This window comes from Streptomyces sp. NBC_00690 (assembly GCF_036226685.1).
Taxonomy (GTDB): domain Bacteria; phylum Actinomycetota; class Actinomycetes; order Streptomycetales; family Streptomycetaceae; genus Streptomyces.
Genome location: NZ_CP109009.1, coordinates 3,107,749 through 3,165,419, shown reverse-complemented (window position 1 = coordinate 3,165,419; position 57,671 = coordinate 3,107,749). Strand labels below are relative to the sequence as shown.

At 69.5% G+C, this 57,671-nt stretch carries 44 protein-coding genes (1 of these 44 running past the window's edge); 13 read left to right on the top strand and 31 right to left on the bottom strand.

The genetic code is table 11. The annotated features are described in order from the left end of the window. Positions 1–6, top strand: the 3' portion of a protein-coding gene (locus OID54_RS13920; protein WP_329019041.1) for an acyl-CoA thioesterase. Its footprint begins 501 nt before the window's first position; the window shows 6 of its 507 coding nt (coding positions 502–507); its start codon lies beyond the left edge, outside the window; the stop codon is at positions 4–6. Continuing rightward, positions 3–680 (top strand): hypothetical protein, encoded by a 678-nt coding sequence (locus tag OID54_RS13915; RefSeq protein WP_329019038.1) that lies wholly within the window; start codon positions 3–5, stop codon positions 678–680. Before OID54_RS13920 ends, OID54_RS13915 begins: the two co-directional genes overlap by 4 nt. A gap of 82 nt (positions 681–762) precedes the next feature. On the opposite strand, the gene OID54_RS13910 is transcribed toward OID54_RS13915, so the two are convergent. Continuing rightward, positions 763–1,167 (bottom strand): globin, encoded by a 405-nt coding sequence (locus tag OID54_RS13910; RefSeq protein ID WP_329019036.1) that lies wholly within the window; start codon positions 1,165–1,167, stop codon positions 763–765. 228 nt (positions 1,168–1,395) lie between these two features. On the opposite strand from OID54_RS13910, the gene OID54_RS13905 reads away from it, so the two are divergent. After that, the gene (locus OID54_RS13905) at positions 1,396–2,385 is read left to right on the top strand and encodes a methyltransferase domain-containing protein (protein ID WP_329019031.1); all 990 of its coding nucleotides are present in this window, start codon (positions 1,396–1,398) and stop codon (positions 2,383–2,385) included. Positions 2,386–2,551: 166 nt separating this feature from the next. On the opposite strand, the gene OID54_RS13900 is transcribed toward OID54_RS13905, so the two are convergent. The 4 genes from OID54_RS13900 to OID54_RS13885 all read right to left on the bottom strand — a co-directional run bounded on the left by OID54_RS13900 (position 2,552) and on the right by OID54_RS13885 (position 9,387). Beyond that, positions 2,552–3,730 (bottom strand): FHA domain-containing protein, encoded by a 1,179-nt coding sequence (locus OID54_RS13900; RefSeq protein WP_329019028.1) that lies wholly within the window; start codon positions 3,728–3,730, stop codon positions 2,552–2,554. Positions 3,731–3,818: 88 nt separating this feature from the next. After that, entirely contained in the window at positions 3,819–5,177 is a 1,359-nt protein-coding gene (locus tag OID54_RS13895; RefSeq protein ID WP_329019025.1) for a vWA domain-containing protein, read from the bottom strand. A 223-nt stretch (positions 5,178–5,400) separates the two neighbouring features. Beyond that, positions 5,401–6,978, bottom strand: coding sequence for a PP2C family protein-serine/threonine phosphatase (locus tag OID54_RS13890; RefSeq protein ID WP_329019022.1), 1,578 nt, complete (start codon positions 6,976–6,978; stop codon positions 5,401–5,403). A 3-nt stretch (positions 6,979–6,981) separates the two neighbouring features. Beyond that, positions 6,982–9,387, bottom strand: coding sequence for a tetratricopeptide repeat protein (locus tag OID54_RS13885; RefSeq protein ID WP_443055579.1), 2,406 nt, complete (start codon positions 9,385–9,387; stop codon positions 6,982–6,984). Between OID54_RS13885 and OID54_RS39190 the strand changes: the two genes are divergently transcribed. Beyond that, positions 9,371–9,640, top strand: coding sequence for a hypothetical protein (locus OID54_RS39190; protein ID WP_443055578.1), 270 nt, complete (start codon positions 9,371–9,373; stop codon positions 9,638–9,640). The genes OID54_RS13885 and OID54_RS39190 overlap by 17 nt on opposite strands. Positions 9,641–9,703: 63 nt before the next feature. Here OID54_RS39190 and OID54_RS13880 read toward each other — a convergent pair whose 3' ends face one another. From OID54_RS13880 to OID54_RS13835, 10 genes are all read right to left on the bottom strand, one after another. Next, on the bottom strand, positions 9,704–11,041 hold the full coding sequence (locus tag OID54_RS13880) for a hypothetical protein (RefSeq protein WP_443055577.1): 1,338 nt from the start codon (positions 11,039–11,041) through the stop codon (positions 9,704–9,706). Positions 11,042–11,271: 230 nt separating this feature from the next. Further along, positions 11,272–12,228 carry a glutamate ABC transporter substrate-binding protein gene (locus tag OID54_RS13875; RefSeq protein WP_329027489.1) on the bottom strand — a complete coding sequence of 319 codons (957 nt, stop codon included), beginning with the start codon at positions 12,226–12,228 and terminating at the stop codon, positions 11,272–11,274. A gap of 194 nt (positions 12,229–12,422) precedes the next feature. Next, a complete protein-coding gene (locus tag OID54_RS13870; protein ID WP_329027487.1) occupies positions 12,423–13,820 on the bottom strand; it encodes a hypothetical protein in 1,398 nt (465 codons plus the stop codon). A 558-nt stretch (positions 13,821–14,378) separates the two neighbouring features. Continuing rightward, positions 14,379–15,386 carry an N-acetylglucosamine kinase gene (locus OID54_RS13865; protein WP_329019016.1) on the bottom strand — a complete coding sequence of 336 codons (1,008 nt, stop codon included), beginning with the start codon at positions 15,384–15,386 and terminating at the stop codon, positions 14,379–14,381. Next, positions 15,377–16,642 (bottom strand): 6-phospho-beta-glucosidase, encoded by a 1,266-nt coding sequence (locus OID54_RS13860; protein ID WP_329019013.1) that lies wholly within the window; start codon positions 16,640–16,642, stop codon positions 15,377–15,379. The genes OID54_RS13865 and OID54_RS13860 overlap by 10 nt, the downstream gene beginning before the upstream one ends. A 7-nt stretch (positions 16,643–16,649) precedes the next feature. Continuing rightward, entirely contained in the window at positions 16,650–17,549 is a 900-nt protein-coding gene (locus OID54_RS13855; protein ID WP_329019012.1) for a carbohydrate ABC transporter permease, read from the bottom strand. Between the two features lie 2 nt (positions 17,550–17,551). Beyond that, positions 17,552–18,493 carry a carbohydrate ABC transporter permease gene (locus OID54_RS13850; protein ID WP_329019009.1) on the bottom strand — a complete coding sequence of 314 codons (942 nt, stop codon included), beginning with the start codon at positions 18,491–18,493 and terminating at the stop codon, positions 17,552–17,554. A gap of 16 nt (positions 18,494–18,509) precedes the next feature. Then, positions 18,510–19,847: an ABC transporter substrate-binding protein gene (locus OID54_RS13845; protein ID WP_329019007.1), complete on the bottom strand. Its 1,338-nt coding sequence runs from the start codon at positions 19,845–19,847 to the stop codon at positions 18,510–18,512. A 178-nt stretch (positions 19,848–20,025) separates the two neighbouring features. After that, positions 20,026–21,186, bottom strand: a complete 1,161-nt coding sequence (locus OID54_RS13840; protein WP_329019004.1) for an ROK family transcriptional regulator — start codon at positions 21,184–21,186, stop codon at positions 20,026–20,028. Between the two features lie 581 nt (positions 21,187–21,767). Next, a complete protein-coding gene (locus OID54_RS13835; protein WP_329019003.1) occupies positions 21,768–22,850 on the bottom strand; it encodes a mechanosensitive ion channel family protein in 1,083 nt (360 codons plus the stop codon). Between the two features lie 273 nt (positions 22,851–23,123). On the opposite strand from OID54_RS13835, the gene OID54_RS13830 reads away from it, so the two are divergent. Beyond that, positions 23,124–23,660, top strand: coding sequence for an HNH endonuclease (locus tag OID54_RS13830; protein ID WP_329019001.1), 537 nt, complete (start codon positions 23,124–23,126; stop codon positions 23,658–23,660). Positions 23,661–23,972: 312 nt separating this feature from the next. On the opposite strand, the gene OID54_RS13825 is transcribed toward OID54_RS13830, so the two are convergent. Further along, positions 23,973–26,906, bottom strand: coding sequence for a beta-N-acetylglucosaminidase domain-containing protein (locus tag OID54_RS13825; RefSeq protein ID WP_329018998.1), 2,934 nt, complete (start codon positions 26,904–26,906; stop codon positions 23,973–23,975). 545 nt (positions 26,907–27,451) lie between these two features. On the opposite strand from OID54_RS13825, the gene OID54_RS13820 reads away from it, so the two are divergent. The 3 genes from OID54_RS13820 (at position 27,452) to OID54_RS13810 (ending at position 30,260) form a co-directional block, all read left to right on the top strand. Then, a complete protein-coding gene (locus OID54_RS13820; RefSeq protein WP_329018993.1) occupies positions 27,452–27,835 on the top strand; it encodes a hypothetical protein in 384 nt (127 codons plus the stop codon). A 10-nt stretch (positions 27,836–27,845) separates the two neighbouring features. Continuing rightward, the gene (gene malQ, locus OID54_RS13815; protein ID WP_329018990.1) at positions 27,846–29,954 is read left to right on the top strand and encodes a 4-alpha-glucanotransferase; all 2,109 of its coding nucleotides are present in this window, start codon (positions 27,846–27,848) and stop codon (positions 29,952–29,954) included. 72 nt (positions 29,955–30,026) lie between these two features. Then, positions 30,027–30,260 (top strand): hypothetical protein, encoded by a 234-nt coding sequence (locus OID54_RS13810; protein ID WP_329018987.1) that lies wholly within the window; start codon positions 30,027–30,029, stop codon positions 30,258–30,260. 83 nt (positions 30,261–30,343) lie between these two features. Here the strand turns inward: OID54_RS13810 and OID54_RS13805 are convergent, their stop codons facing one another. Continuing rightward, on the bottom strand, positions 30,344–30,820 hold the full coding sequence (locus OID54_RS13805; protein ID WP_329027485.1) for a MarR family winged helix-turn-helix transcriptional regulator: 477 nt from the start codon (positions 30,818–30,820) through the stop codon (positions 30,344–30,346). A 326-nt stretch (positions 30,821–31,146) separates the two neighbouring features. Between OID54_RS13805 and OID54_RS13800 the strand changes: the two genes are divergently transcribed. After that, the gene (locus OID54_RS13800; protein ID WP_329018984.1) at positions 31,147–32,277 is read left to right on the top strand and encodes an EamA family transporter; all 1,131 of its coding nucleotides are present in this window, start codon (positions 31,147–31,149) and stop codon (positions 32,275–32,277) included. 236 nt (positions 32,278–32,513) lie between these two features. Here OID54_RS13800 and OID54_RS13795 read toward each other — a convergent pair whose 3' ends face one another. From OID54_RS13795 to OID54_RS13765, 7 genes are all read right to left on the bottom strand, one after another. Continuing rightward, entirely contained in the window at positions 32,514–33,143 is a 630-nt protein-coding gene (locus OID54_RS13795) for a GTP-binding protein (RefSeq protein WP_329018982.1), read from the bottom strand. Then, a complete protein-coding gene (locus tag OID54_RS13790; RefSeq protein ID WP_329018980.1) occupies positions 33,124–33,480 on the bottom strand; it encodes a DUF742 domain-containing protein in 357 nt (118 codons plus the stop codon). Before OID54_RS13790 ends, OID54_RS13795 begins: the two co-directional genes overlap by 20 nt. After that, positions 33,477–33,893, bottom strand: a complete 417-nt coding sequence (locus tag OID54_RS13785) for a roadblock/LC7 domain-containing protein (protein WP_329018977.1) — start codon at positions 33,891–33,893, stop codon at positions 33,477–33,479. Before OID54_RS13785 ends, OID54_RS13790 begins: the two co-directional genes overlap by 4 nt. Further along, positions 33,890–35,338, bottom strand: a complete 1,449-nt coding sequence (locus OID54_RS13780; protein ID WP_329018974.1) for a sensor histidine kinase — start codon at positions 35,336–35,338, stop codon at positions 33,890–33,892. Before OID54_RS13780 ends, OID54_RS13785 begins: the two co-directional genes overlap by 4 nt. 399 nt (positions 35,339–35,737) lie before the next feature. Beyond that, positions 35,738–38,320, bottom strand: coding sequence for an aminopeptidase N (gene pepN / locus OID54_RS13775; RefSeq protein WP_329018970.1), 2,583 nt, complete (start codon positions 38,318–38,320; stop codon positions 35,738–35,740). Between the two features lie 294 nt (positions 38,321–38,614). Continuing rightward, positions 38,615–39,643, bottom strand: a complete 1,029-nt coding sequence (locus OID54_RS13770) for an aspartate-semialdehyde dehydrogenase (RefSeq protein WP_329018967.1) — start codon at positions 39,641–39,643, stop codon at positions 38,615–38,617. A gap of 262 nt (positions 39,644–39,905) precedes the next feature. Next, positions 39,906–43,238, bottom strand: a complete 3,333-nt coding sequence (locus tag OID54_RS13765) for a S8 family serine peptidase (protein WP_329018964.1) — start codon at positions 43,236–43,238, stop codon at positions 39,906–39,908. A 317-nt stretch (positions 43,239–43,555) separates the two neighbouring features. Here OID54_RS13765 and OID54_RS13760 point away from each other — a divergent pair, with 317 nt between their 5' ends. Beyond that, on the top strand, positions 43,556–44,752 hold the full coding sequence (locus tag OID54_RS13760; RefSeq protein WP_329018962.1) for a serine hydrolase domain-containing protein: 1,197 nt from the start codon (positions 43,556–43,558) through the stop codon (positions 44,750–44,752). Positions 44,753–44,763: 11 nt separating this feature from the next. Here OID54_RS13760 and OID54_RS13755 read toward each other — a convergent pair whose 3' ends face one another. Beyond that, positions 44,764–45,768, bottom strand: a complete 1,005-nt coding sequence (locus OID54_RS13755; protein ID WP_329018960.1) for a hypothetical protein — start codon at positions 45,766–45,768, stop codon at positions 44,764–44,766. A gap of 352 nt (positions 45,769–46,120) precedes the next feature. Further along, positions 46,121–48,706 carry an aminopeptidase N gene (gene pepN / locus OID54_RS13750; protein ID WP_329018957.1) on the bottom strand — a complete coding sequence of 862 codons (2,586 nt, stop codon included), beginning with the start codon at positions 48,704–48,706 and terminating at the stop codon, positions 46,121–46,123. 179 nt (positions 48,707–48,885) lie between these two features. Here pepN (OID54_RS13750) and OID54_RS13745 point away from each other — a divergent pair, with 179 nt between their 5' ends. Next, positions 48,886–49,521, top strand: coding sequence for a mycothiol-dependent nitroreductase Rv2466c family protein (locus tag OID54_RS13745; RefSeq protein ID WP_329018954.1), 636 nt, complete (start codon positions 48,886–48,888; stop codon positions 49,519–49,521). A 275-nt stretch (positions 49,522–49,796) separates the two neighbouring features. On the opposite strand, the gene OID54_RS13740 is transcribed toward OID54_RS13745, so the two are convergent. From OID54_RS13740 to OID54_RS13720, 5 genes are all read right to left on the bottom strand, one after another. After that, on the bottom strand, positions 49,797–50,432 hold the full coding sequence (locus OID54_RS13740) for a superoxide dismutase (protein WP_329018951.1): 636 nt from the start codon (positions 50,430–50,432) through the stop codon (positions 49,797–49,799). An 88-nt stretch (positions 50,433–50,520) separates the two neighbouring features. Next, positions 50,521–51,576: a glycerophosphodiester phosphodiesterase family protein gene (locus OID54_RS13735; protein WP_329018948.1), complete on the bottom strand. Its 1,056-nt coding sequence runs from the start codon at positions 51,574–51,576 to the stop codon at positions 50,521–50,523. Between the two features lie 8 nt (positions 51,577–51,584). Then, positions 51,585–52,997, bottom strand: coding sequence for an FGGY-family carbohydrate kinase (locus OID54_RS13730; RefSeq protein ID WP_329018945.1), 1,413 nt, complete (start codon positions 52,995–52,997; stop codon positions 51,585–51,587). A 352-nt stretch (positions 52,998–53,349) separates the two neighbouring features. After that, on the bottom strand, positions 53,350–54,363 hold the full coding sequence (locus tag OID54_RS13725; RefSeq protein ID WP_329018942.1) for a 2-hydroxyacid dehydrogenase: 1,014 nt from the start codon (positions 54,361–54,363) through the stop codon (positions 53,350–53,352). 56 nt (positions 54,364–54,419) lie between these two features. After that, complete coding sequence (locus OID54_RS13720) at positions 54,420–55,202, bottom strand: DeoR/GlpR family DNA-binding transcription regulator (protein WP_329018940.1); 783 nt, start codon at positions 55,200–55,202, stop codon at positions 54,420–54,422. Positions 55,203–55,351: 149 nt separating this feature from the next. Here OID54_RS13720 and OID54_RS13715 point away from each other — a divergent pair, with 149 nt between their 5' ends. Then, positions 55,352–56,719, top strand: a complete 1,368-nt coding sequence (locus OID54_RS13715; RefSeq protein WP_329018937.1) for an FGGY-family carbohydrate kinase — start codon at positions 55,352–55,354, stop codon at positions 56,717–56,719. Positions 56,720–56,850: 131 nt separating this feature from the next. Further along, positions 56,851–57,471 (top strand): histidine phosphatase family protein, encoded by a 621-nt coding sequence (locus OID54_RS13710; protein ID WP_329018934.1) that lies wholly within the window; start codon positions 56,851–56,853, stop codon positions 57,469–57,471. Positions 57,472–57,671: the final 200 nt, after the last annotated feature.

Here is a 57,671-nt window from a genome sequence, read left to right as displayed (position 1 = left end):
GGATGAGTGTCCCCGCGCGTGGTCTGTACTTCGTCGACGCGAGGGAGGCGGAGGACCTCACCGCCTTCCTCGCCCGCCTGATCCACTACGACCGGGCTGCGGCCGTTCGGCTCCAAGCCGGTGGTTCCGACGGTCCCCAACCTCATCTCGCGGTGTTCGGCCGCCCGCCCTCCTTCGAGGTGCTGGCGATACGCACCTCGCGGCTCAGCGCTCCCGCCCAGTTGGACGTCACCGTCTCCGCGGGTGAACTGCTGGAAGGCATCTCGAACGCCGGTTTCATCGTGCCCGAAGCGGTCACCGGCCCGCCGTGGGCGGGAGTGCTGCCGCCGCGCGGGGGCTGGCGCAGGCTCGCGGGTCTTCCTCCGGTGGAGGCGATGAGGGAGGCGGTGGCTGCCGCCGTCGCCGAGTTCCGCCGCCGCGACGAGGAGTTGCCCGCCGAGCGCCGCAGCCGGTTGGAGCGTGATCAGATCGGCCGTGAGATCTGGTCCCGTACGGTCGGTGCCACCCCGCTCCCGCTGCGGGCCGTCCATGCCGCCCAGTCCTTGGGCTTCCTACGGCCGGGAGTTGCGGTGGCACTTCTGTCGGCGGGGTCCTGGCTCAGACTGGGTACGCCCTTCGGTACCGTCGCCGTTCGGACGGCCGGCCTGGGAGGGCTGAACGTCACCCCCACCAGAGGGTGACGTTCGAGAGGACACCGGGACATGCGTCTTACGGAGGCAGGGTCCCTCCCGGTCCAGTGCCCCACCCCGCTGTGGACAGCCCTTAGCCGGGGGTGTTCAGCATGGAAGCCGCCGCGTAGGTCAAGTAGCTCCACAGCGTTTCTTCGTGCTCGGGCGCAAGGTCCAATTCGTCGACGGCGTCCCGCATATGCCTGAGCCAGGCGTCGTGTGCTGCCTGGTCCACCTTGAATGGCGCGTGCCGCATCCGCAGTCGGGGATGACCGCGGTTCTCGCTGTAGGTGCGCGGGCCGCCCCAGTACTGGATCAGGAAGAGCCTGAAGCGCTCCTCCGCGGGGCCGAGGTCCTCCTCCGGGTACATCGCCCGCAACTCGGGGTCCCCGGCGACGCCCTGGTAGAAGCGGTGCACCAGACGACGGAACGTCTCTTCGCCGCCGACCTGCTCATAGAAGGTCTGCTCCTGAAGCGTGCCGCGCGGGATGTCGTTCACGTGGATGAGCCTCGCAATGTGTATCTGACCGGCCCCGGGGGGTAACTGTCCGGGGGCCCGGGGCGGGTTCCCCGGACAAAGCCGCACACGTCCATCGTCTCAGACGGACCGGCCGAGGACCCGGGCCCTAGGACCTTCTCCCCTTGCTCCGGAAGGCCCCCGACGCTACTGGTGGGTACGCGGGCGCGGGTGCTCGCACAGTCGCCCTCCGCGGTGGACAGTGGAGGCATGGGGATGGGACTGGAACCGTATGGCGAGCCCGCCGACGAGGCGCGGGCGGCTCTCGTGCGGCTGATCACGGACGGGGGCGGACTGACCGACCCCGCTTGGCGTCTCGCCTTTGAAGAGGTGCCTCGGCACCTCTTCGTGCCCTACTACTTCGTGAACCGCACGGGCAGATACGAGCGGCTCTGGGGCGAAGATCCCGACCCGGTGCGAAGGGAGCGCTGGTTGCGCGGGGCGTACTACGACGGTCCGCTGGCCACCCGGGTGCGGGACGGCGAACTGATCTCGTCCAGCAGTCAGCCGTCGCTCATGGCCGGGATGCTCGAAGCCCTTCAGGTGCGGCCCGGCCACTCGGTGCTGGAGATCGGGGCGGGCACCGGCTACAACGCCGCCCTGCTCTGCCATCGGCTCGGGGATTCCAAGGTCACCAGCATCGACATGGACGCGGAGATCACCGAGTCCGCCCGGGTGCATCTCGCAGCGGCGGGCTACCGTCCAGCCGTGGTCACCGGTGACGGAGCGCGGGGCTGCCCCGACCGGGCCCCCTTCGACCGGATCATCGCGACCTGCACCTTGCCGTCCGTTCCCCCCGGCTGGTTGGCCCAGTGCAACCCGGACGCCCTCATCCTTGCGCCACTGTCCACCGGGCTGATCTCCCTCAGGGTGCGCGACGACGTCGACGGGCGCAGCGCGGAGGGGCACTTCCTGCGGACGTCCGCGTACTTCGTCGCACTGCGCGGATCAGACGCGGTGCCGGAGCGACGCATCGGCGGACTTCCCCGTCGGCTGCTGGAGAATGATCTCTTCCGCTTCTTGCTGACCCTGACCGCCGGCAGCCTCGATCCACGGGAGGCGCTCTCACTGTGGGAGCGCGAGGGGCATCCGCTGCGCGATCGGTTCGGAGTGACGGTCACGGCCGATCACCAGTGGGCCTGGCTCGACGACCCGGACGGTCCCTACGCCTGGCCGCTCGGGCGTACGGCCACGGAGTAGCGCCAGCTCGCCCGATGCCATGGGGCGGGGGCTTTCCGGCGCTCAGCCGTGAACCGGTCCGCCGAGGAACGAACAGAATCGGCGGCACCCCCATACCGACGACCGAGGGGCCATGGGTACGGGGGTGACGCCGATCGGCGCGGCCGTAGCAGCCGCGCCTGTGGATCTAGCCCCGGCGAACGGTGATCGTCGTCCAGGCGCCGACGTGCACGCGGTCGCCGTCGTTCAAAGGCACCGGCACGTACGGCTGGATCGGCTCTTCACCGCCGTTGATCGTGGTGCCGTTGGTGGAGTTCTGGTCGACCACGGCCCACGAGCCGTCCTGCTGCTGCACCAGTACCGCGTGCTTGTGCGAGACGCCCGGGTCCTCCGGCGGCACCGACAGGTCGATGTCCGGGGCTTCCCCGGTCGACTGGCGGCGCCGGCCGATGGTGATCTGGCTGCCCGAGAGCGGTAGGTGCTGCTCCGGCGAGTACGCGGGGACGGTGAGCCCCGTCGCGTCCGGCCCGCTGCGCTGCATCATCGCCAGGAAGTATTCGCGGTCCGGCGCTATGACGGCGCTCCACGCTCCCTGAGACTGGTAGGACGGAGCGGACTGGTGCCGACCGGGGTCGCCCTGCTCATGGCCACCGGACTGCATCTGCCGACCCTGCTCGCCGTACTGCGACGGGGCGCTGCCGTGGCTGGATGGGCCGGACTGCTGCTGGAAGAGCGACATCCCCGCCTGCATGCCCTGGCTCTGCGGCCCGGGGGAACCCTGGCCCTGGGAGGGCGGAGGGATCATCCAGTCGTCGCTGCCGGTCTGGTGCGGCTGCTGGGGTATCGGGGGAGCGGACTGCTGCTGGTACGAGGGCGGCGCCTGGTGCCCGGGTCCCTGCGGGAAACCGGGGGGCTGCGCATAGCCGGAGTGCTGCCGGCCGGACGGGTCGTTCAGCGGCTCGGCCGGCCGGTTGAGCTGTGACGGTCGCGAACCCTGGTAGTCGAAGGCGTCGTGCTGCTGACCGTGGCCCTGCTGGGGCGGGGGCGGCTGGCTGGTGAACCCCGAGGGCAGATTCAACCCCGACTGCTGCTGCTGTGGCGGCGGCGCGAGGGGGGTGTAGGAGGTCGCCGTGTGCGTCAGGAAGTTGTACCGGCACTCCTCGCAGTACGGGGCCATCGCCTCGCGCGGGGTGCGGCACTGCGGACACAACTCGGCCACGGCGGTGGCGTTCGGGTCGCCCTGACCGGGGTAGCCGTACGACGGCGGTGGTGCGGCTCCTGGAGGAGCGCCGGGGGCCATGCGGTGGCCGCAGACCTCGCACCAGTCATCGGAACCCGACTGGTGTCCGTTCGGGCAGGTCGGCATGTCGGCGCTTCCCCCTCTCCTTGTCCGGCCCGAGGGCCGTCCCACTTCATGAGCTGATCGTGTGTGCCGTGGACGCGGAGCGCGCCGATCACTTCTTCACGCGCACCGTCTTTGTGGAGCGTGTTTCGAGAGTCATCTCGTCGGCGTCCGCGACCTTGGCCTTCAGTCGCACAGTACCTGTCGCGACGTCGACCACGTCCACCACCTTCGAAAGGAGTTTCGCAGTGTCTTCGTTCCCCGAGGCGGCGGCGAGCTGCACCGCGCGTCCCAGCTTGGCCGTCGCATCATCGATATGACCGGACTTGCGAGCATCGAGCCCTTGTTGGATGACTTGTGCTAGTTCAGCCTGGCCTGTGTAGTGCGCCACCTGCGGGTTGATGGACGTCGATGCCGCCATGTCATCCGTCCAGACCGCTCGTATCAGCCCCTGGGAGAGCACCTGGGGCGCGCTCCCGTCCACGGACGGGATGATCAAGGAAGCGCGGGCCGCCAGCATTTCCTGTCCGATGCTGGCCTGGGGCACTTCCACGCACACGTGATAATCGCGGGACTCGTCGCCCCACGAGCCGGTCGGGTAGTCGCCGGCGCGCGGGCCGGCCTGGGTGCGCCGCGGGGTCAGGTCCTCGACCGAGGGAGCGACCTGCTTGACGTACTTGATCTCCACCCCGACGGGTGTCCACAGGCGCAGGGCAACATCGGCGATCCCCTTGCCCATCGCCTTCTCCATCATCCCGGTGAAGTCTTCGGCGAGATGGGTCGGGTCGGCGACGATGTCAGCCGTGCCCAGCAGCGCGGACGCGATTCCGGTGACCTCCTTGACCTCCCAGTCGGTCCCCACGCCCCGCGCGTCACAGGTGAAGTGTCCGGTGGCGGCCCGCAGTGCCTTCTGCAACTCCTCCGGAGTCTCGTGCTCGTTGCGTCCGTCGGTCAGCAGGATTCCGTGCCGGATGGCGCTGTTGGCCGTGGCGAGCAGAGCGGCCGTCAGTCGCAGCCAGGTGCCGATGGCCGTACCCCCGCTCGCCGAGAGCCTGCGGAGCGAGTCCTTGGCCGCCGCCCGGCTGCCGGCGTCGGCGACCGCCAGTCGTCCATCGCCCGGATAGACCTCCGTGGCCCGGTGCGTACCCGCGACCACGGCGAACTCCACACCGTCGCGCAGGGTGTCGATCGCGGCGGCGGTGGCATCGCGAGCATTGCGCATCTTGGTCGGCGGATAGTCCATCGAACCCGAGCAGTCGACCATGATGACGACGGCCGCGCCCGAAGGTGGCACCGGTATCGCATCGGGCGTCGTCGAAGCGCCCGTGAACTGTACTCCCCGGGTGGTGCCCCCACCGGTCGAGGTGACCGTCACGATCGCGTTCACCTCCTGTCCGCCTTCGGGCAGGAACTCGTTCTGATACACGTCGACGGAGAACTGCGGCACCTGGGACTTGGAGAAAACGGCCATCTGATGGGCTCCTTGAACACTCCACTCGGGAGGATCGGTCAGCGGGAGGGCCCCGTGGGCTGCGGGGACCGAAGACGGGCTCGGTGGTGCGGGTCGGCCGGCTCGGATCGGTCCGGGCGGCGCTTACCAACGGCTCCTCGGGGTGCGCTGCCGCTCGCCCGGACGGACGGGCGGGAGCGCCGGACGTCGCAGAGCGCCGTCACCGGATGGACTCGGGCCCCGCTCATGCCGGTCCGGACGGGGGCCAGACGGATTCGGAGCCGTGCGGTTCGACCGTGAACGGCACCACCGCCACGGTCACGTTGTCATGACCCCCGCCGTCCAGGGCGTGGCCCACGAGCACTTGGGCGCTGTGAAGAGGACGGGCGGAGGCATCGGGCGGAATGACCCTGGCCATGTCCTCGGCGGCCTCCGCGTAGTTCCACAGACCGTCGGTGCACACCACCACCACCCCCGGGCGGTCCGGCTTGAAGGCCGCCGTGTGCGGGTCCAGTTCATAGGCGTCGGCACCCAACCACCCGGTGATGGCGTGGGCACGCCGGTCTGCGTACGCCTCTTCCTCGCTCATCAATCCGGCGGCGACCATCTGGGCCGCCCAGGAGTCGTCCTCCGTCAGCCGGGCGGCGGGAGTGCTGCGGTCGTCGGGCACCCAGTACACCCGGCTGTCACCGACCCAGCCGACGACCAGGAGGCCCGCCGCACAGATCGCCCCGACGATCGTGCACGCGGGTGCGTTCAACTGGTTCGCGGGCGGCGGCTCCAGAGGGTCGATCGGTGGGTTCCCATCGGCCAGGGCGTTGACCGCGTCGGCGGCGGCGACGATGGCGTCCCGCATGGCCTGCTGGGGATGCGTCCCGCGGGGCAAGCAGCCCGCCAGGAACGCATTGGCCGCCGAGGCCGCCGCCAGCGACGCCTCGTCCGGACGGACCGCGGACGAGACACCGTCGCAGACGATCGCCGTGATGGCGGGGGAGCCGTCGGGGAGCGCGGTCGTGGCGATGGCGAACGCGTCCTCGTTGCGGTGGTGGCGCAGCCCGCGGTCGCTGACCGCGGCGATTCCGACCAGTTCGAGCTCCATGTGGTCGCGTTCTCGGGGCTGCGCATGACCGCAGTTCTCGCAGTACCCGTCGGTGTCCACCCGGCCCGCCCGACAGGCCACGCACACCTTGGCGATGTGCGGTGTCGCCATCGGGTCGCCGGCGCCCTCCACGGGTGCGGGAAGGGTGAAGTCCCCGTCAGTGTCTGGGACCGCGCCGGACGACGACCGGGGGTCGTCGTTGCGCACGGGATGGGGAGAGAGCCCACTCCCGGTGGCGCGGGGCTCCCCGGTGGACCCGTCGGCCGCGTAGCCGAATGGCGCGGCACCACCTGCGGGGAAGGACCCGGCCGGCGAGCCGTACGCGGGTGTGCCGGCGGCGGTGTGCGGGGCACCCCCGGTGCCGTACTCGCTGGCCGCGCTGCCGTACGACGGCCCGACGCCGGCACCGCCGTGGCCGTCCGCACCAGCGTGCCCCGGGGCGAAGGTGGGCAGTTGCACCCCGCGGGAGTCCAGGCCGGGCAGCTCTCCGGGATGCTGCACCCGGGCGGGAGTCCCCGCGCTGTCGACGCCGGTGGCACGCGGCCAGGCGGCTCGGCCGTCCGGCACGCCCAGGACGAGCGTCGGACGATCCCGTCCCACCTGTGCCGGGAAGGCGGAGAGGTCGAAGCCACACGCCCCGCAGTAGCGGTCACCCTCCTCCAGCGGTTCGGAGCAGCCGGGGCACGACGGCCCCGCGGCCGACTGATGCATCTGAGACGACATCGATCACACCCACGTCCGGGGGCGGAAGCGGTTGGCACGCTCCACCAGGTCCATCCGCTCCTCACCCCGCTGGGCGAGCCGGGCGAGCACCCGGAACGAGCGTTCCAGCCCGAAGCGCAGTCCGCGTTCGTCCAGTTCACTGCCGAGCAGTTGGGTCGGTGCCTGCCGCGCGGCGGTCGCGCTGCCGGGCTGTGACGTGCTCGACGGGTCCGGTACGGGCTGCGATGCTCCGGGACTACCGGAGAGTACCCAGTCCAGCGCCGTGCCGAGTACCTCTGTGGACAACTGTTCACGGCGAACGGCGTCGAGACCGAATGTTTTCAAGGCTTCCACCTGCGCCGCCGCCGCGGCCAGATCATCCATCAGGGGGTCGTGCGCGCCCCGCCGCCGCAACCGAGCCCTGACCGCCGCGACCCTGGCCGCCGTGTAGTGGATGGACGCTTCCGGCACCGATTCCAGCGTACGGACCGCCCCGGCCCGGTCGCCGGAGGCGAGTTGTACGCGTGCCAGACCGAAGGCGGCGCTCACATAGCTGGGGTCGGTCGTCCACACCAGACGGTAGTACTCCGCGGCGTTGTCCAACTGGCCGAGCACCTCGGCGCAGACGCCCAGAGCGAGCTTGGGCGCCGGTTCACCCGGGAACGCGTCGTACACGGCGTCGAAGGAGAGCGCAGCCGCTGCGTGGTCCCCGGTCACCAAGGAGGTCAGACCGCGGTACCAGACCACCCTCCAGTCGTCGGTGTGCTCGGTCTCCAGGGTGCGCAGGGCGGTCACGGCAGAGTCGACGTCGCCCGTCTCCAACTGGGCGCGCAGCTCGCGCAGACGGGTTTCCGGGGAGGCGGTCGGGGTGCTGCGCAGGGCTGCGATCAACTCGGCGGGTGCCGAGGTCATCAGTCCGGCCAGGAAGCCCGCGTGGGGGTCGCTCGGGTCCACCCGGGGGACGGGGAGGGCGAGCGAGAAGGCCCGGGTGTCCAGGGAGATGAGATGCGGTGTCAGCCGGGCCCCTGCCGCTCCCGTGGCGACGGCGAGGGCGGTGCCTACACCGGCGAGGGTCAGGGCGCCGTTCGATGCACCAGGGGCTGACTGCGGGGGCCCGACGGCCGCGGTACCGACGGCGCTCTTCCCGAGGGAAGTCGAAGCCGTCGTTCCACCGGTCCCGGGACCCGGCTGGCGCGGGATCGATGCCGGTGCGGCGGGCTTTCCTCCTCGGCGCGCGTTGCGGGCGCCGAGCTGTGACACGTCCTCGGTCAGCTCCGCGAACAGCTCCGAGTCCGTGACCCGCAGTTCCGGACCGAAGAGGGTGGACATCGAGGGGCGGGCGCGGCCCGTCTGGATCGAGACGACCTCGCGCAGCACCCCCGTCAGCTGTTCGGCCATCTCCTGTGCGGAGGAGAACCGTCGGGCCGGGTCGGGATCGGTCGCCCGCACGAGGAGCCGGTAGAACGACTCGTAGGTACGGAAGACCTGGATGTGCTCCGGGTCGGGCAGGGAGTCAACGAAGACATTCGTGTAGCCCTGGAAGTCGAAGGTCAACACGGCCAGCGTCCGGGCGACGGTGTAGAGGTCGGAGGCCACGGAAGGCCCGACGTCGGCGACCTCGGGGGCCTGGTAGCCGACGGTGCCGTAGATCGCCGATTCCTCGTCGTCCATCCGTCGGACCGCACCCATGTCGATCAGTTTGAGCTGGTCCTGCTGCTGGATCGCATTGTCGACCTTGAAGTCGCAGTACAGCAGGTTCCTGCTGTGCAGATGGCCGAGCGCCTCCAGCGCCTCGATCCCATAGGCGCACGCCTGCTCCACGGGCAGCGGGTCCCGCTTGCCTTCGGCGTCCCGACGGTCGTTCGCCAACTCCTTGAGCGACTTCCCGCCCACGTACTCCATGACGATGTAGCCGTCGAGCGAGCCGTTGCGCTGGTCCAGGTGCTCGACGAAGTTGTAGATACGGACGATGTTGGAGTGCTCGATCTCGGCGAGGAACCGCCGTTCTGAGATCGCCGCCGCCATCGCGTCCTGGTCACCGGTGTCGAGAAGGCCCTTCAGAACCACCCAGCGGTCGGAGACGGCGCGGTCCACCGCCAGATAGACCCAGCCCAGACCCCCGTGGGCCAGACAACCGACCACCTCGTACTGCCCGCGCACGATGTCACCGGGCGCCAGTTTGGGTACGAAGGAGTACAGATGCCCACAGGCGGTGCAGAAGCCTTCCGTACGCCCCGGCCGGTCGCCGCGCGAACGCCCCACGGGAGCACCGCACTCGGAGCGCGAGCAGAACCGCTTGCGTTCGGGCACCTCGGGATCGCTCATCACGGCCGCACGGGGATCCGGTCGCGGCACTTCCGGTACGACCACCAGGCCGGCGCCCAGTCGATTGCGGGCAGAGGAGCCGCTTGAGGTGCCCGAACTGCGCACCGAGACCGACCCTGAGGATGCATTGGCCCCGGTCAACGACCGAGACAGCCGTCCCGAGACCGAGCGGCGCGAGGTCGACGAACGGGAAGAGGCCCGGGACGAGCGGGAACTGCTTCGGACGGACGCACTGTCGCGCCCGCCGCCCTCCGTACCGCTGCCGGCTCGGCGCCTGGTGGCGGAGCCGGTCGATGCGGCCACCGGCGCGAGGCCGCAGGTGTCGCAGTACAGCTCGCCGCCGCCCATGTCCTCGTAGTTGCCCTCGCAGTCGGTCCGCTGGCAACTCGTCGCCTCGTTCATGACTCCCCCCTGCGCACGCTCATCTCATGCCTCCGCGGTCAGCGGGGCCCGCTGGATCGGACTCCCGGTGGGTGAGTGCCTCCGCCGCGGCCTGCTGGTAGCGCAGGACCGCGTGCTCGGCCACCCGAAGATCGCACGGCGCGCTCCAGAGCATCCTGCGCGCCGCGTCGTACCGCTCGATGAGCAGCGGGTCCTCGGCGAAGCCGGTGCGGGCGACCTTCGCCTTGTAGGCGTCCAGCCGGCCGCGCAGTTCCGCGCGGACGGCGAGCGGTGCGGTCACGGCGGTCAATGACTCTCGTGCCCGCAGCAATTCGTCCTCCGCCTCCCGCTCCAGGGACTCCAACAGAGGGGAGAGCCGATGCCACTGCGAGTGCCGTCGGTACTCGGCGGCCGTGGCGAGCCGCTCCTGAAGGGTGAAGGGCGGTCCGCTCACCGCGGGCACCTCGGACGCGGCTATCTTCGCGAGCACCTCACCGCGCGCCGAACGGGCCTCGGTCAGGGTGCGGTCGGCCCGGGAGAGCAGGTCCCGCAGTCGGATCAGCCGCTCCTCGGAGTCCTGGCGGACCCGCAGCACCGCTTCGATCTCCCGCCGGATGTCCTCCAACGCCCGCGCCGCACGGTCGTAGCGCTGGGTGTCGGGTCGTCCGCCGCCCGGCGCCGACGATCCGGGGGCGGACCGCCAGAACGCCAGCGGGTCGGAGATGACCTGGGCGCGCAGTGCGGTCAGCTCATGGGTGATGGACTCCAGTTCATCCCCCGACGGGTGCTCACCCGGTCGTACGCCGACGGAATGGGCGAGCGAACGGGTGCGCTGGAGCTCCGCCGAGAGCAGGTCGATCCGGGCGGGGAGCGCCGACCAGACCGCGTCCGCAGTGACCACCATGTCCAGGGAGCGGGCGTAGAGGTCGTTCATCCGGGCCACGAGTTCTTCGAGGCTGAAGCGCTCCGAGAGCTTGGCGGGGCCGGTGATCGACGAGGAGAGCTGCGGGGTCGCATTCGCGACGGTGACACTGGCGCCCCGCAACCGGTCGGTGAGCTCGACCAGGTCCTCACGGCTCGACCAGCGACGCCGGGCCCGTAGCTCCCGGGCTTCGGTCAGGGCGGAGCTGTACGCGTCGAAGTAGTTCCACAGCAGGGCGATGGACTGCTCGGTGCCAGCCCAACGGTCCTTGGTGACCCCGGTCAGCTCGGCGCCTTCGAGGAGTCGGCGCCCCGCGTGGTCCTGGAGGGCGAGCAGCGAGGTCTCGATGGCCTCGTGCTCGGATCCGAGGCGTGCCAGTGCACGGTCCACCTCGTCCCGGTCCATCGGCGGCCCGGAAGCATTCCCGGAGCCGGCGAACGGTCCCGCGGCGCCCATCGATCACCTCTCTCGTCGGTCGTCCGTGCGTGTGCGCACGGTTCCAGCCCTGCCGCCCCGCCCTCGCGTCCCCCAGGGGGCGTGCGGCTGCGGGCGGGCCCTTCGTCCTTCTGTGCTCCACCGCCGTCGATTCCGTGGCGTGGTCGCGCGTTGCTCGGCGTCCGCATCGGATGCCGAGCAACGCGGATCGTGCCGCGCGGGCACCCCGGAACCCGGGGCCCTGCGCCGCGTCAGCCGCCCCGGTACTTGGGCGCGGGCGGCCCGGATATTCCGGGCAGGTCATCCGCCAGCCACTCCTGGTACGAGCTCATCCAGGCGCTCTGCCGGTAGTTCTCCAGGACCTGGTTCACCCGGCGGACCACGTCGTCCTTGCCGAGCTTCGTCGCCACTCCGTAGAACTCGGTGGTGAAGGGCTTCTTCCCCTTCAGCTCCACCGTGGGGTCCTGCGCGGCCTGGCCGGCGGCGAGTGCGTTGTCCGTGACGATCGCGTCGACCAGCCCCTCTTGCAGGCGCACCAGACAGTCCAACTGGTTGGAGACCGTCAGGAAGTCCTCGTCGGTGGGCTTGCCCTCGTTCTTGTCCTTGTAGACCGCTCCGAAGGAGTTCTTCTCCAGTGCTTCGAAGGCGGTCGAGCCCTCGGCGGAGCAGACCTTCTTGCCCTTCAACGATTCGTCGTACCCGGTGATGGGCGAGGACTTGGGCGCCAGGACCTGCTGGCCCGCCTGGAAGTAGGCGGTGGAGAAGGCAACCTGCTTGATCCGGGAACAGTTGATCGTCATCGTTCGCACGACGATGTCCACCGTCCCGTTGTTCAGGGCGGGGATGCGCTGGTTGGTCGGTATGGCACGGAAGATGACGGCATCCGGCTTGCCGAGGATGTCCACGGCGATGGCCCGTGCCAGATCGATGTCGAAGCCTTTCAGCCCGCCCGTCGCCGGGTCGCGGTAGCCCCAGCGGTAGCTGTTCTGGTCGACGCCGACGATCAACTTGCCGCGCTTCTTGATCGCGAGAATGTTCGGCCCGTCCGCGGCCGACGGGGTCAGCGATGCCTCCGGATCGGTGCAGGTGTCTGCCTTGGCGCGCTCCGCCATGGAGATGTTGTGCCCCACGACCGGAAGGGCGGAGCCGGCGCCCTGGGAGAGCGGCAGCAGTGTCCCGACGGCCGTCAGTACACAGGCGGTGGCCATGGCCGCGACACCGCCCCACCCGCGCAGGCTGAACTTGCCCCGCGCGCCCGCCCCGTTGCCTGGCCTGGCGACGCCTGCCCCCGGGTCCGGGAGGTGCATTGCCGAGCCGCTGCCTTGCTCCTGCGCGCTGGCTTCCGCCGCGGCTCGGGATCTGCTCTTGGACGCGGTCTCGTCGTCCGGCATCCCGCCCCCTCTCACCGGTACTCCGAAAGCCTGCGGTTGATGCCGATGACGGCGCCGGCAGCGCCCAGTGCTCCGAGTGCGGCGGCGCCGAGGGGCAGCCCGCTCAGGGCGTCCCGCCCATTGCGTGCGGCGCTGGTGAACTCGTCCTGCTCGTGCGCCAGCGCCTTCGCGAGGGCCGCGTCCACCCGGTCGAACGACTCCCCGGTGGAGTCCTTCGCGCCGATGACCTTGGCCAGTGCGCCGTCGTAGTCCCCCGACTTGTCGGTGGTGCTCGCCGCCCGGTGCCGGTCCTGCCATTGGGCGACGCTCGTCGTCGCGGCCTCGACCGGATCGCGCCCCTCACTGTCATCGGCGAGGGACTTCGCCCGGCTCAGGCCGTCGTTGAGTTTGACCATTCCCGCGCCGTACTCGGACTCGTACTTGTCGCGCTTGCCGTCGTCGGTGAGGACCGCACCCCGGGCGACCAAGGTGAGGTTCTCGTTCGCCCGGGCTTTCAGCGAGCTGATCCGTGCGTCGTTGAGGACCTTCAGGGAGCGCTGGCCGTGCTCGCGCGCCTCGGTCAACTGGGCGCGGGCCACCGAGTGCCCCACCGCGAGCCACAGCAGGACCACGGTGGCGGCGGCGGTCGCCGCCAACAGTCCCTGGTTGAAGACGCGATTGGTCCGGCGGTAGAGACGGTGTTGGGTCCAGGCGAGTGCACCGAGGGCCAACAGCCCTAGGGAGACGGACAGCACCGGCCAGAACCGGGCGTCCTCGTCGTCCCTGTCGAGGCGGGCGCTCTCGGCGTCGTACAACTTCTGCGCGGCGGGCAGCAGGACCTTGCTCATCTGCTCGTTCGCGAAGCGCAGATACGCACCGCCGAGGGGCAGCCCCTGCCGGTTGTAGGCGCGTGCCGTCTCCACCCGGCCGGTGTAGAGCGGAAGCTGTTCGTTGAGCGTGGCTATCTGTCGGCCAGACTCACTGGTGCCGTCCGTGTGGGTGGCGGCCTTGATGAGGAGTCGGGAGGCGACCGCGATGTCCTTCTCGTACCGCTCGCGGACTCCGGCCGGCTCGGCGCCCGAGCCGGCGAGGAAGCCGCTCGACGCGGCCGTGTCCGCATCGGCCAGGGAGCGGTAGACGGATGCGGCGTCCGCGCTCAACGGTTGGCTACGGCTGACGACATCATCAGCAGCCTCGGCGCGGTCCGTGATCTCGAAGGCCGTGACGGTGCCGAAGACGACCACCAGCGCCGCCAGGACGGCACCCATGATCCTCAGTCGTCCCGGTTCGGTGGTCGCCGCCGAACGCAGCCGATCCGCCGCGATGGCCACGGAGCCACGGGACGCCGGTGCACCACCGGTCGGAACCTGCCCCGCGGTGCTTCCGGGCGGCTGCGCGGGCGTCGACGCCGGAGCCGGCTGGACGGGCATGCGCTGCCCGGTCTTCGGCTGTGTCACCTGACCTCCCCCTCGGTCGCTGACATCGGCCCGCTCCCCAGCGGGTCGGAGAGTGCCCCCGGCCAGCAGTATGGCCGCGATGACGGACAATCACAGCTAGATTGACTGGATCTTGTGTATGTGGCAATGGATCGTGCCGTACCGGCTGGGGGCCTCACCCTGAATACGCTCCTGGGCAGTGATCGGTTCCCTGTCCGCCGCCTGCATCGGGGACACATGCCGCTCGGTCACCCCACTGAGCGACGGCCCGCACGTCGTCGCCCGTTCCCACTCCCGTGCGAGCTTCGCCCCGACTGCCTCAACAACCCCAGCGGTTAGGGAGTCGCTGGCGGTACACCTGGCTCACTGGCCTACCGCGATACGGACTACCGCCGCCGTCGGATCGGCTCCCAGCCGCGAAAGGGAAGCCCTGCCGACTCGTTGCCCTGCATGCCTGTGGGCGTCGACATGAAGTCGGTCGGGTTCCCCGTCCACCATCGGACCGGGAACCCGACCTGACTCGACGCCAACGCCAAGTGGATGGCTGTGTACCTACACGTAGTAGGCACGCAGTTTCGTCCGTGCAGCCGCTGGTGCGCCCAGCCGGTCCAGACCGAAGAGAGCCGCTCCCAGTACCGGGGGTGCGGTCACCACGCGGATCACTGCCTTCGGCGCCTTCTCCGCCATCAGAGCGGCGATCTGACCGTCCAACTCCGGATGGCGGGCCGCGACCACGGATCCACCCAGCAGCACCGGCACCTCCTCCTCCAACAGCCCCAACTTGGCCAGGGCCACTGTCGACATGACGACGATCTCCTCCGCCTGTCTGCGCACCAGCGAGCGCGCCACGGGATCGCCGTCAGCGCTGGTCGCGAAGAGCACGGGTACGACCTCGTGCCGGCGTGCCTTGGGGATGTTCTTCCGGTGCAGCGCCTCGATCAGTGCGTACATGGAGTCCAGCCCGAAGTGCGCCGGAAGGGTCCGGGCCAGGGCGGTCGGCTCACCGCGTCCGTCCTCGGCCCGGGCCGCGTGCCACATCGCCTCGTCCGACAGTCCCCCACCGCCGCCCCAGTCACCGGAGATCTTCCCGATCGCGGGGAAGCGGACGGTCCGGCCGTCGGGCAACATGCCAGCGCAGTTGATGCCCGCGCCGCACACGACGGCCACACCGCGCGGCTCGTCCACCCCCGCCCGCAGTACCGCGAAGGTGTCGTTGCGCACCTCGGCAGTGGGGGCCCAGCCGCGCAGGAGGATCGCCGCGGCCAACTCCTCCTCCTCCACCGGCAGATCGGCGTTGGCCAGACACGCGGAGACGTGCTCGATGGGGCCGAGGCCCGCCCCCTGTGCGCGGGCGGTGGCCAAGGCTTCGTCGACCGCGGAGCCCAGCACGTCGAGCGCCGCTTCGACACCCACCACGGGCGGCTGGAACCCGCCCCCCCGCGCGGTCGCGAGGACGGAACCGTCCGCCGCGACCAGGGCGACGTCCGTCTTGCTGTTGCCCGCGTCGATCGCGAGGACCGGCCCGGCCGCGCTCGTCGACTGCGCAGTGATCACGCCCACGTCAGGTGCTCACGGTTGTGCGCGATGAGCTTGTCGGTGAGTGCTTCGGCGTACTCGTACTGCCCGATCAGGGGGTGCGACAACAGAGTCCGGAACACGCGGTCGCGCCCGCCGTGCAGCGCGGCGTCCAGAGCCAGTTGTTCATAGGCCGTGACCTGCGCGATCAGTCCCGAGTACAGGGGGTCGAGCGGTGGTACGGGCAGCGGGGTGGCGCCCTGGGAGTCGACGGCAGCCTGTACCTCGATCACCGCGTCGTCGGGCAGGAAGGGCAGGGTGCCGTTGTTGAGGGTGTTCACCACCTGGTGCGGGCTGCCCCCGCCGCCGAGGAGGGCCGCGGCGAGATCGACGGCGGCCTCCGAGTAGAAGGCCCCGCCGCGCTTGGCGAGCAGTTCCGGCTTGGTGTCCAGTGCCGGGTCCGCGTACATCCGGAGGAGCTCGCTCTCCATGGCGGCGACTTCCGCGGCCCTGGAGGGCTTGGTCGCGAGTTCCCTGACGACCTCGTCATGGGCGTAGAAGTAGCGCAGGTAGTACGACGGCACGACACCGAGGCGGTCGAGCAGGGGCCGCGGCAACTGGATGTTCCCCGCGATGGCCTCGCCGTGCTCGGCCAGCAGTTTGGGCAGGACGTCCTCGCCCCCGGGGCCGCCGATGCGCACCCCGGTCTCCCAGGTCAGATGGTTGAGGCCGACGTGGTCCAGATGGACGTTGGACGGGGTGGTGTCCAACATCGCCGCGAACTTGCGCTGGAAGCCGATCGCGACGTTGCACAGCCCCACCGCCTTGTGACCGGCTTGGAGGAGCGCGCGGGTGACGATGCCGACCGGATTGGTGAAGTCGATGATCCATGCGTTGGGGTTGGTGCGCCGCACGCGCTCGGCGATGTCCAGGACCACGGGAACGGTTCGCAGGGCCTTGGCCAGACCGCCGGCCCCGGTGGTCTCCTGGCCGATGCACCCGCATTCCAGCGGCCAGGTCTCGTCCTGTTGGCGGGCGGCCTGTCCGCCGACCCGGAGCTGGAGCAGCACCGCATCGGCGTCGGCGACGCCCGCGTCCGTGTCGGTGGTCGTGACGATCCTGCCGTCATGGCCCTGACGCGCGAAGATGCGCCGGGCGAGACCGCCGACGAGTTCGAGCCGCTCGGCATCGGGGTCGATCAGTACGAGCTCGCTGACGGGCAGGGTGTCCCTCAGCCTGGCGAAGCCGTCAATCAACTCGGGGGTATAGGTGGACCCGCCACCAACGACTGCGAGCTTCATCAAATTCCTAGCCTTTCACTCCGGTCAATGTGACACCCTCGACGAACGCTTTCTGGGCGAAGAAGAACACGAGGATCACGGGGGCCATGACCAAGACGGTCGCGGCCATCGTGAGATTCCAGTCGGTGTGGTGCGCTCCCTTGAACGATTCCAGACCGTAACTGAGAGTCCAGGCGGCCGGGTTCTCGGACGCGTAGATCTGGGGGCCGAAGTAGTCGTTCCAGGCGAAGAAGAACTGGAACAGGGCCACTGCGGCGATTCCGGGTTTGGCCATCGGCAGGATCACCTTGAGCAGGATGCGCAGTTCACCGCAGCCGTCCACGCGCGCCGCATCCAGATACTCGTTGGGAATGGTCAGCAGGAACTGGCGTAGCAGGAAGATGGCGAACGCATCCCCGAAGGCCATGGGGATGATCAGTGGCCACAGACTTCCCGCCAGGTCCAATTCCTTCGCCCAGAACAGGTACATCGGGACGATGATCACCTGGGGCGGCAGCATCATCATCGAGATGACGAGCATCATGGCGAGCCGCTGTCCACGGAATCGGAACTTGGCGAGTGCATACGCCACCGGGAGGGACGAGACGACCGTCAAGACGGTGCCCAGCCCCGCGTAGACCAGGGTGTTCCGCCACCAGGTCAAGAAGCCCGGTGTATCCAGCACCTTGGTGTAGTTCCCCCATTCCCAGGTCGTAGGGATGAGATCGCGGGTCAGCGTCTGTTGACTGCCCATCAGCGAGGTGAGGACGACGAAGACGAAGGGGAGTACGAAGAACAGGGCGGCGGCCACCCCCAGCGAATGCACCGCGATCCAGTGCAGGAGCGCTTTGCGGCGGGCCGTGCGGTGCGCTGGTGTCGGCGGTGCCTTCGGAGGTGCGGGGGAGCGTTCCTTGAGCGGGACGGCCATGGTCAGTCACCCACCCGAATCAGTCCGCCTCGACTGCGCATCAAGAACGCGGTGAAGAGCATCGACAGTCCAAACAGTACGAGTGCGATCACGGCAGCCGCTCCGTAGTCGAAGCGCTGGAATCCGGCGTTGTAGATGATCTGCGGCAGGGTCAGCGTGGACTTGTCCGGATAGCCGGGTTCGAATTGCTGTCCACTGCCCCCGATCACGCCGGAAGCCACCTTTCCGGCCACGAGCGGTTGGGTGTAGTACTGCATTGCCTGGATCACACCGGTGACGACTGCGAACAGAATGATGGGGGAGATGTTCGGCAGGGTGATGAACCGGAACTGCTGCCAGGGCGAGGCTCCGTCCAATTTCGACGCTTCGTACTGCTCCTTGGGCACGTCGAGCAGCGATGCCATGAAGATCACCATGAGATCGCCGATTCCCCAGACGGCGAGGATGGTGAGGGCGGGCTTCGACCAGGTGGGGTCGGTGAACCAGCCTGGGGCCGAAATCCCGAAGGACTCCAGGATGGAGTTCACCGGTCCGGTACCGGGGTTGAGCAGGAACACGAACGCCAGTGTGGCCGCGACAGGCGGAGCGAGATAGGGCAGGTAGAAGAGGGTGCGGAAGACTCCGGCGCCCGTCTTTATCTTGGTGATCAGCAGTCCGATGCCGAGCCCGAAGGCGACGCGACAGGTGACTGCCACCAGGACGAGCCAGAGCGTGTTCTGTACGGCCGGCCAGAACAACGGATAGTCGTTGAAGACATAGGTCCAGTTGTCCAGGCCGTCAAAGACGGGTGGACGGATGCCGTCGTACCTCATGAACGAGAAGTACACGGTCGAGATCAGCGGATAGGCGAAGAAGACGCTGAAGCCGATCAACCAGGGCGAGAGGAAGGCCGCGGTCCGAAGCGCCGCTCTGCGGCGCTTCGAACGCAGGGTGTACGTGGTCATCGCGGTGTCGTCCCGCTCACTTCAGCTTCGCGATGTCGGTGTCGATCTGCCGGGCCGCCTTTTCCAGACCGGCCTGGAGGTCCTTCACCTTGCCCGCCTCGTACTGGTAGGCCAGGTCCTGGAGCGTCGTGTGGTAGGCGCCGCCGTCAATGTTGGCCGGACTCGTGTTGGACTTGGGGTGCTGGGCGATGTCGATGAACGTCTTGAACGCGGGGTCGAACTTCAGATCGGGGGACTTCAGCGCATCGATGGTCGACGGCACATTGCGGATTCCGTTGGAGAAGGCCACCACGGCGGCGGTGTCCGTGGTCATGTACTTCACCAGTTCCCACGCGGCGTTCTTCTTCTTGCTCGTGGACGCGATGCCGATGATCGTGCCTGCCAGATAGCCCTTGCCGTAGTCGGCCACCTGGTCATCGGCCACGGGGAGCGGGGCGGTGCCGATGTCGAACTTCACCCCGGCGTCCTTGGCCATGCCCAAACGCCATTCGCCGTCGAGTTGCATGGCGACCTGACCGGTGTGGAACGGGTGCTTGGCGCCCCATTCGTCGCCGAAGGTATTGCGGTACTTCTCCAGCTTCGCGTAGCCGCCCAGCTTGTCGACGAGACCCTTCTGATAGGTCATCATCCGAGCGAATGCGGGATCCTTGGCGACGTTCGACTTGCCGTTCGCGTCGAAGTAGGTCGGTGACCACTGCGAGAGGTAGTGCGAGTTGGTTGTCTCGTAGCCGTGGTAGTTCGGCATGAAGCCGAGTTGCTGATAGCCGGCGCCCTTGGGCTTGGTCAGCTTCTGTGCGACCTTCTCGAACTCGCTCCAGGTCTTGGGGGGCGCGGTGATGCCGGCCGCCTTGAAGGCGTCCTTGTTGTAGTAGAGCCCGTAGGCGTCGCTCAGGAGGGGGAGCGAGCACTGATTGCCCTCGAACTGCGTGTAGTCGAGAAGCGGCTTGTAGAACACCTTCGCCGGGTCGATGTTCGACTTCTTGAGGTATTCGTTGAGATCGACGAACGCACCTGACGAGCAGAATTGTCCGACCGTGGTGGTGGAGAAGGAGGAGACGACGTCCGGGGCGCTGGAGCCGCCCGCGCGCAGCGCTTGGTTGATCTTGTCGTCGGTCATATTGCCGACGATCTTCACCTTGATGTTCTTGTGGGTCGCTTCGAAGCGCTTGACGTTCTCCTGGACCGCCTTGACTTCGCTGGCGGCCGACCAGCCGTGCCAGAAGGTGAGCGTGGTCTTGGCCTTGGGGTCGTCCTGGGCCTCGTTCTCGGATGATCCGGTGCAGGCCGAGGCCATGAGGGCGATCGCCGCGGTGGCGGCGAGTGCCGTTGCTGCTTTGCGCGTGCGTATGGACATGGCGTTGTCTCCCTGTGTGGGGTGAGGGACGAGTGGTGCCTGTCGGTGCTAACGGTCTTACCTGTGGGGCTCTTGGTGCTGGTGTGGCTGTGTTGACGGCGCACTCGATGGGCGGGAGCCCATCGGTGTGGTGCTGCGTCGGTGTGTGGGGGGAGTTTCGAGTGGTGCCGTGCGGTCCTCAGCGGGAGGTGTCGAAGACCTCGTCCCGAGTGGTGGCGAGGGCGCTTTCCAACGCCCCTCGCAACACCGGGCGTTCCCTGACCGCTCCCAGTACCAGCCGGGGCCTGGATGCGGCGAGTTCGGTCAGTTCCGCGTGCACCCGGGCGCGCAGTGGTTCTCCACCGGCGGCGATGGCCTCGCCGGAGAGCACGATGAGTTCGGGGTCGAAGAGGGCGACCATGGAGGCGAGTCCGGTGGCGAGCGCCGTGGCGTAGGCGTCGAGAAAGCTCCGGTAGGGGCCCGAGCGGGCCTCGGCGGCCCGCGCCACCAGGGCACTGGCGACCTCCGTGTAGCGGCCCTGCCCGATGCGCTTGACGCCGGCCTCCCGGGCCAGTTTGGGCAACGCCTGGGCTCCGGCGAGCTCTTGGAAGCCGCCGCCGTTGGTCTTGGCGACCCGACGCATCAACGGCGTCCCGGGCACCGGGAGGAAGCCCACTTCGCCCGCCCCGCCGGTGAAGCCGCGGTGGAGTCGCCCGTTGATGACGACAGCTCCCCCCAACCCCTCCTCGTTCCACAGGAGCAGGAAGTCCCCATGGCCCCGGCCGGCTCCGAGCCGCTGTTCGGCCACGGCGACGAGGTTGACGTCGTTCTCGTACTCGACGGGCATCGGGAGTTCGGCGGCCAACTCGTCCAGGAGCGCGGGGGAGTGCCAACCGGGGAGGTGGGAGGCGTACCGCAGTCGACCGGTGGACGGGTCGAAGGCACCCGGGGTGCCGATGACGGCCCGATAGATGTCGCTGCGGGTCAATCCCGCGTCCTTCACCGCTCCGTCGAGCGCCTCGGCGACCTGGCGCACGACGCTCACGGTGCGGCGGCCCGGGGTGGGCAGTTCGTACTCGCTCACCACGGTGCCGGTGAGGTCGGCGACGGCCGCCCGGATGCGCAACGGGGTGACATCGAGGGCTGCGGCGTACGCGGCCCTTCCGTTGATCGCGTACAGCTGTGCGCTCGGGCCGGGGTTGCCGACGGTGGTGCCGGTCGTGATGACGAGGCCGGCGGCCTCCAGTCGGGCCAGCAGTTGGGACGCGGTGGGTTTGGAGAGCCCCGTCAGCTTGCCGATCTTGGCGCGGGACAGGGGTCCGTGTTCGAGCAGGAGGTCGAGCGCGGTGCGGTCGTTCATGGCGCGGAGTACCCGCGGGGTTCCGGGGATGGTTCCAGGAGGACCGGCCACGGCGGATGCACCTTTCCCTTCGACTGGCGATGTGCCCAGGGATTGTTAGTAAAGTTTCCTATCCGGTGAGGAAACTAGGTGCTCGCCGGGGGCGCGTCAATGCCCCGCACGTGGGGCAACCAATCCGTTATCTCGCATGCTCGGGGGTCTGCAATTCTGACAGGTACCTGACCGATTGGGGCGGCTGGGCCTCGGAACGCGGGGGCGTGGCGCTCGGGCGAGGCGCCTTGACCGGATCCGATCGGCCGATGCCCAGGGGCGTGCGCCCAGGCCACGGAAGCCGTTTCACCGTTGTGAGCAGCCCGGCTTCTTGATCAGGAGATGCCGGATCGGATGGCGGCCCATCACGCGGTGGTCGTCGCCTCCCGCGTCAGTTCGACCGGAACTCGACCCGGCACCGGTCCATACGTTCCCGGCCAGCCCGCCCGAAGAACGGCCGAAGTCGGCCGAGAACTGTCCCCGGACCGTCACCGTCTTGAGTGCGGTCGGTACGTCGTCCTCAATGACGGGCGGCTGTCGGTGTGCGGGGCCTACTTCGTCAGATTGGTCGGCGGCTGGATCGGCGCCGCGGCCATGGACTGCGGTGACAGGGGGTTCGCCAAGGCGGAGGGCGCAGCCATCGAGGCCGCCGGATCGGACCCGGCGCCTTCCTCCACGGCCAGGGGCAGCCCGCCGACGATCCGGATGCCCGCAGCATCGAACGCCTGCTTGATCCGCCAGCGCAGTTCCCGCTCCACCCCGAGGGCCTTGCCCGGCATGGTCTTGGCGGCCACACGGACCGTCATGGAGTCCAGTAGCACTTCGGTCAGCCCCAGGGTCTCGACCGGCCCCCACAGCTGCTCGTTCCAGGGCTCCGCCTTCGCGAGCCCGTCGGCCACCTCGCCGATGACCGAGCGGACCCGTTCCAGATCCTCCGATGGGCGGACCGTGACATCGACCGTCGAGGTCGCCCAACCCTGGCTGAGGTTGCCGATCCGCTTGATCTCCCCATTGCGCACGTACCAGATCTCGCCGTCGTCGCCGCGCAGCTTGGTGACCCGCAGTCCCACCTCGATCACCTCGCCGGACGCCACCCCGGCATCCACGGAGTCACCCACTCCGTACTGGTCCTCCATGATCATGAAGACTCCGGAGAGGAAGTCCGTCACCAGGTTGCGCGCACCGAATCCGATCGCCACGCCCGCCACACCGGCCGACGCCAGCAAGGGGGCGAGGTCGATCTTGAAGGCGCCGAGGATCATCAGACCCGCGGTGCCGAGGATCAGGAAGGACGCCACGGACCTCAGGACCGAACCGATGGCCTCCGAGCGCTGCCGCCGCCGTTCGGCATTGACCAGCAGCCCGCCGATCGTGGTGCCCTCGACGGCATCGGCGGAACGGTTCATCCGCGCTATCAAGCGGGTCAGTGCACGCCGCACGAACATCCGCAGCACCAGGGCGACGACGATGATCAGGACGATACGGAGGCTGGTGTTCAGCCAGGTGGACCAGTTCTGCTCCACCCAGCCCGCGGCGTCCTCCGCCTGCTTGGCCGCCTCATCGAAGGAAACCGGTGCCGACGGCGGAGCCGAGGGGTCGGAGGCCAACAGGGCGGACAGCGTGAGCGGGGTCACGTGGGGGGACCTCCAAGGCAGGGAGTGGGGCCCAACCACCCTAACGGGGCATCCCGCACGTCCCGCTGTGATGTTCGAGGGAGAGACCGGACTCACCTGGGGATGAATCGTGAAGGCCAGTCGTTGCGCAGGTAGTCCTCTTCGGGTGTGGTTCAAAACACTCCGAGCCCGTTACGGCTACGTGGTGGCGCTCGGACCTGGCCTGAGGAGAGACTGAGAGCAGATCGTCCCGGCGCGAGCCACGCGCCGCCGGCGTACAAGGAGGCAGCCACAGTGCCGCATGTCCTGGTCCTCAATGCGTCGTACGAGCCGCTCGGCGTCGTACCGCTCCGCCGCGCGCTCGTCCTCGTCCTGGAGAACAAGGCCCTCTGCCTAGAGGAGTCCGGCGCCTTTATGCACAGCGCGACCCGTGTCATCGCCGCACCCAGCGTCGTTCGGCTGAAGCGGTTCGTCCGAGTGCCCTACCGGGGGCCCGTTCCCCTCACCCGTAAAGCGCTCTTCGCCCGTGACGGCGGGCGCTGCATGTACTGCGGTGGCGTCGCAACCAGCGTCGACCACGTCATTCCGCGCAGCCGCGGTGGACTACACGTCTGGGACAACGTGGTGGCGGCCTGCCGCCGCTGCAATCACGTCAAGGCCGATCGGCATCTGCGCGAGCTGGGGTGGCGGCTGCGCCACCAGCCCGAGCCGCCGAGCGGCCTCGCCTGGCGAATCATCGGCACGGGCCATCGGGACCCGCGCTGGCTGCCCTATCTGCAACCGTATGGCGCCGAGGATGCGATGGCTCGGATAGACGGCATTTCTGCCTGACATCGGAGCCATTTTTCATGGTCCGGTTCCTTCGGGAGATCGGCGCCCCGCCCGGTCGGTCGTTCTTCGCCGACCGGGTCCTTGTGGTGGTCGAGCCCCGCTGCCCTGCTGGACCCGCGCTGCTCCCGACTGACCCCGACCGCCGTGCCGAAGCCCGGCCTGCCGCGCCCCCGCTCGACCCGCTGTGTTGCGCCCGAGCGGCGGTTCCCAGACCGTCCAGCAGTGCTCAGGGCTGACCCTCACGGCCACCGCCGACCCCATGAGCCACGGTGAGCCCGCGAGGCTGTGTGCACGGCCTCACGGCTGACGGCCTCACGGCTGGGCGATGGCGTACGCCTCCACCGACCACAGCGAGTATCCGAACCGCGTGCCCCGCTGATCACCCTGGACCCGGATGAAACGCACCTCTTCCCGGCTGTCCATCCGTACCGCCTCCCGGCCACCCCGTCCATCGGCGACCGTCGCGGCCGTACGCCAGGTGCGGCCGTCCGTTGAGACCTGGATGCGGTACTTGGCGGCGAAGGCGTCCTGCCAGTGGAGCACCACCTGGCCCACCCGGGTGGGCGCTGCCAGCTGGACCTGCCACCAGGCGCCGTCCTCGGCCGGGGACGACCAGCGCGTCTTCGGATCACCGTCGATCGCGGCCGGCGCGGGGAAGTCCGCAGTCTCGTCCGCCGACGAGAGCGCCGCTGCCCCCGGCGTCCGCGCGAGATCCGGCCCGCCGGTCGCGGGGAACGCCCGTACGGTCAGCATCTGCACCTGGCCCGCGAAGGAGAGCGGCACCCGGTACTCGCCGGCCGGAGTGTCCTTGGGCACCGAGACGGTCACGGCCACCTGGGTACGCACTCCCCGGGGCACGGATGTCTGCCGGGGGACCGTCACCTTGATTCCCTCGGGCGCCCGGGCGGTCAGCGCACCCCGCACCTCACCGGGGCGGTGCGGGGTCAGCTGCACGAGGGACTGCTGGGGCGCGCCCCCGATCTCCACGTCCAACCGGTCCTGTACGAGTTCGAGCCCGGCGGCTGCCTCATCGGAGAACCAGGGCACCAGCCCGCGCACGGCCACCGGGGCACTGCCCTGCGGAATGACCCGTACCGCGTCGGCCACCATCCCGCGTGTGTCCACCTGGGTCCAGCCGTCGGATGAGAGGGCACCGATGGGCTGCCATCCCGAACCGGGCACATGGGCCTCAAGCCAACCGGGGCCCGTATCGAGGTCGGCCATGGCCACGACGGCGGTGAGCGGGCGGGCCCGCCCGAACTGCACCCCGTCCTGCCCGGTGGCCTGCTTGAAACGGTTGGTACCGGTCCAGGCAGCCCCCTCCTTAGCGGCCCGGTCCAAGAAGGGGTTCAGCACGCCCTTGCCCACCGTGGCCTTGCTCGACGCCAGTTCCTTGCGGAGGGACTCCAGGGCGAGCGAGGCCCGCCAGGCGCGCGGCCCGTCGCCGAGCTGCTGCGCCTGCAACATGTCCACGGAGAGCTCACCCGCCCTGCCGTACCGAGCGAGCTGCTCCAACCAGGGCCGCACCTCGTCGTCGAGGCGTCCGTCGGCAGGGCCCTTGAGGGATTCCTGAACCTGGCGCATCACGGTGAACTTGGCCCGCAGATCGGTCGCGGCCCGGTTGCGAGCTGCCGCGTCCGTCCCCGTCCGAGCGCGCCAGAAGGCATCGAAGAGGGGTTCGAGATAGCCCGATTCGGATGGGTTCAAAATCGACGAGGCGTGGTTGCCCGCCAGGGCGGCGAGGGCTTCTCTGGTCCGTGGATCGCCGCCGGCCAGATCCGATATCGCGGCCTGCCAGGACTCGTCGGGACGGTATCCACGGGGATTCCAGGCGAAGTCCGCCGCAGTGAACAGCGGGATGCGTGAGGCCGCGGCCTGCTCCATCGCATTGGCGAGCAGTGCGCTGGAGCCGGTGGCGACTGCGGGTTCGCGACCGGTGTAGGGGCCGAGGAAGATGCGGTCCTGCGCGTAGTCGTTGACCGGATAGTTGTCCATCGTCACCAGGGGGTGCTGAAACGCCTCGCGCGCTCCCGCCAACTCCCGCCCGGTGATCGTCCGCGGCACCACGCCCACACCCGTCCAGGCGACCTGCACCCGGCCGTCCAACTGGTCGGCGAGCGTGCTCCGGTAGCTGGTGACACCGTCCTGGTAGAACTCGGTCGGCATCAGAGACAGCGGCTCGGCCTCCGGATAGCGCTCGGAGAGGTGCCGGGCGACGGCGTCGGCCACCCGGGCGTGTGCTGTCGCCGCCGCCTTCGGCCCGGAGCCGAACACCTCGACGTCCTTGTCGCAGTGCCACTCGCTGTAGCTGACGTCCTGGAACTGGAGTTGGAAGGCGCGCACGCCGAGCGCCCACATGGCGTCGACCTTGCGGATCAGGGCCTTCACATCACGGTCGTCGGCCAGGCACATCGCCTGGGCGGGGGCGACCGCCCAGGCCAGCGTCACATGGTTGCGTCGAGCGCTCTCGGCCAGTTGCCGGAACTCCACACGCTGGGCGGCGGGGTAGGGGTCGCGCCAGCGGGCCTGCCGGAAGGGATCGTCGCCGGGGGCGTAGAGGTACCGGTTCTGCTTGGTGCGACCCATGAAGTCGATCTGGGCCAGACGTTCCTGATGGCTCCAGGGCTGACCGTAGAACCCCTCCGTCATACCGCGCACGGCCGTGCCCGGCCAGTCCCGCACGAACGCCCCGGCGATGGTCGTCCCGCCCCCGGGGGTTTTCGCCCTGAGTTGACGCAGCGTCTGCACACCATGGAAGAGACCGCTCTGACCGACGCCGTCGATCGCGATCGTTCCCCGGCCCTGGACCTGTCCGACGCCGATCCGATAGCCGCCGGAGGGCAGATCCGCCCGCTGCGGAGCGCGCAGGGCACCCAACGCGTCCTGGGCACCGGGACCGCCGATGTGGATGACGGGCCCACGGCCCGGCAGGGCGGTGTAGAGCGTCTGGACGCCTGATTCGCGCAGCAGGGTGTGCACCGAGGCGACGGCGTACGGGTCGGTGCCCAGGGCGGCTATGACCGTGGCCTCGACGCCCAGCGCGACGGGTGGACTCGCCGCCCGGATCGACTGGGGGCGCGGCCAGACGGAGGGCAGGTTCGCATCGCCCTGCGGTTCCTCGGTGTTGCGAGCGGGGGCGCCGGGGTCGGTGGGGGCGGCGACAGCCCCCTGCGCACCACCGAGGAGGCCGCCGATCACCGCGACCGCGACGGCGGTGGCCGTACGCCTGCTGCGCGTGAGTCGCAACGCTGGTCCCCCCTCGTTCTGAGGCGCCATCGATCCCCCGATGTCACCGTTTGGTCTCGAAGCCCACCACCCGTGCGGGGAGGGTGTCAATGCGTGTGGTCGTTGTGTGCCTTTTGCCTGCCGAGGTGGGTGGTTCTGGGGCCCGAAGCAGGGCCTTCCGGGGTGGAGGTGAGGCTGTGAGCGCCTCGGACGAAGGGCGTCGGGAGGGGCGCCGAGAGGGGCGGGCGGTAGGGGTATCGGCAGGGTGCGCCCATGGCCGGCGCGGAGAGGGAACGGGACGGTCGTGCACGAGCCGAGCAGCCTCGCCCGTCGCGATGACTTCCCGGCCGCCCCCTCCCGGCCCCACGGCTGCCAGTACCACCGCTGAACGCTGCCACCGCCCCGGGTGAAGGTACGGAGAGCCGACCCCGAGAAGTGCGGCGAGATCGGGAACCATGTGTGACGAAGGACACGTTGATCGATCGTAAGCGTCTCAAGCGACCTTCGCGGGGTAGGGGCCCCAAGGACTCGTTACCGCCAGTTATCGACTGATGGGAGTGTTCGTCATGGCTGCATCCGCCCACCTTCTGCTCTCCGCGCTCGCCCCCGTGCCCACCCTGCCCGAGCAGCTCCAGGCCGCGGAGCGCGCCTCGGAAGGACCCCGATCGAGCCCGCCCCGCACCGCGCTCGGTCACCCCGGGAAACCCTCGGCGCCCGATGGCCAGGACGGCAAACCCTCGGGGCTGCGCCCCCTCCTCGGCATATCCTCCGGCCCCGCCCCCGGCCCGTATCTCAGTGAGCTGCCCGGTCCGGGCCCGCTGACCAGCGAACCTCCGCTGCCCGACGCGGCGCCGCTCACCAGCGAACCGCCCCTCGCCTCCCTGACTCCGCTCACCAGCGAGCCGACCGCCGCGGCGATCACGGGAGGAGCCCAGTCCCCAGGAGTCTGAAGGAGTCCCCATGGGCCTAGCCAGGCTCGCGGCGCTGCACGGCGTCGCGACCGCCCATTCGCCGAGTTCGGGCGTGCCGGTGCCCGTTCCCGAGAGCACGATCGTCGCGGTACTGGCCGCCCTGGGCGTCGATGCATCGGATCGCGCCGCGATCCATCGCGCACTGGATCGCGCCGAGTCCGCCGCGGCCGATCGATTCCTGCCCCCCACCGTGGTCCTCTGGCGGGCAGCCGCCGCCGCTGGTGAGACGGCCCCCCTCGCCGTCGAACCGCCACCCGCCCTGGCCCAGCTGCCGGAAGGCACCTCCCTCTGGGTCACCCCGGAGGGCGAATCGAGCCCCACGTTCCGAGGCCCGGCCCCTGAGTGGGGCGCCCTGCCCTGCGGTGTCCACCGCCTCGGCGCCAGCACCCCCGACGGGCGCAGCGCGCACGCCTGGCTGATCGTTGCTCCCTCCCGAGCTCCCGCCGTCCCGCGGCGTTCCCACGGCTTCCTCGTCCAGCAGTACTCCCTGCTCTCCGAGCGTTCCTGGGGCATGGGCGACCTCGGTGACCTGGCCGAACTGGCGAGTTGGTCGGCCCATTCACTGGGCGCGGACTTCCTCCAGGTCAACCCCCTCCACTCGGGCGTCCCCGCCGAGCCCGGGGCCTCGGCCGACCCCTCTCCGTACCGCCCGTCCTCGCGGCTCTTCCCCGACCCCGTCCATCTGCGGATCGAGAACATCCCCGAGTACGCGTACGTCGTCGGCGCCGACCGGGCCCGGCTCGATCTGCTGGGCGAGAAGGCCGCCCGACTGAGGGAAGCGGTCCTGGACAAGGGCGCCCTGATCGATCGCGACGCCGTGTGGGCGCTCAAGCGGTCCGCACTGGAGTCGGTGTTCCGGGTTCCGCTGGGCCCCGGGCGTCACGCTGACTACTGCGCCTTCCTCGCCGAGCGCGGCCAGGCGCTGGACGACCACGCCACTTGGTGCGCCCTCGCCGAGGTGCACGGCCCCGACTGGCGCTCCTGGCCCGAGGGGCTGCGCGACCCGCGCTCACCCGCCACCCGCAGCGCGCGGCACGAGTTGAGGGACCGGGTCGAGTTCCACTCCCGGGCGGCCTGGGTCACCGACCGACAGTTGATCGCCACCGCCCGGGCGGCCCGCGAGGCGGACATGGCCGTCGGGGTGATCCATGACCTCGCGGTCGGTGTGCATCCGTGCGGTGCCGATGCCTGGGCACAGGGCGAGGTCTTCGCCGCGGGCATGTCGGTCGGTGCGCCGCCCGACGCCTTCAACGCGCGGGGCCAGGGCTGGGGGCTGCCGCCCTGGCGACCGGACGCGCTGGCCGCATCCGGTTACGCACCCTTCCGCGAACTGCTGCGCGGGCTGCTCCGGTACGCGGGAGGAGTGCGGATCGACCATGTGATGGGGCTCTTTCGGCTCTGGTGGATCCCCGAAGGCAGCCCACCCACGGACGGCACCTATGTGCGGTACGACGCCGAGGCGATGCTCGCCGTCCTCGTCCTGGAGGCGGACCGGGCGGGAGCGGTGGTCCTGGGCGAGGACCTCGGTACGGTCGGACAGGGCGTAAGGGAGGCACTGGAGCGCCGAGGGGTGTTGGGCACCTCTGTGCTCTGGTTCGAGCGTGACTGGGAGGCCGGTGGGCATCCACTGCCACCCCAGGAGTGGCGCGAAGGGTGTCTGGCCACCGCCACGACACACGACCTGCCGTCCACCGCGGCCCGCCTCACCGGAAGCCAAGTGGATCTGCGGGATCGACTCGGGCTGCTCACCGAGCCCGTGGAGCGGGAACGCTCGCGTGAGCAGGCCGATGTCCATGGGTGGCTGCGCCTGTTCCAGGGGCTGGGGCTGCTCCCCGAGGGCGCACGGGACGAGGAGGGGCAGATCCGGGCGGTCCACCGCTTCCTGCTGCGGACCCCAGCCCGGCTCGTCGGGATCTGGCTGCCCGACACGGTGGGGGACCGTCGCCCGCAGAATCTGCCCGGCACCTGCGAGGAGTATCCGAACTGGCGGCTCCCCGTGGCCGATGCCGAGGGCCGCCCCATCACCCTGGAGGCGTTGGCGACCTCACCGCGGATGCATGCCCTGATGGAGGTCTTCACCAACCGTCGAACAGGGTGAGCTGATCGGCCGCGATGCCCCGTACGGCACCCCGGGCGCGCGGTCGGATCAGCCATTCGCTACGTTGGCTCCGTGGACAAGAAGAACGCTATGCGCGCCGGAACCGTCATGGCCGGTACGACGCTGATGATGCTGCTCCTGTCGTCGCCCGCGCTCGCCCTGACGCCCGACGACGGCGATGACCCGGCCCCGCGGCTGAGCGTGGTCGAGACCCTCGGCCTCTTCGTCGCCGCCCCGCTGGCGATCTTCCTGGTGATCGCCGGTCTGGTCATGGTGCTCGACAAGTCGCGCAAGCCCCAGGTCTGACCGGCCGCTGCGCCACTGACTCCTTCCTCGGGCGCTCCGGGGTGTGCCGCTGACCGCGCACACCCGGGGGCGCCTTCGGCTCGTTACTCGTGCACCGAGAGCAGCTTGCGCAACAGCGCTGCCAACTGGTCGGCCTCCGCGGGATCCAGGGCCGCTCCACTCATCTCGTGCTGCCGGGCAAGCCCTGCCGTGACGGCCTTGTCGGCCAGTTCAAGTCCACGGTCGGTGAGCGTCACCCGCAGCGCACGTCGATCGTCCGGGCACGGGTTGCGGGTGAGCAGCCCGGCCCTCTCCAGTCGGTCGAGTCGCCCTGTCATCCCTCCGGTGGTCAACATCAGGGTGGCCGACAGGTCGCGGGGGGAAAGTGTGTAGGGCTCTCCCGCGCGACGCAGGGTCGCGAGCACGTCGAACTCTCCCCGGGACACCCCGAAGCGCGCGTACTCCTTCTCGATCAGATCGCCCATCGCCCGCGCGATCCGATAGATCCGCCCGTAGACGGCCATGGGTGCGGTGTCGAGATCAGGACGCACTGCTGCCCACTGCTCGGTGATCGCGTCCACAGCGTCCGCTGCATTCACTGCGTTCGACGTGTCGGCTGTTCTCGTCGCGTCCTTCACGTCGTTCACGTCCTTCGTGCTCTTGGCGAGAGGGCCGCCCGGCTTCGCCCTGGGCGGGGACACCGCACGGCCGGCAGGGGTCTTGGACCTGCCCGGGGCAGCGTCCTCCGTGGTGGAAGTGCTCTCGGAGGCGGTGTGTGACGTGGGCGACGAATCCATGGGAACAGTATCCGTCCGGCTTGGGTTGACTGCAATTAAGTGACTCGCGACTAAGTAACTTGCGAGTAAGCTATTTGCAGTCTTCTGGACAGTCTTGTGGAGAGGGACCCATGAACCGCGCTGCCGCCGTCGCGCTCACTGCGCTCGCCCCGGTCTCCTGGGGTTCCACCTATGTGGTCACGACCGAGTTCCTCCCCCCGGACCGGCCGCTGTTCACCGCACTCCTACGGGCCCTGCCGGCCGGTCTGCTGCTGCTCGCCGTCACCCGGGCACTCCCGCGGGGCGCCTGGTGGTGGAAGGCGGCGGTGCTGGGCGCGCTCAACATCGGAGCCTTCTTCCCCCTGCTCTTCCTCGCCGCCTATCGGCTTCCGGGCGGGGTCGCCGCCGTGGTCGCATCGGTGGGGCCCCTGTTCGCGGTGGGACTGGCGGCCCTGCTGCTCAGCGAGCGGCCCACCGTTCGCACCCTCGCCACCGCGATCGCCGCGACCCTCGGGGTGAGCCTCGTGGTGCTCCAGGCGGGTGCTGCCTTCGACCTCGTGGGGGTGATCGCGGGGCTGGCCGGCGCTGCGTCGATGTCCGCCGGGGTGGTCCTCACCAAGCGTTGGGGACGCCCCGAGGGCGTCGGCCCGCTGGCCATGACCGGATGGCAACTCACCGCCGGCGGGGTGTTGATCGCACCGCTCGCCCTACTGGTCGAGGGCGCACCCCCGGCATTCGACGCACGCGCCTTGGCCGGCTACCTCTATCTGGCACTGATCAACACCGCCTTGGCCTACTGGCTCTGGTTCCGGGGCATCGAGCGACTGTCGGCGACGTCGGCGATCCTGCTCGGCCCGCTGTCGCCCCTCACCGCAACCGTCATCGGGTGGGCGGCGCTGGGGCAGGCGCTCACCGCCGTCCAACTCATGGGGATGACCGTGGCGTTCGGTGCCACGCTGGTGGGGCAACTGGGCCCGCGCCGCACCAGGGCCGAGGTGCCCACGCTCGACCCGGCCGGTTCGACGACAGCCGGTTCGACGACAGCCGGTGCGCCCGCTCCGGCTCGTCCCGCACTCGCCGGGGACCGTTCCCCCGCCGAGGAACCCGAGCCCGAGCCCGAGCCCGAGCCCGCGTACGCGCCCACGGCGTCCACGGCGTCCACAGCGTCCACGGCGACGTTGACCAAGCAAACAGCGCCCGCAGTGACGGCAGCGCCCGCAGTGACCGCGGCGAAAACCTCGCCCGAGCCAGGTACCCCGTAGCCAGCGGCGTTCTCCATGCGGGGGAGACTCCCGTCCATACGACATCGATCCACGGCCGAGGGCCGGTTTCACCACAGTGCTGTGGCGGAACCGGCCCTCCCGGCTACGACGTCCCGCCCCCCTTGGGGTAACGGTGCCGATCGGGTACTGGTCGTCGGACACGACCTGGGCGCGGCCCCCGTGATCGACTCCTTGAGCCGCTCACCCCGCCCTGAGCAGCCCCCGGTCCCACTGGGTCAGGACGCCTCGATGGCCGCCGATGACACCGCCAGGGTCTGCAAATACCGCATCAACGTCATCAGCACATCCCGGCTGGACCCCCGCAACCGGGCGTCGCACTCAACGAGCGGCACCGAGTCGGGCAGGTCCAACGCGCCACGGATCTCGTCGAGCGGGTAGTGCGGCGCGTCCGGGAAGGAATTGACGGCCACGACGAACGGCACCCGGCGCTCCTCCAACCGTCCGATGACATCGAAGCTGACCTCTAGTCGACGGGTGTCGACCAGGACGACCGCGCCCAACGCCCCTTCGAACAGACCTCGCCACAGGAACCAGAACCGCTGCTGCCCGGGCGTGCCGAACAGGTACAGCACCAACTCCTCGTTGATGCTGATCCGGCCGAAGTCCATGGCGACCGTCGTCGACGTCTTGCGTTCCACGCCCTGGGTGTCGTCGACGCCGACCCCCGCCTGGGTCATGGTCTCTTCCGTGGTCAGCGGTCTGATCTCGGACACCGAGCCGACCAGAGTGGTCTTGCCCACTCCGAATCCGCCCACGATGACCACTTTGACCGCTGCGGTCGCCGTTTCGGGCAGCACGTCCTCGCTGCGCGGCCCCAGGGTCTGCTCAGAGCTTCTGAAGTCCATCGATCACTGCCTCAATCAAAGCGCGGTCGGGAAGTAGGGCCGGTTGGACCGGCGCGCGTGCCATCACCCTTTTGTCGATCAGGAGATCGCTGAGCAGGACGGTGACCACGCTCACCGGGAGACCCAGATAGGCGGAGATCTCGGCGACCGAGAGGGGTGCTTGGCACAGTCGGATGATGGCGGCCTGCTCCGGCTGCATTCCGTGCCGGGGGCCCGACTTGGCCACGATCAGCGTGACCAGGTCGAGTCTTGCCGGCACGGATGCACCACTGCGCCCGCCGGTGATGACATACAGCCGCTCGGGACTGCTGTCTTCCCAGTCCCCCGCTTTGCTCACGCGGACTGCCTGTCCTGACGCGGCGGTGTGCTCAGGTGCTCCCCGATGCGCAGTACGAGGTCGCGCATCTGCTGGCCCATCAGTCCGGCGTCGACGCCCTCATCGGCGAGGACGGCGAGGAACGCTCCCGCACCCGCTGCCATGAGATAGAAGAAGCCTCCGGTCATCTCGATGACGACCAGGTGCATCCGGCCGTCGCTGCCGGGGAGTTCGGAGGCGACCGCACCCGCCAGGCTCTGGAGTCCCGCACAGGCGGCGGCCAGTCGATCGGCGGTGTCGTTGTCGGCGCCGTACTGGGCCATCCGGAGACCGTCCGCGGACAGCACGACCACATGCCGGGTCTGCGGTACGCCTTCCGCCAAGTCCTTGAGCATCCAGTCCATGTTGGTCTGGTTGGACTGCTGCTGAATCATGGCTGCGTACTCCCCTTGTTCGTCTGATTGGCCTCACCGGCCAGGCCGTTCTGGAACGCCGCGAGCCACATGCCGGGCTGTACCGCGGGTATGGACTCCGACTCCTGCGCCGAGGCGGCCGGCGCTGAGCTTGTCGGGCTCTTGCGCCTCCGCTGGGGCAGCCCGGTTGCTGTCCGTTCGGTGATGACCGGGAGTTCTTCCTCGGTCGTGGTGAAGTCCGCCATCATGGGCCCGGTGGCCTGCCGGATGACGCGTACGGGCCGTTCCGCGGGAAGGGGCGCGCTGGCGGGGCGAGGCCCCGAGGTGGCTCCGATGCCGTGCGCCAGTCCGGTGGCCGAGGAGATGGTGGTGATCAGGTCCTTGGGCACGACCAGCACCGCGCGCACCCCGCCGTACGCGGAGGAGCGCAGTGAGACCTGGAAGCCGTACGCCTGGGAGAGTCGGCCGACCACGGCGAGCCCCAGGCGGGGCGTCTCTCCGAGGTCGTTGACATCGATGCCCTCCTGCGCCTGGCGCAGCATCCGTTCGGCCCGCTGACGGGCCTCCTCGCTCATGCTGACTCCGCCGTCCTCGATCTCCACGGCGATGCCGGAGTTCACATCGAGGGCGGTGAGGTGGACCTTGGTCTGGGGCGGTGAGTAGCGAGTGGCGTTGTCGAGCAGCTCGGCGAGTGCGTGGATCAGCGGCTCGACTGCGGTTCCGACGACGGCGACCTCGGCGACCGAGTGCAGTTCGACCCGCTGGTAGTCGGTGATCCGGGACATCGCGCCACGCATCACGCTGTAGAGGGGGACGGCCCTGCTCCACTGGCGACCGGGGCGCGCACCGCCGAGCACCGCGATGGAGTCGGCGAGCCGACCGATCAGGGCGGTGCCGTGGTCGATCTGCAACAGATCGCCGAAGACCTCGGGGTTCTTGCCGTGCCGGTCCTCCATCTCCCGCAGCTGCTGGGCCTGCTGGTGGACGATGGCTTGGACTCGACGGGCGATGTTTACGAAGGCGCGTTGGGCCGACTCGCGGAGGTCCTCCTCCTTGACAACGGCATCGAGGACCGAACCCAGCACGGCCTGGTGCTCGGCCGAGGTGTGGAGGGAATCGAGGATGTCCTCGGGGAACTCGCCCTTGCGCAGCCGTTGCACGACCAGGGGCAGCAGTTCGACCACCAGACGCGTGGTTTCGGCCTGCTCCCGGGCCAGCGCCGCCTCGCGCTGGGACAGTCGCACGCTCAGCAGGGTTACCCGTCGGCCGCGGCGCACGGTTTCCGCGCAGGAGACGGCGATGGCGAACACGGCGATCACATCGACCCAGATCACAGCGGTGCGAGCCGAGGACGAGACCAGAGCTGCTGCGGTTGCCGCCGCGGCGGCGGTGATGACGACGGGCACGAGCCACACAAGGGAAGCTGCGGGCCGCGGATTTCCGGTCGACGTTTCCTGTCGAACCATCAGCACCCTCAAACCATCGGAACGGAAATGATCAAAATGACATCAGTCGGGGAGCATATCCCCGTGCGGTTACGGGTGGTGACGGCGGGTCAGCGAATTTGGCGGGATGTATGCGCTCGAATTTGGCGAAGACGCCCGTGTCGTGGGCTCCAAGCCTTGGATGGGCGATTTTAGGCCAACTTATGGGCAGAGTCGGGGGGAAAGCCACCCCCCGACGGCAGAAGAAACCGCTCCCATGGCTCGCCACCTGCACGGACAGCTACCGGATGAGCGTGCGATGGAAACCCCGGCGAGCGAAATCGGTCGGCGTCGGGCCAACTGAGACGCCCTCGGACACACCGAAGGGCCGTGGCCCGAGGAAGATCCTCGGGCCACGGCCCTTCAACAGAGGGTGAAGCGTCAGGAAGCCGCTGTGCCGTCCGCCGACTGTGCCTTCAACGCCCGCTCCACACCGGCTCGTGACTCGGAGATCAACCGTCGCAGTGCCGCGTTCGGCTGCGCCGACTCCAGCCAGGCGTCGGTGACGTCCAGCGTGGCCGGGGAGACCTGGAGCGAGGGATAGAGCCCCACCGCGATCTGCTGGGCCATCTCATGGCTGCGCGACTCCCAGACCCCCTTGACCGCCGCGAAGAACTTCTCGGTGTAGGGGGCGAGCAGCTCACGCTGATCGGTCTGCACGAAGCCGTGGATCACGGACTCCTGCATCGAGTTGGGCAGGCTGTCGCCCTCGACCACAGAGGCCCAAGCCTCCGCCTTGGCCGCCTCGGTCGGCCGCGCCGCCCGAGCGGTGGCCGCATGACGCTCGCCCGCCGCCGTCTTGTCCCGCTCGTACTCGGCGGCGATGTCGTCCTCGTCGAGCACGCCGGTGGCGGCCAGCCGCTCGACCAGGGTCCACCGGAGCTCGGTGTCGATCGCCAGGCCCTCGATGGTCTCGGTGCCGTCCAGCAGGGCCCGCAACAGATCCAGCTGCTGCGGGGTCCGGGCGGTCGCCGCGAAGGCCCGCGCCCACGCCAACTGGTGGTCACTGCCGGCAGCGGCGGAACGCAGGTGCGCCACGGTGGCGTCCGTCCACTGCGTCAGCCCCGTCTCGCGCCACTCGGGAGCCGCGTAGAGGTCGATCGCCAGCTTCGTCTGCCGGTGCAGCGACTGCACCACACCGATGTCCGACTCCTTGCCGATGCCCGACAGGACCAGGGAGAGGTAGTCCCGGGTCGCCAGTTCGCCGTCACGGGTCATGTCCCACGCCGATGCCCAGCACAGGGCACGCGGCAGCGAGGCGGTGAAGTCGCCCAGGTGCTCGGTGACCACCTTGAGGGACTGCTCGTCGAGCCGGACCTTCGCATACGACAGGTCGTCGTCGTTGAGCAGCACCACGGCGGGCCGCGGGGTGTTCTCGGGGAACGGAACCGGTGTCAGCTCACCGTCGACGTCCAGCTCGATGCGTTCGGTCCGCACCAGCTTGCCGGCCGCGTCCAGGTCATAGCAGCCGATGGCGATCCGGTGCGGGCGCAGCGTCGGCTCCCCCTTGGCGCCCGCAGGCAGCGCCGGGGCCTCCTGGCGCACCGCGAAGGACGTCACGTGCCCCGCGCCGTCCACCTCGATCTCCGGCCGCAGGATGTTGATGCCCGCCGTCTGGAGCCACTTCTGCGACCAGGTGGTCAAATCGCGACCCGAGGTCTTCTCCAGCGCACCGAGCAGATCGCTCAGCCGGGTGTTGCCGAAGGCGTGCGCCTTGAAGTACGCCTGCACCCCGCGGAAGAACTCGTCCTCGCCGACGTACGCCACCAATTGCTTCAGTACGGAAGCGCCCTTGGCGTAGGTGATGCCGTCGAAGTTGACCAGGACATCGTCGAGGTCGCGGATCTCCGCCATGATCGGGTGCGTGGACGGCAACTGGTCCTGCCGGTACGCCCAGGTCTTCATGGAATTGGCAAAGGTGGTCCACGAGTGCGGCCAGCGCGAGCCGGGCGCCGCGGCCTGGCAGGCGATGGAGGTGTAGGTGGCGAACGACTCGTTGAGCCAGAGGTCGTTCCACCACTCCATGGTGACCAGATCGCCGAACCACATGTGCGCCAGCTCGTGCAGGATGGTCTCCGCCCGCACCTCGTACGCCGCGTCCGTCACCTTGGAACGGAAGACGTACTGGTCGCGAATGGTCACCGCACCCGCGTTCTCCATGGCGCCCGCGTTGAACTCCGGCACGAAGAGCTGGTCGTACTTGGCGAAGGGGTAGGCGTAGTCGAACTTCTCCTGGAACCAGGCGAAGCCCTGCCGGGTGACCTCGAAGATCGCGTCCGCGTCCAGGTACTCGGCGAGCGAGGGGCGGCAGTAGATGCCGAGAGGGACCGACTGTCCGTCGCTGTCGTACGAGCTGTGCACCGAGTGGTACGGGCCGACGATCAGCGCGGTGATGTAGGTGGAGATCCGCGGCGTCGGCTCGAAGGCCCAGACGTCGCCCTCGGGGCCCGTCGGCTCGGGGGTCGGCGAATTGGAGATCACCGTCCATCCCTCAGGGGCCTTCACGGTGAACTGGAAGGTCGCCTTCAGGTCGGGCTGCTCGAAGTTCGCGAACACCCGACGGGCATCCGGCACCTCGAACTGCGTGTACAGGTACGCCTGCTGGTCGACCGGGTCGACGAAGCGGTGCAGACCCTCGCCCGTGTTCGTGTACGAGCAGTCCGCCACCACGCGCAACTCGTTCGGCCCCTCGTGGAGGTGCTTCAGCTCGATCCGCGAGTCACGGAAGACGGACGCCACATCGAGCGACCTGCCGTTCAACACCACCTCGTGCACGGCGGGGGCCACCAGGTCGATGAAGCTCTCCGCATTCGCCTCGGCGGAGTCAAAGCGCACGGTGGTCACTGACCGATAGGTGCCACCCTCCTGCGCCCCGCTCAGATCGAGATCGATCTCGTACGCATGGGTGGTGAGCAGGCGCGCCCGCTGCTGCGCCTCTTCGCGGGTCAGATTCGTGCCAGGCACGCTGGTGTCTCCTTGCATTTCTGAAGTTTTTCGTGACGTTTGCCGTCATCCTTCCATGCGGCGGCGCTCTGGAAGCCGGAGTTTCCCGCCACTGGCCGAGGAGTGCCTGGCCTGGGCGAACGATCTCCACGGGCGGTCGGTATCCGTGCCGGCCAGTGGCTACCCAGACCGCGCGACGCCAATCCCCGCAGCCGGCACACGACCGTCCGAACGCGCGACCCCCAGGGCGTCGGGCGGCATGCACAAGGCCCCGCCCGGGCTCCGGACGGGGCCTTGCACAGGAGGACGAACCGACTAGCCGCGAAGTTCCTCGGCGACCAGTTCGGCGATCTGCACCGCGTTCAGCGCGGCGCCCTTGCGGAGGTTGTCGTTCGACAGGAACAGGGAGATTCCGTGCTCCACCGTCTCGTCGACCCGGATGCGGCCCACGTACGAGGCGTCCTTGCCGGCGGCCTGGAGGGGCGTGGGGATCTCGGAGAGCTCGACACCGGGTGCGTCCTTGAGCAGCTCCCGGGCGCGCTCGACGCTCAGCGGGCGCTCGAAACGGGCGTTGATCTGGAGCGAGTGGCCCGAGAACACGGGGACGCGCACACAGGTGCCGGACACCTTGAGCTCCGGCAGTTCCAGGATCTTGCGGGACTCGTTGCGCAGCTTCTGCTCTTCGTCGGTCTCGAAGGAGCCGTCGTCGACGAGGTTGCCCGCGAGCGGGACGACGTTGAAGGCGATGGGGCGCTGGTAGACGGTGGGCTCGGGGAAGTCCACGGCCTCGCCGTCGTGGGTGAGCTCGGCCGCCTTGTCGATGGTCTGCTTCACCTGGCCGTCGAGCTCGGCCACCCCGGCGAGGCCGGAGCCGGACACGGCCTGGTAGGTGGTGGCGATCAGCGCGCTCAGCCCGGCTTCGGCGGCCAGCGGCTTCAGCACCGGCATGGCGGCCATGGTGGTGCAGTTCGGGTTGGCGATGATGCCCTTGGGGCGGTCCTTGATCGCGTGCGGGTTCACCTCGGAGACGACCAGCGGCACCTCGGGGTCCAGCCGCCAGGCGGACGAGTTGTCGATCACGACCACGCCCTGGCCCGCGACCTTCTCGGCCAGTGCACGGGAGGTGGCGCCGCCCGCGGAGAACAGGGCGATGTCCAGCCCGGAGTAGTCGGCGGTGGAGGCGTCCTCGACGGTGATCTCCCGGCCCTCCCACGCGATGGTGGAGCCGGCCGACCTGGCGGAGGCGAACAGCCGCAGCTCGTCGACGGGGAACTTCCGCTCGGCGAGGATCCTGCGCATGACTGTGCCGACCTGACCGGTGGCTCCGACGATACCGACCCTCACGGACGTCTCCTTCTTGCCTGCTTGCCTGTTCAAGGTGTCTGTGGCCACGGGGACCAAGTCCATGATGCGTATGTCCACGGCCCGGTTGTCCAGTCCATTGTCCAATGGCTGGGATGTGTGATGTAGGCCATGCCGCCCGGGCCCCTGGGCGGGCAACGGCGCAGCGGCGAGGCGTGAGGCACGGCGAAGCGGTGGGCCACGGCGAAGGGGCGGGCCCCGGTCTCCCGGACGCCCGCCCCTCCCATCACCTCAGGGAACTCGGTTACGGAGTGACCTTCTCGATCACCACGTTCCCCGCTCCTGCTGCCGCGCCGTTGGTGTTCACCAGTCGGACCTGCCCGAAGAACTTGCGTCCCTCGGGCGCCGCACCGGCGACCACGACCTCGGCCGAGACCTGTGCGCTGCCGCCGGTCGCCAGCGTGACCTGCTGGCCGCCGTCGACCTTCAGGTCGCCCAGCGAGGGGGCGTAGTAGGCGTCCCGGTAGTCGTACTCGACACCCGCGGTGCCGGGAACGGAGTAGCCGTCGACCACGATGTCGTACACGCCGGGGGCGGGCTTGAGCAGCGTGACCGCTTCCTCGGAGTCGCCGTCCGCGGACTGGGCGACGACCGCGGTGCCGCGGCGGACGACCAGGTCGAGGTCCGCTGCGGTGTTGGAGACCTTGCCGATGGCCACCTCGAAGCGCTCGACGCCCTCGCCGATGGTCACGCGGGTCGTCTTCTGCTCACCGTGGAGGATCGTCGGCCGGGCGGTGACCTCGGTGCCGAGTGGACCGCCGACCAGCTTGCCCGTGAGGGCGGCGAGGTCGTTGTTGACCTTCCACTCGACGGGGGTCGGGGTGCCGACCTTCGCCTCGGGAAGCGTCTTGACGGCCGGGTCGAACGTGGCGCCCAGCAGGGCCACGTCCAGCTTGTACGGGTTGTCCAGCAGCGGCGAGGTCCGCCGCGACTCGACCTCGATCTCCCAGACGCCCGGCTGCGGGTTCGCGTACGAGCGGACGTCGGGCCGGCAGGTGTTCGCCGGGTTGTTGTAGTTCGGGTAGCAGAAGATCGTGGAGCTGTCCTCCATCTGCACGCCGTACGGGTGGATCGAGATGAACCGGGTTTGGCTGCCGGTCGCCAGACCGCCGAGGGCGACCTCAAGCGACTTGGCGCCCTGCGGCACGGTCACGAAGTACGACTTGTGACTGTTGCGCTGCACCTCGTCGGTGTACGACAGCTTGTGCGAGGGGCCAGTGACCGGGGTGGAGACCACCACGGTGGACAGGATCTGCTTGTCCACGCCCTCGGTGCGCGGGTCGTCCAGCTCCAGGATGGCGCTGTGGACGCCGCCGGCCTTGGGGCGGGCCTGGACGGTGACGGTGACCGGCTGGTTCAGCGGCAGCCGGACCCGGTCGCCGCCGAGCAGGCGGAAGACCTTGCCGTCGTTGTACTTCCACTCCAGGTTGTGCCAGAGCGCGCCCGCAGGACCGGTGGTCCGGGTGACGGTGATGTCGTACGTCTTCGACTGGCCGACCTTCAGACCGCCCTCGCGGTCGTAGAGGCCGGTGCCGAAGCCGGGCGTCTTCAGCGCAAAGTCGATCGAGGTGTCGACCGAGGCCTTGACGCCGTACTCGTGCGCCGTGGCTCCGTTCTGGATCGACTCCCAGGCGCCCACGACGTTGACCATGCCGGCGCCCTGCTCGTGCGCCTTCACACCGGAGATCTTCTTCGCGGTACTGGTGAGCGCGGTGCGCAGCTTCGCCGGGGTCAGCTCGACGCCGCGCTGCTTGGCAGCCGACAGCAGCAGCGAGGCGGCGCCCGCGGCCTGCGGCGAGGACATCGAGGTGCCCTGCATCATCGAGTAGCCGGGCGGCAGTGCGTAGCCGGCCTCGGCGACCGGGCCGCCGGCCGTCCACGTCTGCGTGGTGTTGATGGCCGCGCCGGGGGCGGTGATGGTCGGGGTGAAGCCGCCGTCCTCACGCGGGCCGCGCGAGGAGAACGGGATCAGCGCGCTCTTCTTGGTGACGACCGAGCCGTAGTTGGAAGCCCAGGTCTCCTTGGTGATGGAGGCCGCGACGGAGATCGCCTTGTGGGCGACGCCCGGGTCGCCGACGGTGTTGACGCCGGGACCGTCGTTGCCGGCCGAGATGACCAGCTGGACGCCGTAGAGGTCGATCAGACGGTTGTACATCTCGGCGCGGGCGTTGGCGCCGTCGTTCAGCGCGGGCAGTCCGCCGATCGAGATGTTGACGATGTCCACGCCGCGCTCGATGACCAGATCGGCCAGGCCCTCGGTCAGCGCGATGTTGGTGCAGCCGCCGGTCCAGGTGCAGGCGCGAGAGGAGACCAGCTTGGCGCCGGGCGCCGCGCCGCTCATCTTGCCCCCGAAGAGGCCGTTGGCGGCGGTGATGCCGGCCACGTGGGTGCCGTGCGAGCCCTCGATGATGCCGAAGTTGACGTAGTCGGCGACGGCGCCGGTCGTCGGGTGGACGACGTCCTCGCGGACCTCGATGACGAACGGAATCCGCTCGGCGACCGGGGTCGCGGGGTCGTCCTTGCCGAAGTACCCGACCTGGAAGCCGTTGCGGTACGGCTTCATCTCGGTGTCGTTGGTGAAGTCGGCGTCGTTGTTGAGGTCGACGCGGACGGTCCTGGTGGTCGGGTCGTACAGCAGCGCCCACTGGTCGGTGGTGTCGCCGTCGCGGTTCAGGTCACCGTTCATGTCGCCACCGATGGTGGCGCTCTCGGAGAAGATGCTGAACTTGTAGTCGCCCGTGGGGGCCGCGTACGTACGGCTGTTGACCGCGAAGGTGGGGCCCTTGACGCCGAGCTGCATCTGGCGCCAGGTGTTGTCGCGGTCCAGCACCGGGTCGGTCGCCGTGACCCAGTCGACGATCTTGCGCTCGCCGGTGGTGGTCTTCTGGAGCGCCGGGTGGCTCACGTCGATGCCGGAGTCCATGATGCCGATGGTCACACCGCGACCGTCGAACTTCCGGTTCTCCTTGACGAAGTCGACCGCGCCCGTCTCGAAGGACGGGTTGTACGGGTTCTTCGCCGGGGTGTTCTTGTCCGGGGCGGGCTGGGCGGCGGTCTGCTTGGCAGCCTTGCCCGCGGCCTTGACCCGATCGGCACCCGGGGTGGGATCGTCCAGCTTGATCTCTTGCTTGAGGTCGATGCCGACCACGCTGGAGAGCTTCGCCGCCGAGGCGAGCGCGTCCTCCGCCTTGCCGGTGGGGAGCGTGGCGCGCACATAGCCGAGCTTGTCGTAGGTCTTGCCGACCGTGGCGCCCGGGACCGCGTCGAGCTGGCCGCTGACCTGCTCGGTGGCGCCCGGGGTGGTGGCGACCATGACGGTGACGGTCTTGTCGCCCTTGGCTTCGGCTTCGGCGAGCAGTTCGGCATCGGCGGCGCCGAGCTTGTCGGACGCCTTGGCCTGGACGCCGGAGGTGTTGCCCGGGTCGGTTGCGGGGGTGGTCGTGGCGAACACCGGTGCGGTGCCTGCCGCTACCAGCGCTGCCACCAGTGAGGCGGCAGCGGCGACGCGGGCCGCGCGTCTGTGCCCAGGCACGGAGCTCCCGGATATGGGGCTCTGGGATTCGGGGGTCATCAGCATCCCTGTTGGTAAAAGAGACGTTTTCCCTGTTGCAAACAGCTTGACGGTTAGTCAGTCCGGATTTCGGTGCCGGATGACCGCTCAGCCTTTCGTACGCCATGGTGGTTTGGGGAGGGTTAACTGCCCCCTGAATGGGACGATGGCGCCAACCCGCCACGGGGGAGGATGCGCCACCGGGAACAAACAGGGTGTTACCGGCCGGTAGGGTCGTGTGCGTATGGAATGGCTGAAAGCGGCTCAACTCTCCAGGTTGGAGCAACTCCCGGGACACCCGCCCGAGTCCTTGTGGCTGATCGCAGTCGACTACAGGAGCTGCCATGCACACACAGACGGTCCGACACGCCTTGGTCGCCTTGGTGGCGCTCGCCGCCACCGGGGCCCTGGTGGCACCGGCCGCCGCGTCGCCCACCCTCCCGACCGCATCGACCCACGCCTTCAGCTCGTCCACGGCCGGCGCCCCTCGGGGTGATCACGACGCCACCCAGCGGGCCATCGATGCCATGGTCCGCGAAGGGGTGCCGGGGATCGTGGCCCAGGCGCGCGACCGCAAGGGCGCCTGGAGCGGCACCGCGGGCGTCGCGGACCTGCGCACCGGCCGGGAGCGCCAGGGAGGCGACCGCTACCGGGTCGGCTCCATCACCAAGACCTTCGTCGCCACCGTCCTGCTCCAGTTGGAGGCACAGGGCCGACTCGACCTCGACGACTCGGTGGAGCGCTGGCTCCCGGGGGTCGTCCGCGGCCAGGGGCACGACGGCCGTCGCATCACCCTGCGGCAGTTGCTCAACCACACCAGCGGCATCTACAGCTACACCGATGACCCGGAGTTCCAGCAGAAGGTCTTCGGCATCGACTTCCTCCAACACCGGTACGACACCTGGCAGCCGCGCCAACTCATCGACCTCGCTCTGCGGCACGCGCCCTACTTCGCCCCCGGCGCCGACTGGCACTACTCCAACACGAACTACGTCCTCGCCGGGCTCGTGATCGAGAAGGTGACCGGCCGGCCCTACGCCAAGGAAGTGGAACGCCGCATCCTGCGCCCGCTGGGACTGCACGCCACCTCCGTGCCGGGAACCGACACCGCGATGCCGCGCCCCGCGGGCCGCGCGTACTCCAAGCTCTCCGAGGACCCGGCCGCCACCAAGATCCACGACGTCACCGAACTCAACCCATCGGTCGCCCATGCCGCGGGCGAGATGATCTCGAACTCGGCGGACCTCCAGCGCTTCTACCGGGCGCTGCTGAAGGGCTCCCTGCTGCCGCCCGAGCAGCAGAAGGCCCTGACCGAGACGGTCCCGCTCTCTCCCGATCTGCCGGGATACGGCTACGGGCTCGGCCTGATGAGCCAGAAGCTCAGCTGCGGCAAGGAGGTCTGGGGGCACGGCGGAGGCATCCACGGCTCCGACAGCCGGGCCGCCGTGACCGAGGACGGCACCCATTCGCTGGCGATGAACTTCAACAGCGACTGGTTGGGCGACCGGGACTCCGTACTGGAAGCCGAGTTCTGCCGCTGATCGAGGAGGGCTCACCGGGGCAGGACCACCACATAGGCGGCGGGGGGCCGGTCTCCCGCCGCCGTCAGGGCCGTCTGCACGACCATCGCCTGCTGCTCCGGGAAGTCCCGCAGCTTCCGGGGCGTCAGATGAACCACGGTGATCCCGAGCCGCTCCAGGTGCTCCCGCTTGCGGGCGTGCTCCGACCAGGTCGCGTCCTCGTCCTCGCGCGGGGCACGGGTGTTGAGCTCCACGGCGACGGCCTGGTCGGGCCAGAAGACGTCCACGCCACCCAACTGAGGCCCGCCCGGCAGTCGCAGGTCCACATTCCACAGCGGATCGGGCAACTGGTAGTCGCGCACCAGGTCGTACAGCCGCTCCTCGGCGATCGAGCGCCCCTCGGCGAGCAGGGAGTCGACCGCGTCCGCCACGTGCGGCAGCGCCAGCAGCCGTCCCCGGCTCAACTCCGCCACCAGCGAGGCCGGGTCGCAGTGCCCGTCCTGTACGGCCTCGGTCAGCAGCAGGCTTACGGCAATGGGGTCGGTGAGGCCCCGGACCGCGTCTGTCAGGGCGCGTGCCACCGGGGCGATCGGCAGCCCGGTGACCTCTTCGGCCGGGGGCAGCGAGTGCGTGCGCACGATGCGGGCGCACCCCGTGGAGCGCAGTCGACGGGTGCGCGGCACGAGCACGTCGATGTGCTCGACACTGGTCAAGGGGGGTGCGCTGGTGAACTGGTAGAGCGCGAGCGCCGCCATCCCGGTGATCAGGGCATTGGTGTACGGGGGAGCCGTGTCGTGTTCGGCCTGGGCGGGGATCACCGGTCGCCCGGCGTACAGCAGGGCTCCGTGCAGCCGTTCCTCGCTGGTCGGCGTGCCTGAGTGGAGCAGATACACCCCGGGCAGCAGCGCCTGCCACGGTCCGCCGGGGCGGCAGCGCGCGGCGGCCTGCGCGGGGGAGACGCCGTGGTCCCTGAGTTGAGGCGTGGACAGGAGGCGCGGCTTGATGCCGGCCAGCTGGGGCAGGGGGAAGACGTTCATGCTGCGGGAATGCCCATCCGGAGTGGGTGAGCTAACACGCCGTTACCAATTCGTCGACATTTCTGGACAAGGTGGCCCTAAAGTACGGATGTTCGACTGCCGAGGTAGAGGCCCCTCGCCAAGGGCTCGGGCAGGCTCTTGTTTCGGCGTGCGCTCGGTTCTGCGCTCGGTCCTCGGACGGATGCGCGAGTGCGCAGATTGAGCGCGGCGCTAGGGGCGTTTGCCATGACGGGGATGGGCGTGAGGCCCTGGCCGCCCGGTATTTGAGGTTCCGGCCATCCTCAACTCACCGCAACGCACCAAAGGCGCGCCACCTGCTGCGGTGGCGCGCCCCTGGTATCGGCGTCCTGAGTCAGACCGTGGCGTCCCGGGCCTGCGCGCGGGCGGCGCGGGCCAGGTCGTCCCGGGCTTCGAGCACGAGTCGGCGCAGTGCGGCCGGTGCGTCCTCATGGGCGGCGACCCATGCGTCGGTCGCCGCCAGCGTGCCTTCGGCGTCCTGGAGGGAGGGGAACAGCCCGCGCACCACGTCCATGCCGATCTGGATGGACCGCTCCTGCCACACCCGCTCGATCACCTCGAAGTACTTCGTGGTGTAGGGCGCCAGCAACTCCCGCTGCCCCGCCTGGGCGAAACCGGAGATCGTCGCGATGACCAGCGCATTGGAGAGCGTGTCCGATTCCACCATCTGCTCCCATGCCGTGGCCTTCGCCTCGGCCGATGGGCGGGCGGTCAGACAGCGGACCTCGTGGCGCTTGCCGGACGCGGTGTCGTCCCGGGCCAGCTCCGCGGCGATGCCGGATTCGTCGGCGACTCCCTCGGCGACCAGCGGCTCCAGGAACGCCCAGCGCATCTCCTGGTCCACGTCCAGCCCGTCGATCCTCGCCGTCCCCGCGAGGAGCCCTTCGAGTAGTTGGAGATCGGCCGCCGAGCGTGCGGTCGCGGCGAAGAACCGTGCCCAGGTGAGCTGGTGCTGACTGCCCGGCTCCGCGAGCCGCAGCTCCCGCAGGGCGCCCTCGGCGAGCAGTCGGCCGCCCTCCTCGCGCCATTCGGGGGCCGCGTAGTGCACCAAGGCGGTGTGGGTCCAGGTGTGGAGCATCTGGAGTACGCCGATGTCGCTCTCGCGCCCCGCGAAGCGCAGCACCAGATCGACGAAGTCACGCGTGGGGACCAGGGCGTCCCGGGTCAGGCTCCACAGCGCCGACCAGCACAGGGCGCGCGCCATCGGGTCGGCGATGTCGCCGAGGTGGGCCCGCAGGGTCTCCAACGAGCCCTCGTCGAAGCGGATCTTGCAGTAGGTGAGGTCGTCGTCGTTGACGAGGACCAGATCGGGGCGATCGGTGCCGGCGAGCTCCGTGACGACGGTCCGGGCGCCCGTCACGTCCACCTCGGCCCGGGCATAGCGGACCAGGCCCGTTTCCGCGCCCTCGTAGCGGTAGAGGCCGACGGCCACCCGGTGGGGGCGCAGTACGTCGCCGTCCTGGAGGATCGCGAGTTCGGTGATCCTGTCGGCCGCGTCGTAGGTCGCCACCGGGGTCAGCGCGTTGACGCCGGAGGTCTCCAACCAGGAGCGCGACCAGGCCGCCATGTCCCGCCCGGAGGTCTCCTCCAGGACGGACAGCAGGTCGGCCAGCCGGGTGTTGCCGTAGGCGTGCCGTTTGAAGTAGCGGCGCGCGCCTTCCAGGAACGCTTCTTCTCCGGCGTAGGCCACCAACTGCTTCAGCACGGAAGCACCCTTGGCGTAGGTGATGCCGTCGAAGTTCAGCTTCGCGTCCTCCAGGTCGCGGATGTCGGCCGTGACCGGGTGGGTGGAGGGCAACTGGTCGGCGCGGTAGGCCCATGCCTTGCGGTTGTTGGCGAAGGTGATCCAGCCGTCGGTGAAGCGGGTGGCGCCGACGATCGCGTACGAGCCCATGAAGTCGGCGAACGACTCCTTCAGCCACAGGTCGTCCCACCAGACCATGGTGACCAGGTCGCCGAACCACATGTGCGCCATCTCGTGGAGGATGGTGTTGGCGCGGCGCTCGTAGGACGAGCGGGTTACCTGGCCCCGGAAGATGTACTCCTCCCGGAAGGTCACACACCCCGGGTTCTCCATGGCGCCGATGTTGTACTCGGGCACGAACGCCTGGTCGTACTTGCCGAACGGGTACGGATAGTCGAACCGGTCGTGGAAGAAGTCCAGGCCCTGCTTGGTGATGAGGAAGATGTCGTCCGCGTCGAAGTGGCGGGCGAGCCCCTTGCGGCACATTGCGCCCAGCGGGATCTCCAGCACGGTCCCGTCGGGGAGCGCACGGGTGTAGAGATCGGTTTCGTAGTGGTACGGGCCGGCGACGACGGCGGTGATGTACGTGGAGATCGGCTTGGTCGCGGCGAACCGCCACACGCCGTCCTTCGCACTGGTCGACGGGTCCTCGGCGGCGCTGTTGCTCCAGACCGTCCAGCTCTCGGGGGCGGTGACCTCCAGCTGGTAGGGGGCCTTGAGATCGGGCTGCTCGAAGTTGGCGAAGACGCGTCGGGCGTCGGCCGGCTCGTACTGCGTGTACAGGTAGACCTCGCCGTCCTCCGGGTCGACGAACCGGTGCAGCCCCTCACCCGTACGGCTGTAGGCGCACTGGGCGTCCACCACCAGGACGTTCTCCCGGGCCAGTGACTCCAGCGCGATCCGGGAACCGTCGAAGACGGCGGACGGGTCCAGGGCGCTGCCGTTCAGCGTGACCGAGGTGACGGACGGGGCGATCAGGTCGACGAACGTCGAGGCGCCCGCCTGCGTACTGCGGAAACGGATCGTCGTGACCGATCGGAAGGTGTGCGGGTCCGCCGTGCCTCCCGACTGTCCATCGACGGCGGAACGCAGGTCGAGGCTCACCTCGTATCCGTCGACGGACAGCAGCTCCGCCCGCTGACGGGCTTCGTCGCGGGACAGATTCTCACCGGGCACGGGCACTCCTTCGTGGCTCGTTCGAACAGGACCGATCCTGCCATGTGCACCTGGCAGCCGGTATCCCGGGAATCGGTCGGTGGCCGGGCGCGTTGTCGCGTTCACGCGCCCGGCGCGCTGCTATCTGGTTTTGGCTGAGTTGTTCTGTGTTTGTTCCGTGGTGCCCGATGAGGAGATGCATGTCCGAGAACGGCAAGACCCCGGTGGACTTCTGGTTCGATCCGCTGTGCCCCTGGGCCTGGATGACCTCCCGGTGGATGTTGGAGGTGGAGAAGGTCCGCGACGTCCAGGTCAGCTGGCATGTGATGAGCCTCGCCGTGCTGAACGAGGATCGTCTCGACGAGCTGCCCGAGGGATACCGCGAGCTGCTGAAGAACGCCTGGGGCCCGGTGCGGGTGGTCATCGCCGCCCGGGAGCTGCACGGCCCCGAGGTGGTCGGGGACCTCTACACCGCGCTCGGCACCCGTTTCCACAACCGTGGGGAGGGGCCGAGCAGGGAGGCGATCGTCAGCGCCCTGGAGGAGGTGGGACTGCCGGTGGAGTTGGCCGACTACGCCGACCGGGACACCTATGACACCGAGCTGAGGGCCTCCCACAAAGAGGGCATCGACAAGGTGGGCCAGGACGTCGGCACCCCCGTGATCGCGGTGCCCGGCGCGGACGGCGAGCAGATCGCCTTCTTCGGTCCGGTCGTCACTCCCGCGCCCAAGGGGGAGGAGGCGGCGAAGCTGTGGGACGGCACGCTGCTGGTGGCGTCGATCCCCGGTTTCTACGAGATCAAGCGGACCCGTACGGCGGACCCGTCGTTCGACTAGGTCGTGTCTGACGGGCGCGACCTAGGCACGGCCCAGGAGTATGGATCAGGACCGCTGCCCGCCCTGTCGCTCGCCCGGCGCTGACCCCGTACGTGAGGCAGGGCACACGGCCCGTAAGGCAGGGGCCCGCGGACGGTCCGCAAGGAACGGAAGTGCCCCACGAGTCACGTCCTCGTGGGGCACTTCCTCTTTTCCGCCTGCGCGTGAAGGGTGAGAAGACGATCACGGGCAGGACGCGCGGCCGGCCCCGCGACGGGCCCGGCTGGGTGCTGCGGTCAGGGGGCGATGAGCGGGGTGCGCTCCTTGGCCTCGGCGTAGCGCTTGGCCACGTCCTGCCAGTTGACGACCTCCCACATGGCGTCGATGAAGTCCACCTTCTGGTTCTTGTACTGGAGGTAGAAGGCGTGCTCCCAGGCGTCGAAGACCAGGATCGGCACCGAGCCCTGGCCGACGTTGCCCTGGTGGTCGTAGATCTGTTCGACGATCAGTCGACGGCTGACCGGCTCGTAGGCGAGGACGCCCCAGCCCGAGCCCTGCGTCGTCGCGGACGCCTTCGTCAGCTGGGCCTTGAACTTCTCGAAGGAGCCGAAGGACTCGGCGATGGCGTCCGCGAGTTCGCCGACGCCGTCTTTCTCCAGCGGCTCGCCGCCGCCGTCTCCGGTCATGTTGTGCCAGTAGATGCTGTGGAGGATGTGTCCGGAGAGATGGAAAGCAAGGCTCTTCTCCAGGCCGTTGATGGCCCCCCAGGACTCTTTGTCACGGGCCTCCGCGAGCTGCTCAAGGGTGTCGTTGGCGCCCTTGACGTATGCGGCGTGGTGCTTGTCGTGGTGCAGCTCGACGATCTGCGGATTGATCACCGGTTCGAGCTCGGTGTAGTCGTACGGCAGATCAGGAAGTGTGTAGATGGCCATTGCTCCGGTCCCTCCGACTGCTTATTGCGCATCTTATGCAAGTGCACGTTAGCAGCAGCATGGGACCCTCGCAGATCAGGCATTGGTCCTAGGTCATTGGTGCCGTACCGGTCCTCGCGAGCACCGCCAGATCCGGGAAATCCGTCACCACCGCGTCCACCCCGAGCCCGTAGTGGAGGGCGTACTCACCGAAGGCGTCGCCGAATTCCCAGGCCGCGCCATGCCGACGGAAGTCGCCGCTCAGATAGGCGTTTTCCGCGCGGAACGTGTACGCGCCGACCTTCAGGCCCGCCGCATGCGCATCGGCCAGCAAGGGGGACGGGGGGAGGACCGACGCCTTGTCAGGTCCGATCCACCGCGCGTAGCGGGCGATCTCCCGCAACCCGTCCGGCGTTCTCATCCGGGCGTACGTGGTGTCGTGGCCGAACGGCCCGCCCGTGGTGCCCAGCGCCTGCCACAGCGGCAGTCCGAGCCCGGCCGCGGCGAGCCGTCGCAGGCTCGACGGCTCGAAGGACTGGACGGTGCACTCGGCGTGGCCGAGGCGGTTGCGCCGAACGGCGTGCACCACCGCGGGCTCCAGCGGCAGTCCGATGGAGCGGAAGTAGCCGGGGTGCTTGAGCTCGGGGAAGAGGCCGATCGGGCGTCGGTGGCGGCGGGCGAGGCGCCGGGTGAGGTCGATGACGTCCTGGAAGGTCAGGATCGGCGACCGCCCGTCGAAGACCGTGTTCCGGTTGCGCAGCAGAGGCAGCCGTTCGACGGTGCGCAGGGTGGTGAGTTCGGCGAGGGTGAAGTCCTCGGTGAACCAGCCGTGCGCCCGTCGGCCGTCGATGACCTTGCTCGTTTCCCGGGAGCGGAACTCCCGGTGTTCCCGTACGTCCGTGGTCTGCGAGATCTCGTTCTCGTGCCGCACGACCAGGACCCCGTCCGCGGTCGCCACCAGGTCCGGTTCGAGCCAGTCCGCCCCGACGGCCGCGGCCAGGGCGTAGGACTCTGCGGTGTGCTCGGGCCGCCAGCCGGGCGCCCCACGGTGTCCGATGACCACGGGCCGCCGTTCACCGCCGTGCGCCCGAGCCGGGTCCGTTCGGGTGGCTGCCGCCGCCCCCGCGGCCAGGAGCACCGAACGCCGCCCCGGGACGATCGCCACCGGCGCGCCTAGGACGCTCGGGCCAGGGCGCGGGCCGCGGTCAGTTGCTCCAGATGGTCCTCGTACGCCTTCGCATAGAACACCGCCCGTGCCGGGTCCGGCTCCACGACCTCGACCGGGGCGGTCCAACGCGCGGTGTCCAACTCGGTGCCGCAGCGCCGCGCGGCGGAGAGGACCGCGCCGCGGGCTCCCACCTCGCCCTCGGCGATGCGCAGCGGCCGGCCCAGTACATCGGCGAACAGTCGGGTCCACGCCGAGGAACGGGTCCCGCCCCCGCACAGCGTCGGCGAACCGGTCAGCCCGGCCGCCTCCAGGCAGTGCCGGGCCGCGAAGCCGATGCCCTCACAGACCGCCCGCACCAGGTCCTCGCGGGTCGTCTCCAGGGACACCCCGGTGAACTGCGCCCGCAACCTCGGCTCCACGAAGGGTGCCCGCTCGCCGGACGGGGCGAAGTAGGGCAGGGCCCGTACCCCGCGGGCGCCCGGGGTCGTCGAGTCCAGTACGGCGTTGACCTCCGAGTGCGACACGCCCGTGATGCCGAGCACCCAGTCGAGCGCCGCCGTCCCCACCATCGCCGGCATCGCCCGTAGCCACTGCTCCCGCCGGTCGATGGAGATGTGCAGCCCGGCGGGCTCGCCGGCCAGGTCCAGTTCGCGGGTGACGACGAGCGCGGCCAAGCAGGTGCCCACGATCAGCAGTCCGTCGCCGGGCGAGGTGACCCCCGCGCCCTCGGCGCAGGCCGCCAGATCGTAGGGGCCGCTGGTGACGGGCGCTCCGGAGGGCAGTTCCGCCACCGCGATCGGATCGCTGATCACGGGCAGCAGTCGGCGCCGGTGGGTGAGCCCGAGCGCGGCCACTACCTCGTCGCTGTAGTTGCGCGTCCGTGGGTCGAGGAAGGGCATCGACGCATCGGAGACATCGGTCGCCCTTACCCCCGTCAGCCGTTGGAAGACCATGTCCTTGCAGGAGACGGCGGCGGCTGCGGCATCCAGTGCGGCCGGCTCGTAGCGGTCCAGCCAGGCGAGCACCGGGCCGGGACAGCCGGGGAACACGGCGCTGCCCGTGCGCCGGTACACGGTGTCCACGATCCCCGCCGCCTGCCACTCCTCCACCAGGTCTCTGGCCCGGCCGTCCATCCAGGAGATCGCGGGCCGCACTCCCCGCCCCGACTCGTCGACCAGCCAGACCCCGTCGCCCTGTCCGGTGAGCCCGACGAGCGCGGGTTGCCCGATGCGGGTGGTCAGTGCACCCGTCACCTCCTGGACCGCGCCGTACACCTCGTCCATGTCCTGCTCGACGCGCCCGTCCTGGATGTCGAGGCGCAGCGGGCGCGACTCGGTGTGCAGGGGTTGTCCGCGCTCGTCGAAGGCGACGGCCTTGACCATGGACGTGCCCGCGTCGATCCCGATGAAAGCCGTCATCGCGCCCCTCCCGGTTCATGGGTTCCGCGCGTGAGTCTTCCCCGGCGGCCCGGCCCCGGCACGGACCCGCGCCCGAACTGTCCCCTGGCCGGCCCTGCATCGGAGCGCGGCGCGGATCGATCCCGGACAGAAAGGGGGGCGCGGCAATGGTTCCGGGCAGAAAAGGGGCCCGGCGTCGATCCCGGGCGGGAAGGGCGCGGGGCCGAGGCCGAAGGCCCCCCAACAGACCCTCGGCTCCGGCCCCGCAGTGGCCTCCACCGGTCCGCACATCGCCGGACGGAGGCAGGTACAGCGCAGGAACGCCCCTCTCAGAACGTCTCCCTGACCCTTCTTCTCAGCAGTTCGTGCAGCCCTACGCCAGGGCGTTCGCGGGCGCCTCACCCCTGGCGTACCGCACCACCTCGGCCGCCGCGATCCTGGCCGCCTTCCGCGCCACCGACTGGCTCGCGCCGGCCACGTGCGGGGTCAGCACCACGTTCGGCGTCGACAGCAGTCGAGCGCCCGGCCGCAGGGGCTCCTCCTCGTAGGTGTCGAGGGCGGCGGCCCCCAACTGCCCGCTGTCCAGCGCGTCGCACAGGGCCTCGGTGTCCACGAGACCCCCGCGGGCCGCATTCACCAGCACGGCGCCCCGGGGCAGCATCGACAGCTCACGGGCTCCGATCAGTCCCCGGGTCTGGGGGGTGAGCCTGGCGTGCAGGGTCAGCACCTGGGACCGCGACAGCAGCGCCTCCAAGGACGGCGTGCGGATGCCGCGCACATCGCCGCGCACATACGGGTCGTAGACCTCCACCTCGGCACCGAACGCGCCCAGCACCCGTGCCACCCGGCTGCCCACCGCCCCGTAGCCGATCAGCCCCACGGGGGTGTCCTCCAACTCCAGTCCGCTGCGCTCGTACGTGTAGTACGAACCGTCCCAGCCGCCGGTCCCGGTCAGTGAGCCGTGCGCCTCCGGGATGCGGCGCAGCGCCGAGAGCATCAGCCCGATCGTGAACTCGGCCGTCGCCGCCGCATTGCGGCCCGGTGCGTAACAGACCCTCACCCCGCGCTCCCTGGCCGCGTCCGCGTTGACGTTCACCGGTCCACCGCGGCAGACCGCGATGAGTTTGAGGTCCGGGGCCGCTTTGAGGACCCGTTCGGTGAAGGGGGCCATCTGGGTGATGCACACCTCCACCCCGTCCAACGCTCGGATCAGCGCGTCCTCCACATCGCTGGCCTCTTCGACTTCGCCGACCTGCCCGAACGGCTCGATCGGCCAGGGCAGGGTGAGTTCGGTGAGCTCCAGCGAGGAGTCGGCGAGGTCGTGGCGCAGGGCCTCGGCGATCAGGGAGTTGCGGACGAAGTGGTCGCCGGCAGCCAGGACTTTCATGCAGTTCCTCCGCGTGATCGTTCGCGAGATCGTTCATGGCCTGTGCTCGGGGTGGACTAGACCTCGCCCAGCGCGCAGACCTCATAGGGGATCTGGTGCTCGTCGAGTTCGCGCAGTGCGTCGGCCGGTGCGCCGCCGTCGATGAGCACCAGGTCGAAGCGGGAGAGTGGGGCGAGCCGGTGCAGCGCGGTCCGGCCGAGCTTGCTGTGGTCGAGCAGGAGGATGTTCCTGGCCGCCGAATCGAGCATGGCGCGCTTCACGGACACGATGTGCTGCTCCTGGTGGTACGCGAACCCTGCGGACGCCGCCGACGTCGAGGTGAAGGAGATATCGGCCCGCAGCGACTGCACGGCCTCCATGCACGAGACCCCGAGGAAGGAGGAGTGCAGCGGATCGTAGTCGCCCCCGAGCGCAATCAGACGGATGCCGCGCTCGGTGGAGAGCAGGGTGAGTGCCTCCAGGAAATTGGTCACCACCGTCAGCGGGGCCACCCCGCCCAGCCGTCGGGCCAGTTCCAATACCGTCGATGAGTCGTCGAGCATCACCGCCATGCCCGGTTCGATGAGATCCAGTGCCCGTGCCGCGACGGCCGCCTTCTCCCGGCGCATCGATTTCATCCGGTACGCCACATTCGATTCGAAGACCCCGGACGGCTGCGCGGTGACGCCTCCGTGGAACTTGCGGACGACCCCCTGCCGCTCCAGTTCGTCCAAATCGCGGTGCACGGTCATGAGGCTGACCCCGAACCGCTCGGCGAGTTCCGCAGCGGCGGCCTCGCCCCGCGCCAACACATGGTCGGCTATCGCCTCCCTGCGTAACGCGGGGCGTTGCCGTCCCATCCGACCTCCCACGCCCGATGGCCTGAATCGCCTCAGAGCTTGAGTCAGCCAAAGGGGGGCGTCAATCCTTCGCGCAGCGGTTTTTCGCGGCGCAACATGAGAACTTCTCATAAAGCGACGTGAAAAGGGTTAGGGCTTAAGGGGAAGTTATGTGGATGGGCATCGACCTCGGCACGCAGAGTGTCCGTGCGGTGGTCGTGGACGACGAGGGCACCGTCCACGGCAGCGGTTCGGCACCCCTGGCCTCCCACCGCGCCGGCGACCGCCATGAGCAGTCGTCTGACGACTGGTGGACCGCCGTCGTCGGTGCCTCCCGGGCCGCGCTCCGCGACGGGCACCGCCCCCGGGCGCTCGCGATCTGCTCCACCTCGGGCACGGTCCTGCTCACCGACCGCCACGGCCGGGCCACCACCCCTGCCGTGATGTACGACGACGGCCGCGCACCGGGCCGCGGCCCCGGCCGGGCCCTGTGGCTCCAGTCGGCGTACGGGCCAGGTCGGGTCACCCACCAGGCGGACCTGATCGCCTCCCGGCTCGCCGGCCGCCCGCTGCCCACGGACTCCAGCCACGCCCTGAAGACGGGGTACGACCCCGAGCGGGAGGTCTTCGACACCCCGGGCCTGCCGACGGCTGACCTGCCCGACGTGGTGCGGCCCGGCACCGTCCTCGGCGAGGTGGACCGGGCCGCAGCCGCCGCGACGGGCATCGCGGCCGGGACCGCGATCGTCGCCGGGATGACCGACGGCTGCGCCGCGCAGATCGCCTCCGGCGCGCTGAGCGTGGGCTCCTGGAACGCCGTCCTGGGCACCACCCTCGTCCTCAAGGGGGTCACCGCCACGCCCCTGCGCGACCCGTCGGGCGTGGTCTACAGCCATCGTTCACCGGACGGCGTCTGGCTCCCCGGCGGTGCGTCGAGCGTCGGCGGCGGAGCACTGCGGTCCGCGTTCCCGGAGGCCGATCCCGCGGCCTTCGACACCCTTGCGGAGGCGTATGAGCCGGCGGGAGTGGTGGCGTACCCGCTGGTCGGGCAGGGCGAACGCTTTCCCTTCCTGGCACCCGACGCTAAGCCGTTCGTCCTGGGTGCCCCGAGGTCGGACGGGGAGTTGTGGGCGGCGCTGCTCCAGGGCGTCGCGCTGGTGGAGCGGCTGTGTCTGGACTATCTGGATCTGTTGGGAGCGCCGGTGGACGCGGCGCTGACGTGTACGGGAGGCGCGGTACGCAGCGCGTACTGGACTCGCCTTCGCGCGGAGGTGTCGGGCCGGACCATGCGCGTGCCCGTCTGTGCCGAACCGGCTCTCGGCATGGCGGTCCTGGCCGCGTACGGCGTCGAGGGAACGGCTTCGCTGGCGGCGGTGGCACGGCGCATGGTCCGGCCGGGGGAGGAGTTCGCACCGCGCGGGGGCGGCCGGTTCACCGAGCCCTATCTGACGCTGGTGGCGGAGTTGGAGCGGCGCGGCTGGCTCCCGGGGCCGGTGGCGGCGCACGCCCGGGCACGTACGGAGAAGGCCCACACCTAATGCACGGCACGACACGGCACGTCCTGAGCGCCCGGTGCCCTTCGACGGCCCAGCGCCGGGCGGTTTGCGATGAACCGTACCGGTACAGCAGTTCGTTGGGGGGAATGTGATCGACGGATGAGGGAGTCCCCATGAGCGCGACGCTGTTGCTGGCCCGACACGGCCAGACCGTGTGGCACGCGGAGAACCGCTATGCGGGCGTCAGCGAGGTGCCCCTCACAGACGAGGGGCGGGACCAGGCCCGTCGGCTCGGCCGCTGGGCCGCCCGTACCCCGATCGACGCGATCTGGACGTCGACGGTCTCCCGGGCGATCGTGACCGCCGAACCGGCTGCCATGGCGCTCAATCTCGTTCCGCAACGTGAATACGACCTCCGGGAGTGTGATTTCGGGGTGATGGAGGGGCGCACGCTCGCCGAGTTCGCGTCCGAGCAGCCCGAGGCCGCGGCGGCGTTCACCGCGGACCCGGTGGCGCATCCGTTTCCTGCTGCGGAGGACCCCAGGGTGGCGGCGCTTCGGGGCGCTGCGGCGCTGCGCCGGATCGCCCGGGAGCACGACGGCGCCCGGGTGCTCGTGGTGGCGCACAACACGCTGCTGCGGCTGGTGCTCTGCGAGCTGTTGTCCCTTCCCCTGCGCAACTATCGGCGGACCTTTCCGGCGTTGCGCAATACCGCGGTGAGCGAAATCCGTCTGGGGCATGATCTGGGACATGACGAGTGCGCACTGCTATCGCTCAATGTGCCGTGCGGCTAGAATATTTCGCCTATTTCCGGTGGTACTCGGGTGCACACCGCCTCATGCGTTTTCATGAGGGTAAAGGCGTGTTGTCGTATAACCGGCGATGAGGCGGGCCCACTGGAAAACCGCTGATTTCTGACCGCGGTGAAGGTAAGTGCCCCTCGGTCGGTGTTCCGTCGCGAGGCGCTGCCTTTCGCCGCGTGATCGGTGCCGCG

Coding starts and splice junctions, on each gene's coding strand:
- OID54_RS13765 (WP_329018964.1), bottom strand. CDS start 43,238: ATGCTGATGACCCCCGAATCCCAGAGCCCCATATCCGGGAGCTCCGTG.
- OID54_RS13780 (WP_329018974.1), bottom strand. CDS start 35,338: ATGGTTCGACAGGAAACGTCGACCGGAAATCCGCGGCCCGCAGCTTCC.
- OID54_RS13860 (WP_329019013.1), bottom strand. CDS start 16,642: ATGAAGCTCGCAGTCGTTGGTGGCGGGTCCACCTATACCCCCGAGTTG.
- OID54_RS13755 (WP_329018960.1), bottom strand. CDS start 45,768: ATGAACGTCTTCCCCCTGCCCCAGCTGGCCGGCATCAAGCCGCGCCTC.
- OID54_RS13900 (WP_329019028.1), bottom strand. CDS start 3,730: ATGCCGACCTGCCCGAACGGACACCAGTCGGGTTCCGATGACTGGTGC.
- OID54_RS13890 (WP_329019022.1), bottom strand. CDS start 6,978: ATGTCGTCTCAGATGCATCAGTCGGCCGCGGGGCCGTCGTGCCCCGGC.
- OID54_RS13870 (WP_329027487.1), bottom strand. CDS start 13,820: ATGCCCGTCCAGCCGGCTCCGGCGTCGACGCCCGCGCAGCCGCCCGGA.
- OID54_RS13840 (WP_329019004.1), bottom strand. CDS start 21,186: ATGAACGACCGCACCGCGCTCGACCTCCTGCTCGAACACGGACCCCTG.
- OID54_RS13785 (WP_329018977.1), bottom strand. CDS start 33,893: ATGATTCAGCAGCAGTCCAACCAGACCAACATGGACTGGATGCTCAAG.
- OID54_RS13845 (WP_329019007.1), bottom strand. CDS start 19,847: ATGTCCATACGCACGCGCAAAGCAGCAACGGCACTCGCCGCCACCGCG.
- OID54_RS13855 (WP_329019012.1), bottom strand. CDS start 17,549: ATGGCCGTCCCGCTCAAGGAACGCTCCCCCGCACCTCCGAAGGCACCG.
- OID54_RS13905 (WP_329019031.1), top strand. CDS start 1,396: ATGGGGATGGGACTGGAACCGTATGGCGAGCCCGCCGACGAGGCGCGG.
- malQ (WP_329018990.1), top strand. CDS start 27,846: ATGGGCCTAGCCAGGCTCGCGGCGCTGCACGGCGTCGCGACCGCCCAT.
- OID54_RS13730 (WP_329018945.1), bottom strand. CDS start 52,997: ATGACGGCTTTCATCGGGATCGACGCGGGCACGTCCATGGTCAAGGCC.
- OID54_RS13760 (WP_329018962.1), top strand. CDS start 43,556: ATGCACACACAGACGGTCCGACACGCCTTGGTCGCCTTGGTGGCGCTC.
- OID54_RS13795 (WP_329018982.1), bottom strand. CDS start 33,143: ATGGACTTCAGAAGCTCTGAGCAGACCCTGGGGCCGCGCAGCGAGGAC.
- OID54_RS13880 (WP_443055577.1), bottom strand. CDS start 11,041: ATGGGCGCCGCGGGACCGTTCGCCGGCTCCGGGAATGCTTCCGGGCCG.
- OID54_RS13820 (WP_329018993.1), top strand. CDS start 27,452: ATGGCTGCATCCGCCCACCTTCTGCTCTCCGCGCTCGCCCCCGTGCCC.
- OID54_RS13745 (WP_329018954.1), top strand. CDS start 48,886: ATGTCCGAGAACGGCAAGACCCCGGTGGACTTCTGGTTCGATCCGCTG.
- OID54_RS13715 (WP_329018937.1), top strand. CDS start 55,352: ATGTGGATGGGCATCGACCTCGGCACGCAGAGTGTCCGTGCGGTGGTC.
- OID54_RS13915 (WP_329019038.1), top strand. CDS start 3: ATGAGTGTCCCCGCGCGTGGTCTGTACTTCGTCGACGCGAGGGAGGCG.
- OID54_RS13800 (WP_329018984.1), top strand. CDS start 31,147: ATGAACCGCGCTGCCGCCGTCGCGCTCACTGCGCTCGCCCCGGTCTCC.
- OID54_RS13895 (WP_329019025.1), bottom strand. CDS start 5,177: ATGGCCGTTTTCTCCAAGTCCCAGGTGCCGCAGTTCTCCGTCGACGTG.
- OID54_RS13720 (WP_329018940.1), bottom strand. CDS start 55,202: ATGGGACGGCAACGCCCCGCGTTACGCAGGGAGGCGATAGCCGACCAT.
- OID54_RS13740 (WP_329018951.1), bottom strand. CDS start 50,432: ATGGCCATCTACACACTTCCTGATCTGCCGTACGACTACACCGAGCTC.
- OID54_RS13875 (WP_329027489.1), bottom strand. CDS start 12,228: ATGGCCACCGCCTGTGTACTGACGGCCGTCGGGACACTGCTGCCGCTC.
- OID54_RS13725 (WP_329018942.1), bottom strand. CDS start 54,363: ATGAAAGTCCTGGCTGCCGGCGACCACTTCGTCCGCAACTCCCTGATC.
- OID54_RS13710 (WP_329018934.1), top strand. CDS start 56,851: ATGAGCGCGACGCTGTTGCTGGCCCGACACGGCCAGACCGTGTGGCAC.
- OID54_RS13850 (WP_329019009.1), bottom strand. CDS start 18,493: ATGACCACGTACACCCTGCGTTCGAAGCGCCGCAGAGCGGCGCTTCGG.